At 75.5% G+C, this 56387-nt stretch carries 49 protein-coding genes and 1 pseudogene (2 of these 50 running past the window's edge); 30 read left to right on the top strand and 20 right to left on the bottom strand.

The features are described 5' to 3' along the window. Both yicI and ACIQVD_RS19415 read right to left on the bottom strand, forming a co-directional pair. Positions 1 to 690: the 5' end (the start) of an alpha-xylosidase gene (gene yicI, locus ACIQVD_RS19420; RefSeq protein ID WP_402290606.1), read on the bottom strand. It extends 1581 nt beyond the left edge of the window; the window shows 690 of its 2271 coding nt (coding positions 1–690); it begins with the start codon at positions 688 to 690; its stop codon lies off the left edge, out of view. A gap of 55 nt (positions 691 to 745) precedes the next feature. Then, a complete protein-coding gene (locus tag ACIQVD_RS19415; RefSeq protein WP_402290664.1) occupies positions 746 to 3571 on the bottom strand; it encodes a glycoside hydrolase family 3 C-terminal domain-containing protein in 2826 nt (941 codons plus the stop codon). Positions 3572 to 3799: 228 nt separating this feature from the next. On the opposite strand from ACIQVD_RS19415, the gene ACIQVD_RS19410 reads away from it, so the two are divergent. The 7 genes from ACIQVD_RS19410 to ACIQVD_RS19380 all read left to right on the top strand — a co-directional run bounded on the left by ACIQVD_RS19410 (position 3800) and on the right by ACIQVD_RS19380 (position 13919). After that, positions 3800 to 5482: a Tat pathway signal sequence domain protein gene (locus ACIQVD_RS19410; protein WP_402290604.1), complete on the top strand. Its 1683-nt coding sequence runs from the start codon at positions 3800 to 3802 to the stop codon at positions 5480 to 5482. Next, positions 5479 to 6462, top strand: coding sequence for an ABC transporter permease (locus tag ACIQVD_RS19405; RefSeq protein WP_402290602.1), 984 nt, complete (start codon positions 5479 to 5481; stop codon positions 6460 to 6462). The genes ACIQVD_RS19410 and ACIQVD_RS19405 overlap by 4 nt, the downstream gene beginning before the upstream one ends. Continuing rightward, positions 6459 to 7454 carry a carbohydrate ABC transporter permease gene (locus tag ACIQVD_RS19400; protein WP_402290600.1) on the top strand — a complete coding sequence of 332 codons (996 nt, stop codon included), beginning with the start codon at positions 6459 to 6461 and terminating at the stop codon, positions 7452 to 7454. The genes ACIQVD_RS19405 and ACIQVD_RS19400 overlap by 4 nt, the downstream gene beginning before the upstream one ends. A gap of 104 nt (positions 7455 to 7558) precedes the next feature. Further along, complete coding sequence (locus ACIQVD_RS19395) at positions 7559 to 8617, top strand: LacI family DNA-binding transcriptional regulator (RefSeq protein WP_402290598.1); 1059 nt, start codon at positions 7559 to 7561, stop codon at positions 8615 to 8617. A gap of 134 nt (positions 8618 to 8751) precedes the next feature. Next, positions 8752 to 10752, top strand: coding sequence for a beta-galactosidase (locus ACIQVD_RS19390; protein ID WP_402290596.1), 2001 nt, complete (start codon positions 8752 to 8754; stop codon positions 10750 to 10752). Further along, on the top strand, positions 10749 to 12929 hold the full coding sequence (locus ACIQVD_RS19385) for a glycosyl hydrolase family 95 catalytic domain-containing protein (protein WP_402290593.1): 2181 nt from the start codon (positions 10749 to 10751) through the stop codon (positions 12927 to 12929). Before ACIQVD_RS19390 ends, ACIQVD_RS19385 begins: the two co-directional genes overlap by 4 nt. Before the next feature lie 6 nt (positions 12930 to 12935). Next, positions 12936 to 13919: an acetylxylan esterase gene (locus ACIQVD_RS19380; protein ID WP_402290590.1), complete on the top strand. Its 984-nt coding sequence runs from the start codon at positions 12936 to 12938 to the stop codon at positions 13917 to 13919. A 159-nt stretch (positions 13920 to 14078) separates the two neighbouring features. On the opposite strand, the gene ACIQVD_RS19375 is transcribed toward ACIQVD_RS19380, so the two are convergent. Both ACIQVD_RS19375 and ACIQVD_RS19370 read right to left on the bottom strand, forming a co-directional pair. Next, positions 14079 to 14300 carry a hypothetical protein gene (locus ACIQVD_RS19375; protein WP_400680954.1) on the bottom strand — a complete coding sequence of 74 codons (222 nt, stop codon included), beginning with the start codon at positions 14298 to 14300 and terminating at the stop codon, positions 14079 to 14081. A gap of 470 nt (positions 14301 to 14770) precedes the next feature. Next, on the bottom strand, positions 14771 to 15457 hold the full coding sequence (locus tag ACIQVD_RS19370) for an MBL fold metallo-hydrolase (RefSeq protein ID WP_402290588.1): 687 nt from the start codon (positions 15455 to 15457) through the stop codon (positions 14771 to 14773). 148 nt (positions 15458 to 15605) lie between these two features. Between ACIQVD_RS19370 and ACIQVD_RS19365 the strand changes: the two genes are divergently transcribed. Next, on the top strand, positions 15606 to 16463 hold the full coding sequence (locus ACIQVD_RS19365) for a CHAD domain-containing protein (protein ID WP_400680958.1): 858 nt from the start codon (positions 15606 to 15608) through the stop codon (positions 16461 to 16463). Positions 16464 to 16488: 25 nt separating this feature from the next. On the opposite strand, the gene ACIQVD_RS19360 is transcribed toward ACIQVD_RS19365, so the two are convergent. Then, positions 16489 to 17268 (bottom strand): uracil-DNA glycosylase, encoded by a 780-nt coding sequence (locus ACIQVD_RS19360; protein ID WP_400680960.1) that lies wholly within the window; start codon positions 17266 to 17268, stop codon positions 16489 to 16491. A 109-nt stretch (positions 17269 to 17377) separates the two neighbouring features. Here ACIQVD_RS19360 and ACIQVD_RS19355 point away from each other — a divergent pair, with 109 nt between their 5' ends. The 3 genes from ACIQVD_RS19355 (at position 17378) to ACIQVD_RS19345 (ending at position 20149) form a co-directional block, all read left to right on the top strand. After that, the gene (locus ACIQVD_RS19355; RefSeq protein WP_400680962.1) at positions 17378 to 18325 is read left to right on the top strand and encodes an SPFH domain-containing protein; all 948 of its coding nucleotides are present in this window, start codon (positions 17378 to 17380) and stop codon (positions 18323 to 18325) included. A gap of 107 nt (positions 18326 to 18432) precedes the next feature. Then, positions 18433 to 18855: a CBS domain-containing protein gene (locus ACIQVD_RS19350; RefSeq protein ID WP_402290585.1), complete on the top strand. Its 423-nt coding sequence runs from the start codon at positions 18433 to 18435 to the stop codon at positions 18853 to 18855. A gap of 184 nt (positions 18856 to 19039) precedes the next feature. Next, entirely contained in the window at positions 19040 to 20149 is a 1110-nt protein-coding gene (locus tag ACIQVD_RS19345; protein ID WP_402290582.1) for a PP2C family protein-serine/threonine phosphatase, read from the top strand. A gap of 71 nt (positions 20150 to 20220) precedes the next feature. On the opposite strand, the gene ACIQVD_RS19340 is transcribed toward ACIQVD_RS19345, so the two are convergent. Beyond that, positions 20221 to 21081, bottom strand: a complete 861-nt coding sequence (locus ACIQVD_RS19340; protein WP_400680969.1) for a maleylpyruvate isomerase N-terminal domain-containing protein — start codon at positions 21079 to 21081, stop codon at positions 20221 to 20223. A gap of 292 nt (positions 21082 to 21373) precedes the next feature. Between ACIQVD_RS19340 and ACIQVD_RS19335 the strand changes: the two genes are divergently transcribed. Beyond that, positions 21374 to 22372, top strand: coding sequence for a Gfo/Idh/MocA family protein (locus ACIQVD_RS19335; protein WP_402290579.1), 999 nt, complete (start codon positions 21374 to 21376; stop codon positions 22370 to 22372). A gap of 184 nt (positions 22373 to 22556) precedes the next feature. Further along, positions 22557 to 23759, top strand: coding sequence for a C40 family peptidase (locus ACIQVD_RS19330; RefSeq protein ID WP_402290576.1), 1203 nt, complete (start codon positions 22557 to 22559; stop codon positions 23757 to 23759). A gap of 84 nt (positions 23760 to 23843) precedes the next feature. Here ACIQVD_RS19330 and ACIQVD_RS19325 read toward each other — a convergent pair whose 3' ends face one another. Together ACIQVD_RS19325 and ACIQVD_RS19320 are read right to left on the bottom strand one after the other, a co-directional pair. Beyond that, a complete protein-coding gene (locus ACIQVD_RS19325) occupies positions 23844 to 26723 on the bottom strand; it encodes an FAD-binding and (Fe-S)-binding domain-containing protein (protein ID WP_402290574.1) in 2880 nt (959 codons plus the stop codon). A gap of 79 nt (positions 26724 to 26802) precedes the next feature. After that, positions 26803 to 27264, bottom strand: coding sequence for an arsenate reductase ArsC (locus ACIQVD_RS19320; protein WP_402290572.1), 462 nt, complete (start codon positions 27262 to 27264; stop codon positions 26803 to 26805). A 103-nt stretch (positions 27265 to 27367) separates the two neighbouring features. Between ACIQVD_RS19320 and ACIQVD_RS19315 the strand changes: the two genes are divergently transcribed. From ACIQVD_RS19315 to ACIQVD_RS19305, 3 genes are all read left to right on the top strand, one after another. Continuing rightward, the gene (locus ACIQVD_RS19315) at positions 27368 to 27673 is read left to right on the top strand and encodes an ArsR/SmtB family transcription factor (RefSeq protein WP_400680980.1); all 306 of its coding nucleotides are present in this window, start codon (positions 27368 to 27370) and stop codon (positions 27671 to 27673) included. Continuing rightward, a complete protein-coding gene (gene arsB, locus ACIQVD_RS19310; protein WP_402290569.1) occupies positions 27673 to 28761 on the top strand; it encodes an ACR3 family arsenite efflux transporter in 1089 nt (362 codons plus the stop codon). The genes ACIQVD_RS19315 and arsB overlap by 1 nt, the downstream gene beginning before the upstream one ends. 129 nt (positions 28762 to 28890) lie before the next feature. Beyond that, complete coding sequence (locus ACIQVD_RS19305; RefSeq protein WP_402290566.1) at positions 28891 to 29688, top strand: maleylpyruvate isomerase family mycothiol-dependent enzyme; 798 nt, start codon at positions 28891 to 28893, stop codon at positions 29686 to 29688. 133 nt (positions 29689 to 29821) lie between these two features. Here ACIQVD_RS19305 and ACIQVD_RS19300 read toward each other — a convergent pair whose 3' ends face one another. Further along, entirely contained in the window at positions 29822 to 29992 is a 171-nt protein-coding gene (locus tag ACIQVD_RS19300; protein WP_100838233.1) for a hydrophobic protein, read from the bottom strand. Positions 29993 to 30122: 130 nt separating this feature from the next. Here ACIQVD_RS19300 and ACIQVD_RS19295 point away from each other — a divergent pair, with 130 nt between their 5' ends. The 3 genes from ACIQVD_RS19295 (at position 30123) to ACIQVD_RS19285 (ending at position 33237) form a co-directional block, all read left to right on the top strand. Then, positions 30123 to 30296: a CsbD family protein gene (locus ACIQVD_RS19295; RefSeq protein ID WP_100834551.1), complete on the top strand. Its 174-nt coding sequence runs from the start codon at positions 30123 to 30125 to the stop codon at positions 30294 to 30296. A 405-nt stretch (positions 30297 to 30701) separates the two neighbouring features. Beyond that, on the top strand, positions 30702 to 31871 hold the full coding sequence (locus ACIQVD_RS19290) for an AI-2E family transporter (protein ID WP_402290562.1): 1170 nt from the start codon (positions 30702 to 30704) through the stop codon (positions 31869 to 31871). 196 nt (positions 31872 to 32067) lie between these two features. After that, on the top strand, positions 32068 to 33237 hold the full coding sequence (locus ACIQVD_RS19285; protein ID WP_100834550.1) for an acyl-CoA dehydrogenase family protein: 1170 nt from the start codon (positions 32068 to 32070) through the stop codon (positions 33235 to 33237). 103 nt (positions 33238 to 33340) lie between these two features. On the opposite strand, the gene ACIQVD_RS19280 is transcribed toward ACIQVD_RS19285, so the two are convergent. From ACIQVD_RS19280 to ACIQVD_RS19270, 3 genes are all read right to left on the bottom strand, one after another. After that, positions 33341 to 34159, bottom strand: a complete 819-nt coding sequence (locus tag ACIQVD_RS19280; protein WP_402290560.1) for a hypothetical protein — start codon at positions 34157 to 34159, stop codon at positions 33341 to 33343. 291 nt (positions 34160 to 34450) lie between these two features. Next, positions 34451 to 35446 (bottom strand): glycosyltransferase family 2 protein, encoded by a 996-nt coding sequence (locus ACIQVD_RS19275; protein WP_402290557.1) that lies wholly within the window; start codon positions 35444 to 35446, stop codon positions 34451 to 34453. 236 nt (positions 35447 to 35682) lie between these two features. Next, complete coding sequence (locus ACIQVD_RS19270) at positions 35683 to 36558, bottom strand: lytic transglycosylase domain-containing protein (RefSeq protein ID WP_402290554.1); 876 nt, start codon at positions 36556 to 36558, stop codon at positions 35683 to 35685. Positions 36559 to 37100: 542 nt separating this feature from the next. On the opposite strand from ACIQVD_RS19270, the gene ACIQVD_RS19265 reads away from it, so the two are divergent. Continuing rightward, positions 37101 to 38405, top strand: coding sequence for a metallophosphoesterase (locus ACIQVD_RS19265; protein ID WP_402290662.1), 1305 nt, complete (start codon positions 37101 to 37103; stop codon positions 38403 to 38405). Between the two features lie 57 nt (positions 38406 to 38462). On the opposite strand, the gene ACIQVD_RS19260 is transcribed toward ACIQVD_RS19265, so the two are convergent. Then, entirely contained in the window at positions 38463 to 38933 is a 471-nt protein-coding gene (locus ACIQVD_RS19260) for a DUF2000 family protein (protein WP_400680998.1), read from the bottom strand. A 49-nt stretch (positions 38934 to 38982) separates the two neighbouring features. Here ACIQVD_RS19260 and ACIQVD_RS19255 point away from each other — a divergent pair, with 49 nt between their 5' ends. Beyond that, positions 38983 to 39822 carry an AraC family transcriptional regulator gene (locus tag ACIQVD_RS19255; RefSeq protein WP_402290551.1) on the top strand — a complete coding sequence of 280 codons (840 nt, stop codon included), beginning with the start codon at positions 38983 to 38985 and terminating at the stop codon, positions 39820 to 39822. A gap of 179 nt (positions 39823 to 40001) precedes the next feature. Beyond that, on the top strand, positions 40002 to 41249 hold the full coding sequence (locus ACIQVD_RS19250; protein ID WP_402290548.1) for a glycoside hydrolase family 6 protein: 1248 nt from the start codon (positions 40002 to 40004) through the stop codon (positions 41247 to 41249). A 79-nt stretch (positions 41250 to 41328) separates the two neighbouring features. Here the strand turns inward: ACIQVD_RS19250 and ACIQVD_RS19245 are convergent, their stop codons facing one another. Continuing rightward, positions 41329 to 41796: a MarR family winged helix-turn-helix transcriptional regulator gene (locus ACIQVD_RS19245; RefSeq protein WP_402290659.1), complete on the bottom strand. Its 468-nt coding sequence runs from the start codon at positions 41794 to 41796 to the stop codon at positions 41329 to 41331. Positions 41797 to 41968: 172 nt separating this feature from the next. Between ACIQVD_RS19245 and ACIQVD_RS19240 the strand changes: the two genes are divergently transcribed. The 5 genes and pseudogenes from ACIQVD_RS19240 (at position 41969) to ACIQVD_RS19220 (ending at position 46911) form a co-directional block, all read left to right on the top strand. Then, the gene (locus tag ACIQVD_RS19240) at positions 41969 to 42817 is read left to right on the top strand and encodes an alpha/beta fold hydrolase (RefSeq protein ID WP_400681007.1); all 849 of its coding nucleotides are present in this window, start codon (positions 41969 to 41971) and stop codon (positions 42815 to 42817) included. A 152-nt stretch (positions 42818 to 42969) separates the two neighbouring features. After that, positions 42970 to 43713, top strand: coding sequence for an ABC transporter ATP-binding protein (locus ACIQVD_RS19235; RefSeq protein ID WP_400681009.1), 744 nt, complete (start codon positions 42970 to 42972; stop codon positions 43711 to 43713). Positions 43714 to 43739: 26 nt separating this feature from the next. Beyond that, on the top strand, positions 43740 to 45509 hold the full coding sequence (locus ACIQVD_RS19230; protein ID WP_402290544.1) for a hypothetical protein: 1770 nt from the start codon (positions 43740 to 43742) through the stop codon (positions 45507 to 45509). A gap of 415 nt (positions 45510 to 45924) precedes the next feature. Next, positions 45925 to 46554, top strand: a pseudogene (locus tag ACIQVD_RS19225) (TetR/AcrR family transcriptional regulator); the annotation flags it as partial. Continuing rightward, complete coding sequence (locus ACIQVD_RS19220; RefSeq protein WP_100838228.1) at positions 46555 to 46911, top strand: VOC family protein; 357 nt, start codon at positions 46555 to 46557, stop codon at positions 46909 to 46911. Positions 46912 to 46946: 35 nt separating this feature from the next. On the opposite strand, the gene ACIQVD_RS19215 is transcribed toward ACIQVD_RS19220, so the two are convergent. Further along, positions 46947 to 47306 (bottom strand): 5-carboxymethyl-2-hydroxymuconate Delta-isomerase, encoded by a 360-nt coding sequence (locus ACIQVD_RS19215; protein WP_400681011.1) that lies wholly within the window; start codon positions 47304 to 47306, stop codon positions 46947 to 46949. Between the two features lie 615 nt (positions 47307 to 47921). Here ACIQVD_RS19215 and ACIQVD_RS19210 point away from each other — a divergent pair. Next, positions 47922 to 49934, top strand: coding sequence for a SpoIIE family protein phosphatase (locus tag ACIQVD_RS19210; RefSeq protein ID WP_400681012.1), 2013 nt, complete (start codon positions 47922 to 47924; stop codon positions 49932 to 49934). Between the two features lie 51 nt (positions 49935 to 49985). Here the strand turns inward: ACIQVD_RS19210 and ACIQVD_RS19205 are convergent, their stop codons facing one another. From ACIQVD_RS19205 to ACIQVD_RS19185, 5 genes are all read right to left on the bottom strand, one after another. Next, on the bottom strand, positions 49986 to 50414 hold the full coding sequence (locus tag ACIQVD_RS19205; protein ID WP_400681014.1) for an SRPBCC family protein: 429 nt from the start codon (positions 50412 to 50414) through the stop codon (positions 49986 to 49988). A gap of 186 nt (positions 50415 to 50600) precedes the next feature. Beyond that, positions 50601 to 50987 (bottom strand): tetratricopeptide repeat protein, encoded by a 387-nt coding sequence (locus ACIQVD_RS19200; RefSeq protein WP_402290540.1) that lies wholly within the window; start codon positions 50985 to 50987, stop codon positions 50601 to 50603. Between the two features lie 179 nt (positions 50988 to 51166). Then, positions 51167 to 52582 carry a hypothetical protein gene (locus tag ACIQVD_RS19195; RefSeq protein ID WP_400681018.1) on the bottom strand — a complete coding sequence of 472 codons (1416 nt, stop codon included), beginning with the start codon at positions 52580 to 52582 and terminating at the stop codon, positions 51167 to 51169. Between the two features lie 230 nt (positions 52583 to 52812). Continuing rightward, the gene (locus ACIQVD_RS19190; protein ID WP_400681020.1) at positions 52813 to 53238 is read right to left on the bottom strand and encodes a Zn-ribbon domain-containing OB-fold protein; all 426 of its coding nucleotides are present in this window, start codon (positions 53236 to 53238) and stop codon (positions 52813 to 52815) included. A 199-nt stretch (positions 53239 to 53437) separates the two neighbouring features. After that, positions 53438 to 54166 carry a TetR family transcriptional regulator gene (locus ACIQVD_RS19185; RefSeq protein ID WP_400681021.1) on the bottom strand — a complete coding sequence of 243 codons (729 nt, stop codon included), beginning with the start codon at positions 54164 to 54166 and terminating at the stop codon, positions 53438 to 53440. Positions 54167 to 54263: 97 nt separating this feature from the next. Between ACIQVD_RS19185 and ACIQVD_RS19180 the strand changes: the two genes are divergently transcribed. Beyond that, positions 54264 to 55418 (top strand): acyl-CoA dehydrogenase family protein, encoded by a 1155-nt coding sequence (locus tag ACIQVD_RS19180; RefSeq protein ID WP_400681024.1) that lies wholly within the window; start codon positions 54264 to 54266, stop codon positions 55416 to 55418. 321 nt (positions 55419 to 55739) lie between these two features. Next, positions 55740 to 56387: the 5' portion of an iron uptake system protein EfeO gene (gene efeO, locus ACIQVD_RS19175; RefSeq protein WP_400681027.1), read on the top strand. It continues 516 nt past the right edge of the window; the window shows 648 of its 1164 coding nt (coding positions 1–648); the start codon lies at positions 55740 to 55742; its stop codon lies beyond the right edge, outside the window.

The raw sequence follows: 56387 nt of genomic DNA, 5'->3' as shown, positions 1-56387 counted from the left end.
GCTGAACTGCACCTGCCCGACGGCCTCCGAGGCCACCTCGTACGAGACCCGCCCGGGGTGGTTGACCAGCACGCCGTAGCCGCGGCTGCTCAGGTGGAACGGGACGTTCTTGTACGCCTGTTCGCTGCTGGTGCCGCCGTCGGCCTGCCAGATGTCCACCGTCTGGCCGTTCTTGACGAACGGGGTGAACCGCTCGCCCAGCCCGTACACCGACTCGCCGACGCCGAGCGCGAGTTGGGCCACCATGTGGTGCCGGCCGTCGGCGTCGACGGCGAAGCCCAGGCCGCGCCCGCCCAGCGAGGTGATCGGCTCGCCGTCGGAGCGGAACTCGGCCTTCCACGGGCCGGCGGTGTCCACCCGCAGGGTCAGCCCGCCGGAGCGGAGCTCGACCGCCGTGCCGTCCCGGACCACCGTCCCGGCGCCGTCCGTGCGGCCGACCAGCTCGAACCCGCCGCCGGGGCGCACGGACCCGGCGTGGTGGGTGAACCGGACGGCGATCACGCCCTCGGCGGGGGAGTGGCAGTCGACGGTCAGCAGCGGGGAGTTGAGGGTGTCGGCCCGGTCGGCGACCCGCCGCAGCGGCGCCCACAGGGTGAACCGGTCCGGCTCGGTGCGGACGTCGGCGACCTCGGCGGCGTAGCGGTTGGTCACGCCCGGGCGCATCAGCCAGTAGCCGTCGGTGAACTTCATCGGGGGATCTCCAAGCGGAAGGGCGGGGCGGGGGTGCGGGCGGCGGGGCGGTCGCTCAGGCGACGGTGAACGCGGTGAGCCGGACCGGCCCGCGCAGGGCGACCCGCAGGTCGTGCACGCCCTCCGGGACCCCGGACAGCGCGGCGGTGACGGTCCGCCGGGCGTGGCGGTGGCCGGTGTGCGGCACGGCGACGGTGGCCAGCACCGCGCCGTCCACCGCGAACTCCACCACCGCGCGGTCCGCGTCGACCAGCGCGACCTCCACCGAGACCTCCCGGGCACCGGTCAACTCCGTCGCGGAGAAGAGCAGTTCGGCGTCCTGTCCGGCGGGGGTGACCGCGTCGCCGGACTCCCGGGCGGCGTCGACCAGGGCGGCGCCCCGGTGCGCGTCGAAGTCCGCGGCGCCGGTGCGGCGGCCCAGGACGGCGCGCGGCGCCGGGGCCGGGCCCTCGACGGTGACCTCGGCGGTGGCGCGGACGTCCTCGGCGGAGGCCGCGGCGAGCAGCCGGTAGCGGCCCGGGTCGACGGTGAACGCGCCGGTGGCGACGTCCCAGTGCGCCAGGTGGGCGGCGACCGGGAGGTCGAAGACCAGGCGGCGGCTCTCGCCGGGTGCCAGGGTGAGCTTGCGGAAGTCGGCGAGCCGGCGGCGCGGCGCCTGGTAGCGGGCCGCCGGCGCGCACGCGTACAGCTGCACCACCTCGGTGCCGCCGCGGGGGCCGGTGTTGGTCACCGTCAGCGCCGCCCGCACGCTGCCGTCCCGGCCCACGGTGGCCGCGTCGAGCTCCAACTCCCCGTACCGGAAGGTGCCGTAGGACAGGCCGTGGCCGAACGGGTAGCGCGGCGCGGCCTCGTGGTACTGGTACGTCCAGCCGGCCTGGATGATGTCGTAGTCCAGCGGGTGCGGCAGCTCGTCGTCGCCGCGGTACCAGGTCTGCGGGAGCCGGCCGGCCGGGTCGGCGTCGCCGAACAGCACGTCGGCGAGGGCGTGGCCGGTCTCCTGGCCGGCGTGCGAGGTCCACAGGACGGCGGGCAGGTGCGCATCGGCCCAGTCGACGGCGTACGGGTAGCTGCTCGTCACGATCAGCGCGGTCTCCGGGCGGACGGCGGCGACCGCCTCCAGCAGCTCCTGCTGGGCTGGCGGCAGGGCCAGGTCCCGGCGGTCCTCGGTCTCGCGGCCGTGGATCAGCGGGTGGTTGCCGAGCACGACCAGGGCGAGGTCGGCGCCGGCCGCCGCCGCGACGGCCTCCGCCCGTCCGTCGCGCAGCAGTTCGCGGGTGAAGCGCTCGGCGTCCGCCGGGTCCGCGGCGGTGACCCGGACGGTGCCGTCGGCGTCCAGCGCCGCGTACCGGCCGCTCAGCACGGAGCGCAGCAGCACGCCGCCTTCCACCTCGTCCAGGCGGAAGGTCTCGTGCACGTCCCAGCTCTTGATCACGGCCCGGTCGGCGACCAGCGAGCCGTCCGCCCCGACGGAGAGGAAACGCCCGCTGTCGGCGGCGCGCAGGGTGAGCACGCCCAGGCCCCAGTCGCCCAGGTCGAAGGCGGTGCCGTTCAGCGGCTCGCCGGTGGCGGTGGAGCGCAGCAGGATCCGGTCGGCGCCCTCGTGCACCGTCAACTCGCCTCCGGCGGGGGCGAGTCGGGCGCGCAGGCCGTCGGCGACGGTGACCGCGTAGGGCAGCGTGCCGGAGTACCAGTCCTCGAACAGGGCGTCGCCGTGCGGGCCGATCACGGCGATCCTCCGCGTCGGGTCGGTGAGCGGCAGCAGGCCGGTGTTCTTCAGCAGCACGGTGCAGCCGGCGGCGGCCCGGCGGGCCAGCGCACGGTGCGGGGCGCTGTCGACCACCTCGGCGCCGATCTGCGCGTACGGGTCCAGCTCGGGGTCGAACTCGCCCAGCCGGAAGCGGAGTTCGAACTGGCGGCGGACCGCGCGGTCGATGTCCTCCTGGTCGATCAGGCCGCGCTCCAGGGCCTCGCGGAGCCGGCCGAGGACGGTCCCGCTGTCCTCGCCGTGGTCGGTGAAGGAGTCGATGCCGGCCTTCAGCGCGGCGGCGTGGCCCTCGGCGTGGTCGTCGAAGTAGCGCTCCGGGTCGACCAGGTTGGAGGGCGCCTCGGCGTCGGAGACCACGAACAGCCGGTGGCCGGTCGGCTCGGCCCAGCGGCGCAGCTCGGTCTCCAGCAGCGGGGAGACGTGGCAGGGGCGGCCGTTGACCAGGTTGTACGCGGCCATCACCCCGGTGGCCGCGCCGGAGGCGACCACCGGTCTGAACGCGGCCAGGTCGTACTCGTGCAGCACGCGCGGGCGCAGGCCGGAGGAGGTGGTGCAGCGGTCGTCCTCGTTGTTGTACCCGAGGAAGTGCTTGAGCACCGGGGCGGCCCGCAGGCGGGTCGGGTCGTCGCCGGCCAGGCCGCGGCAGAACGCCTCGCCGAGGCGGGCGGTGTGCACCGGGTCCTCGGAGTAGCCCTCCTCGTTGCGGCCCCAGCGCGGGTCGCGCAGCAGGTTCAGCACCGGGGCCCAGACCTGCAGGCTGTTGGGACCGCGGTCGGGGGCGACGGCGGCCGGGCGGTGGTGGTGGAAGGCCCGCAGTTCGACCGAGACCGCCTCGGCGACCTCGCGGACCAGTTCCTCGTCCCAGCTCGCGCCGAGGCCGACGGCCTGCGGGAACACGGTGGCCGCACCCAGCCAGGAGACGCCGTGCAGGGCCTCCGCGCCGGTGCGGAACGCGCCGACGCCCAGGCGGGGCACGGCGGGGGCGTACTGGTGGAGCATCGAGAGGCGCTCGGCGGGGGAGAGCCTGGACAGCAGATCGTCGACGCGCTTGTCCAGCGGAAGCGCGGAATCGCGGAACGGGAACCGCTCGGCGGCGGAAGGGGACGGGGAACTCAACGGGCTCACCCCAGGATGATCGTGCGGTGCGGTCGGTCGTCGAAGCGGATCGACGCTGACACGAAGCATGAACCCTGTCAACTCCCGTTGGCTACAGGGAAAATGAATTTGTCCAGGCACTTGTCCAATCGGAAACGTGTCGTTAGTGTCACCGCAACATCAAGCGCTTCGACAGTCAAGCGCTTCGACAGCGCCCGGTGCCGGGCGTCGCGGAAGGGCCTCCCCACCATGAGAACCGAGCTGAACCGCAGATCCTTCGTCACCGCCGCCGTCTCCGTCGCCGGAGCCGCGGCGATGACCCCCCTGCTGGCCGCCTGCGGGGGCGGCGGCTCGAAGCACAGGACGGGCGCGAACTCGGCCGACGGCGTCAAGTCGGCCCTGCCGGCCTTCACCGCCAGCACCTCCGTGACCCCGGACATCCCCTCGGTGACCGGCGCGGACGGCGCGATGACCGACCCGGCCTTCCTGACCTACCCGGCCGACCCGGTCGCCACGGTCACCGGCGTGCCCGGCAAGGGCGGCAGCTACTCGGCCGTCACCCCGCTGTGGGGCACCGTCCCGCCCGCGGGCAACTCGTTCTACACCGCGATGAACAAGGCGCTCGGCGTCACGCTCGAGATGAAGCCGGCCGACGGCAACAACTACGCCACCATCATCCCCACCATGACCGCGGCCAAGAAGCTGCCGGACTGGATCCAGCTCCCGACCTGGTGGAACCCGAACTTCAACGTCGGCGAGCTCGCCGCCTCCCAGTTCGCCGACCTCACCCCCTTCCTGGCCGGCGACAGGATCGGCAGGTACCCGAACCTGGCGGCCATCCCCACCGGCGCGTGGCAGGCCGGCATCTGGGGCGACAAGCTCTACGGCATCCCCTCCTTCTCCACCGGCTTCTCCATCGCGGGCACCACCTTCTACCGGCGGGACGTCCTCGAGGCCAGGGGCATCACCGCGGACCAGGTCAAGACGCTCGACGATCTGATGGGCCTGGGCAAGGAGCTCACCGACGAGAAGGCCGGCACCTGGGCCTTCGACGACGTGTGGACCTACCTCTTCCCGTTCTTCGACGTCCCCAACAAGTGGAAGCTCACCGACGGCAAGCTCGTCCACAAGTACGAGACCCCGGAGCTGCTGGAGGCCCTGGACTGGCACCACAGGCTCGCCGCCTCCGGCTGCCTGCACCCCGACGCGATCGCCGGCAACAACGCCGACGCCAACACCCGCTTCTACGCGGGCAAGACCCTGATCCAGGGCGGCGGCACCGGCGCCTGGAACCTCGCCGACCAGCTCTCCGGCGCCGCCGCCGCCCCCGGCTACCGCCGCGGCTCGTTCGACTTCCTCACCGCGAAGAGCGGCGGCACGCCCAGGCTGTTCATGGGCTCCTCCACCAGCCTGATGAGCTACCTCAACGCCAAGCTCAAGCCCGAGCAGATCGAGGAACTGCTCGCGGTCGCCGACTACCTGGCCGCGCCGTACGGCTCCGCCGAGTACACCATGGTCAACTTCGGCGTCGAGGGCATCCACCACACCCGGGTCGACGGCGTGCCGACCTTCACCGACGAGGGCAAGAAGGACGTCCAGGCGCAGACCTACCCCTTCCTGGCCACCGCCTCCTCGGTCGTCTCCAACCCCGGCGCCGACCAGGTCACCAAGGACATCGCCGCCTTCCAGGCCGCCAACGTCAAGCACCTCTACAAGCCGCTGTTCTGGAACATGAACATCTCGATGCCGCAGAACATCGCCACCGTCGACACCGCGCAGGCCGTCGAGGACACCATCAAGGACTGCTACCACGGCAAGAAGAAGGTCTCCGACGTCCAGGCCGCCATCTCCACCTGGAAGTCCGGCGGCGGCGACCGCCTCAAGCAGTGGATGACCGACAACGTCCTGAGCACGTACGGAACGGGTCAGTGAGCACGGCGCGACCGGAACGGGGCGAGGACACCACCACCGGCCGGAGGAGCACCGGCCGCAGCGGCGCCGTCCGGCTGGACTGGCGGGTCAGGCTGCGGCGCGACCGGACGCTGCTGCTGATGACCCTCCCGGCCGTGGTCCTGCTGCTGATCTTCAACTACGCGCCGCTGTTCGGCCTGGTCACCGCCTTCCAGTACTACGACCCGCTGGTCGGCGTGCGCGACAGCGAGTGGGCCGGCCTCGCGCAGTTCCAGCAGCTCTTCCACGATCCGCTGTTCTGGGGGGCGCTGAAGAACACCCTCTGGCTCAGCCTGGTCCAGCTGGTGCTGTTCTTCCCCGTCCCGATCGCGCTGGCCCTGCTGCTCAACACGGTGCTCAGCGAACGGCTGCGCAACTTCGTCCAGTCCGTGGTCTACCTGCCGCACTTCTTCTCCTGGGTGCTGGCCGTCACGATCTTCCAGCAGATGCTCGGCGGCGCGGGAATCCTCAACCACTTCCTGCGGCAGAACGACATCGCCCCCTGGGACATCACCACCAACCCGCACACCTTCGTCCTCCTGGTCACCTCGCAGGCGATCTGGAAGGAGGCCGGCTGGGGCATCATCGTCTTCCTCGCCGCACTGGCCGCCATCAACACCGACCTGTACGAGGCCGCCGCCGTCGACGGCGCCGGACGCTGGCGCCGCACCTGGCACATCACCCTGCCCGGCCTGCGCGGCGTGATCGTGCTGATGCTGGTGCTGCGCCTGGGCAACGCGCTGACCGTCGGCTTCGAACAGTTCCTGATCCAGCGCGAGGCGGTCGGCCACGAATCCGCCGACGTGCTCGACACCTTCTCCTTCTACTACGGCATCGCCACCGGCAACTACAGCTTCGGCGCCGCGGCCGGCCTCTTCAAGAGCGTCATCTCGCTGCTGCTGATCTGGGGGGCCAACAAGCTGGCACACGCCTTCGGCGAGGACGGGTTGTACCGCAGATGAGCCAGACACCCACCACCGTCCGCGAGGGCACCGCGTCCGCGGCGCCCGCCGCCCCCGCACCCCGCCCGGCCGGGACCGGCCGCCCCCGCGCCCGGGCCGGGCGGGCCCCCTGGGAGGAGCCGCCCACCGCGCTCGGCCGGGGCGCCAAGGGCATCACCCTGGTCGGCGTGGTCGCCGCCGTGGCCGTCCCGCTCTGGATCATCGTGCTGACCAGCGTCTCCACCCCCGGCGCCGTCAACCGGGCCGGCGGGCTGGTGATCCGGCCCGACGGCCTCACCCTCGACGCCTACCGGCAGATGCTCGGCGACGGCACCGTCCGCACCGCCCTGATGGTCAGCCTCGCCGTCACCCTGGTCGGCACCGCCGTCTCGATGGCCGTCTCGGTGACGGCCGCCTACGGGCTGTCCCGCTCCGGGTCCTTCGCGCACCGGCCGATCCTCACCCTGCTGGTCGTCACCATGTTCGTCAGCGGCGGACTGATCCCGAGCTTCCTGGTGGTCACCGGCCTCGGCGGCTACGACCGGTGGTGGTCGCTGGTCCTGCCCAGCGCCGTGTCGGTGTTCAACATCCTGGTGCTGCGCTCGTTCTACTCCACCACCTCCGCCGACCTGATCGACGCCGCCCGCATCGACGGCGCCGGCGACTGGCGCATCCTGTGGTCGGTGGTGCTGCCCACCTCCCGGGCCGTCACCGCCGTCATCGCGCTGTTCTACGCGGTCGGCTACTGGAACTCGTTCTTCAACGTCATGCTCTACCTGCCGACCTCGGCCGAGAAGTGGCCGCTGCAGTACGTGCTGCTGACCTACGTCAACCGCGGCAACGGACTGCCCGGCTCCGTCAACTCCGGCTTCGGGGCCGCCAATGCGCAGACCGCGCCGCTCACCCTGCAGATGGCCGTCGTGGTCCTCACCCTGGTGCCGCTGCTGCTGGTGTACCCGTTCATGCAGAAGCACTTCCGCACCGGCGTCCTCACCGGCGCCGTCAAGGGCTGAACCACCACCGAGCCACGGCGGGAGCCGCGCACGACCCGGCGTCAGTAACCTGGCGCCGCAGGGGGCCGCACACCCCACCGACCAGGAAAGCAGGAACCGCACCCATGGTGACTCTCGCCGACGTGGCCCGGCACGCGGGCGTCTCGCCCAGCACCGTCAGCTACGTGCTCAGCGGCAAGCGCTCGATCTCGGAGGCCACCCGCCGCCGCGTCCAGCACGCCGTCGAGGAACTCGGCTACCACCCCAACGCCGGCGCCCGGGCGCTCGCCGGCCGGCGCTCCCACATCATCGCCCTCGTCGTGCCGCTGCGCACCGACGTGTACGTGCCGATCATGATGGAGATCGCCGTCTCGGTCACCATGGCGGCCCGCCAGCACGGCTACGACGTGCTGCTGATCACCAACGACGAGGGCCCCGACGGGGTCCGCCGGGTCGCCGCCAGCGGCCTGGCGGACGGGGTCATCCTGATGGACGTCGAACTCGACGACGAGCGCATCCCGGTCCTGCGCGACCAGGGCATCCAGGCCGCGACGATCGGCCTGCCCGCCGACAGCACCGGCCTGTCCTGCGTCGACCACGACTTCGCCGCCGCCGGCGCCCAGTGCGCCGACCACCTGGCCGACCTCGGCCACCGCGACGTCGCCTTCATCGGCTACGCGCCCGCCGTCTACCACCGCCACGCCGGGTACGCCGAACGCACCCTGACGGGGTTTCGAGAGCGCGCCCTCGAACGCGGCCTGAGATTCCTGCACCGTCCCTGCGAAGGAACCTACGAATCCACGGCCGGCACCCTGGCGCGCATCCTCGCCGACCGGCCCGACACCACCGGCTTCGTGGTGCAGAACGAGAACGCCATCGGCCCGCTGCTGCAACTGCTGCCCACCAGCGGACGCACCGTCCCCGAGGACGCCTCGGTGGTCGCGCTCTGCCCCGAACAGCTCGCCGAGCAGTACGCCCCCGGCCTGACCGCCGTCACCGGCCCCGCCCAGGAACTCGGCCGGGTCGCCGTCGACCAGGTGATGCGCCGGATCGCCGCCGCCGAACGCGGAACCGAACCCGAGGACGAACTTGTCCTGCTCACCCCCGTCCTGACGCCCCGTCAGAGCAGCGGCCCGCTGCTCGCCCCCGTCCCGCCCGTCCGAAGGGGGGAGCGCCGCCCGTGACGGCCCCCGGCCGGGGCACCGGCCGAGGACGCCGGCCGGGTCGCGGCCGGTACGCCGCCGAAGGCGCCGCCCCCTGCGACTGGTTCGACCTCCAGCCCCTCCGCCAGGGCGACCGACCGGACAGGAACACCCGCATGCCCGACCTGAACGACGCCACCCGCGGCCGCATCCTCTACGGCGGCGACTACAACCCCGAGCAGTGGCCCGAGGAGACCTGGCAGGAGGACGTCCGCCTGATGCGGCAGGCCGGCGTCACCAGCGTCACCGTCGGCGTGTTCTCCTGGGCCCGGCTCGAACCCGCCCCCGGCGCCTACGACTTCGGCTGGCTCGACCGGCTGCTCGACCTGCTGCACCAGCACGGCATCGGCGTCGTCCTGGCCACCCCCACCGCCTCCCCGCCGCCCTGGCTCGGCCACCGCCACCCCGAGACACTGCCGCGGGCCGAGAACGGCACCACCGTCTGGTACGGCTCCCGCAACCAGTTCTGCGCCTCCTCCCCGGAGTACCGCCGCCGCGCCGCCGCCGTCACCGAACGGCTCGCCGCCCGCTACGGCGCGCACCCCGCGCTCGTCCTCTGGCACGTCAACAACGAGTACGGCACGCACTGCTGGTGCGACGCCACCGCCGCCCACTTCCGGCGCTGGCTGCGGGACCGGCACGGCACCCTGGAGGAGCTCAACTCCGCCTGGGGCACCGCCTTCTGGAGCCAGCACTACGCCGAGTGGGACGAGATCCTGCCGCCCCGCCAGGCCCAGTACATCCGCAACCCCGCCCAGCTGCTCGACTTCGCCCGCTTCACCTCCGACGCCCTGCTGGAGTGCTACACCGCCGAGCACGCCATCGTCGCCCGGCACAGCCCCGGCATCCCCGTCACCACCAACCACATGCCGTTCTGGCGCGGCCAGGACGGCTGGGCCTGGGCCGAGCGGCAGGACGTCGTCGCGCTCGACATCTACCCCGACCCCGACGCCGCCCTCGGCGCCCAGCACGGCGCCCTGGTCCAGGACCTCGCCCGCTCGCTGGCCGGCGGCCCCTGGATGCTGATGGAACAGGCCACCGGAGCCGTCAACTGGCGCCCCGTCAACCGGCCCAAGCCGGCCGGCCTGATGCGGCTGTGGTCGCTGCAGGCCGTCGCCCGCGGCGCCGACGCGGTCTGCTTCTTCCAGTGGCGCCAATCCCGGCAGGGCGCCGAGAAGTTCCACTCCGCGATGCTCCCGCACTCCGGCACCGGCAACCGGGTCTTCCGCGAGGCCGCCGCGCTCGGCGCCGACCTCGACCGGCTCGGCCCCGCCGTCTCCGGCACCCGCGTCACCGCCGGGGCCGCCCTGCTGCACGACTGGGACGCCTGGTGGGCGGGCGAACAGCCCGGCCGCCCCTCCGAACTGCTCGACTACCAGGAGAACGTCACCGCCTGGCACCGCGCCCTGTGGGAGGCCAACCACACCACCGACCTCGCCCACCCCGCCGCCGACCTGACGCCCTACCGCCTGGTCGTCATCCCCTCGCTCTACCTGCTCACCGACGCCGCCCTCGACAACCTCGCCGCCTACGTCCGCACCGGCGGCACCCTGGTGACCGGCTACTTCACCGGCGTCGCCGACCACCAGGACCGCATCCGCCCCGGCGGCGTCGACGCCCGGCTGCGCGAGGTGCTCGGCCTCGCCGCCGTCCACCAGTGGTGGCCGCTGCGCGCCGACGAGAGCGTCCGCTGCACCACCGCCGACGGCGCGGACTTCCACGGCACCCTGTGGGCCGAGGAACTGGAGACCGCCGGCGCCGAGACGGTGGCCCGCTACGGCGACGGCGAACTCGCCGGGTACCCCGCCGTCACCCGCCACCCCCACGGCCGGGGCACCGCCTGGTACCTCTCCACCCGCCCCGACCCCGACGCCCTGCGCGCCCTGCTGACCCGCGCCGCCCGCGAAGCCGGACTCCGCCCCGCCGCCGCCCACCTGCCCCCGGGCGTCGAGGCGGTCCGCCGCGGCGACCTGCTGTTCCTGCTCAACCACGGTGCGCAGCAGGTGCGTTGCGAACTGCCCGGACACTGGGACGACCTGCTGACCGGCCGGACCGCCACCGCCGCCGTCACCCTGGAGCGCCACGGCGCCGCCGTCCTGCGCCCGGCCGCCCGGTGAACCCGCCCCGCCGGCGCGGCAGTTGGGAACCGGCCCCGGCCGCCCGCTGGGAGGACGCGCTGCTCACCGGCAACGGCACCCACGGCGCGATGGTGCACGGCCGCACCCGCGAGGAACTCGTCGTCGTCAACCACCACCTGCTGCTGCGCCCCAACGGCGGCGAACGGGCCCTCGCGCCCGACGTCGCCGGGCAGTTGGAGGACCTCCGGGACGCCGTCCTGACCGGCCGCGCCCGCGCCGCCGTCGCCCGCCAGGTCACCGCGCCGCTCCAGTGGGTCCGCCCCTTCCACCCCGCCCTCGCCCTGCGACTGCGCCGCCCCGCCACCCCCGCCGACGGCTACCGGCGCGAAGTCGACTACCGCACCGGCGTGGTGGCCACCCACTGGGACGGCCGCCGCGCCGAGACCTTCGCCTCGCGCGCCGACGACCTCCTCGTCCACCGCGAAGTGGGCACCGGAGAGCTGGAGCTGACCCACCACTGGCGGCTCGACGGCGCCCCCGCCGACCTCGACGTCCGCACCCGCGCCGAGACCGGACCGGGCGGCCCGGTGCTGCGCACCGACGTCCGCCACCCCGACACCCCCTACGGCTACACCTGTTGGACGCACGTCCGCGCCACCGGCGGCACCCTGCGCACCGACGGCGCCGCCGTGCACGCCGAGGGCTGCGCCGAAGTGCTGCTGCTCACCCGGGTCCGCCCCTGGGAGGACCCGCAGCCGCCGCCGCTGCCCGACCTGCCCCACGCCGAACTGCTGCGCCGCCACCTCGCCCGGCACACCCCCGCCTACGACCGGGTCGAACTCGACCTCGGCGCGCCCGAGGAGCACCGCGACCTGCCCGGCTCCGCGCTGCTCGCCGACCCGGAGAAGCACCGGGCCGCCCTGCTGGAGCGGCTGTTCGACGCCGGACGCCACCACCTGCTGAGCTCCGCCGGCACCCTGCCGCCCCGGCTCACCGGCCTGTGGACCGGCTCCTGGGACACCGCCTGGAGCGGCGCGCTCACCTGCGACGCCAACCTCAACCTCCAGGTCGCCTCCGCCGCCGCGGCCGCCCTCCCCGAAGTCAGCCGCGCCCACGCCGCCTTCGTCGCGGGCCAGTTGGCGCACTGGCGGAGCAACGCCCGCCGCCTGTTCGGCCTGCCCGGACTCGTCGCCCCCGCCCACACCGACGGCCGCTCCGGCCACGCCTACCACTACAGCGAGGACTACCCGCTGCACCTGTGGACCGCCGGAGCGCACTGGCTGCTGCACCCCCTGCTCGACCACGTCGACACCACCGGCGACACCGCGATGGACCGGGAACTCGTCCGCCCCGCCCTCGCCGAGACCGCCGACTTCTACCGCGCCTTCCTCACCCGCACCGGACCCGACGGCCGCCTGCTGGTCGTCCCCTCCTACTCGCCCGAGAACACCCCGCACGGCGCCGACAGCCCGATCAGCGTCAACGCCGCCATGGACCTCGCCGCCGCCCGCCACACCCTCACCGCCACCGGCCACCACCGGCTCGCCGACCGGCTGCCCCCCTACCGGATCAACTCCCGGGGGGCGCTCGCCGAATGGGCCTGGCCCGCCGCCCCCGACCACCAGCAGCACCGGCACCTCAGCCACCTGCACCCGGTCTGGCCGCTCGGCGAGATCAACCCGCTCGACACCCCCGACCTGGCCGCCGCCGCCCACCGCGCCCTCCACCTGCGCGGCAGCGAGAACCACTCCGCCCACGGCCACCTGCACCGCGCCCTGGTCGCCGCCCGCCTCGGCGACGCCGACCTGCTCGGCGCGGCCCTCGACGCCGTCCTGCACGGACGCTTCTTCCACCCCTCGCTGATGAGCTCGCACTACCCGGACCTCGACGTGTACAACGCCGACGCCGCCCACACCCTCCCCGGCGTGCTGATCGAAGCACTCCTGCACTCCACCCCCGAACGGATCGTCCTGCTCCCCGCCCCGCCCGCCCACCTGCCGCGCGGCACCGTCCGCGGCCTGCGCACCCGCTGCCGGACCACCCTCACCACGCTGTCCTGGGACACCGCCCAGGGCCGCCTGGACGCCGTGCTGCTCGCCGACACCGACCGCACCGTCACCGTCCACCTCGGCACCGACCCCGACCGGCCCCCGACCCGCCTCGACCTGCGGGCCGGCCACCCCACCCCCCTGCACCTCGACCACCACCGGAGCTGAACCCCCGTGCCGCTCACCGACCTCGACCTCGACGACCTGCGCACCTACCGCCCCGACCTCGCCGCCCCCGCCGACTTCGACGCGTTCTGGGCCGACACCCTCGCCACCGCCCGCGCCGCCGACGGCACCGTCACCGCCGAACTCCGCACCGACACCCGGCTGACCGCCTTCGACGTGCACGACGTCCGCTTCCCCGGCTGGAACGGCGAACCCGTCGCCGCCTGGCTGCTGCTCCCGCGCGGCAGCACCGAACCGCTGCCCGTCATCGTCAAGTACCTCGGCTACACCTGCGGCCGGGCCCTGCCCGCCGAGCACCTGCTGCCGCCCGCCGCCGGCTACGCCCACCTGGTCGTCGACAGCCGCGGCCAGGGCCACGACACCCCCGACCGGGGCGAGGGCGGCGGCACCCAGTGGGTCGAGGGCTTCATGACCCGCGGCATCGACAGCCCCCGCCACCACTACTACCGCCGCCTGATCACCGACTGCGTCCGCGCCCTCGACGCCCTCCCGCAGCTGCCCGGCACCGACCCCGCCCGCGTCGTCGTCTCCGGCGCCAGCCAGGGCGGCGGCCTCGCCCTCGCCGTCGCCGCGCTCGCCCCCGGGCGGGTCGCCGCGCTGCTCAGCGACGTCCCGTTCCTGTGCCACTTCCGGCGCGCCGTGCAGATCGCCGGCGAGGGCCCCTACCCCGAGATCGCCAAGTACCTGCGCTGGCACAGCCGGGAGCAGGAGGAGCGGACCTTCGCCACGCTGGCCTACTTCGACGGCGTCCACTTCGCGCCCCGGGCCAGCGCCCCCGCCCTGTTCAGCGTCGGCCTGATGGACCCGGTCTGCCCGCCCTCCACCGTCTTCGCCGCCTACCACCGCTACGGCGGCCCCGCCGCCATCGAGGTCTGGCGCTTCGCCGACCACGGCGGCGGCTACGGCTCCACCCCGGTCAAGCAGCTCGACTGGCTCGCCGGGCACGGCCTCGCCCCGAAGAGCGCCGGCTGACCGGACCGGCCGACCGCCGCAGCGCCGCCCGGGCGTTCACCGCTCGGCCGGTCGCGGTCGCGGGGGACCGGTGCTCGGGCACGTCGGCGTCCGGGCCGCGCGGAGGGAGCGCACCGCAGGGGCCGCCTGCGGCCGGGAGGCCGCAGGCGGCGAGGGGGCTCAGGCCCAGATCGACAGGCGGGCGGCGTTCGGGACGACGTCGCAGAAGTAGGTGACCGCCTCGCCGCGGGCCACGTAGCCCTTGCCGGCCGCCTCGCACGCGGCGCCGCTCGGGTACATGCCGACGTAGACGAACCCGGCGGCCTGGGCGGACGGGGCGACCAGTAGGGCGGCCGAGGCCAGCAGGGCGGTCAGGCCGAGAGCCGAAATCGCTTTGCGCATGGGTGGGTTGTTGCCTTCCTCTTCTGGGGGAGGGCGTTCCGGTCGTGATGATCCGGTGCCGGTGAGCAGCTTCCTTCAGCGGCGGACCGCGCGGCAATGGTCGAGACCAATTCGGCCGGAAGTCGCCGGGAGCGGCGCGGCACCCCGGGTGGGGCGCGGTGCGGGCCCGCTCCGGGTGCGGGGTGCCCACCGGAGAGTCCGCCGACGAAGAACCGGCTCCCGCGCGCGGCCCGCCGGTCCGGGAGGGCCGACCGCCCCGGACCGGCGGCCCGGCGGGACGACCGCGCGGACTTCCCGGTTTTCGGCCATTGGTCCAGACCGCACGTCCGGCGGGTGCGGCCGGGCAGCCGACGACCCGGTGTCCGCAGACCCGGTGTCCGCAGACCCGGTACCCGCGGACCGGGGACCCGCGCAGGAGGGCGCGGATCCCCGGCGGGCCCCGGCGGAGCCCACCGGACGTCCGCCGCACCTCACCCGGCCTCCGCCGCCGCCGCGCGCAGCGCCGCCGCCGCGTCCCCCACCAGCGGCGCGCCGTGGCCGAACACCGCGTGGGCGGCCCCGAGCCCGGCCAGGCGGTGCAGCGAGGCGACGGCCCGGGCCCGGTCGGTGTTGAACACGCCCAGCGTCGTACGGCCCACGTTGGCCACCGCGTCGCCCGTGAACAGCAGGTCCGGGCCCGGCAGGTGCAGGGCCAGCGAGCCGTCGGTGTGCCCCGGCACGCCGATCACCCGGGCCCCGCCCCCGAACGGCAGCACGTCGCCGTCCACCACCTCGACGTCCACCGGGCACGGCGGCGCGGGCGGCAGCGCCGGCACCGACGCCCGGATCGGACGCTCGAACTCCTCCAGCACCGGCGGCGCGCCCACCGCCTCGCCCCGGATCACCGGCGCCTCCACCCGGTGCGCCACCACCGGCACGCCCCCGTAGCGCGCCGCCAGCCGGGCGGCACCACCCGCGTGGTCCTCGTGCCAGTGCGTCAGCACGATCCGCGCCGGCTCCCCGCCCGGCACCGACTCCACCAGCGCCGCGACCTGCTCCTCCGTCCCCACCGCCCCGCTGTCCACCAGCGTCAACTCCCGTCCGTCCGACCACAGGTAGGCCGCGCCGACCGGCAGGACCAGCATCCGCAACCCCGGCAGCACCTCGATGACATCCATGCCGGCAGTCTGCCCGCCCACCCCGCCCCCGCCCCCCGGATCTGCCCGTGGCAGACGGGCGGCCCGGACCGGCGGCGGCGCGGCGCACCGGACGGGCGGTCCGCGGACCGCCTACCCTGGGACAGCACGGACGGAAGGACGTGACGACGTGGCCCACCGGATCGACGGCAGCGCGGGGGACGTCATCGCCGCGCGCCTGCGCACCCTGACCGCCCAGCTCGCCGCACTCGCGCCCGACGTCCGCGCCGACCGCCCCGACGCCGTCCACCGGATGCGGACCGCCGCCCGCCGCCTGCGCAGCGCCCTGCGCACCCACCGCCGCCACCTGCGCGGCGACCACACCGCCACCGAGGACGAACTGCGCTGGCTCGGCCGGGCCCTCGGACCGGCCCGCGACACCGAGGTGCTCGGCGCCCGCCTGCTCGCCCAGGCCCGCGAACTGCCGCCCGGCGGCGACCGCGAGCGCGTCCTGGCCGAACTCACCGCCTGGAGCGCCCGCGAGGCCCGCGAGGCCCGCGTCCGGGTCCGCACCGCCCTCGACGGCGAACGCTTCCGCCGCCTGCTCGCCACCCTCACCGCCCTCGCCGCCGACCCGCCGCTCACCTCCCGGGCCGCCAAGCGCGCCGGGCCCGAATTCACCCGGGCCCTGCGCCGCGAGCACCGCCGCACCGCCGAACGCCTCGCCGCCGCCCGCCGCGCCCCCGAGGGCCCCGCCCTCGAACGTGCCCTGCACGACGCCCGCAAGGCCGCCAAGCGCGCCCGCTACGCCGGGGAGAGCGCCGGGCGCCCGGCCCGCGCGTTCACCCGTCGGATGAAGGCGCTCCAGGACGTCCTCGGCCGCCACCAGGACGCCGTCGTGGCCCGCGACACGCTCCGGGCCCTCTCCGACGGCGGCTTCGGCTACGGCGTCCTCTACGGCCGGCAGAGCGCCGAACTCGGCTTCGCCCGCGAACTGCTGCCGCAGGTCTGGGAACAGGCCGCCCGGCGGCCCCGGAAGCTGCGCTGAGCGCCCTCCCCCGCCCCCGGACAGCTCAGGCCGGGTCCAGCCCGGCGGCGACGGCCGCGGTGCGCAGCAGGTCGTCGACCATCGGGAGGGTCAGGCGCCCGGTGTAGGTGTTGCGCGGGCTGACGTGGAAGCAGCCGAAGAGGTGCAGCTCGGGGCCGTCGCCGGTGGCGGGCAGGACCGCGTGCGCGCCGTGGCCGAAGACCGGCTTGGGGCGCGGGACCCGCCAGCCCGCGGCGGCCAGCACCGGCAGCACGGCCTGCCAGGCGAAGCCGCCGAGGGCGACCACGGCCCGCACGGTCGGGCGCAGCTCGTCGAACTCGCGGACGATCCACGGCCGGCAGGTGTCGCGTTCGGCGTTGGTCGGCTTGTTCTCCGGCGGGGCGCAGCGCACCGGATCGGTGATCCGCACGCCGTGCAGCCGCAGGCCGTCGCCGCGCCAGGTGGACTCCGGGCGGTTGGCCAGGCCGAGCCGGTGCAGCGAGGCGTACAGCACGTCGCCGGACGGGTCGCCGGTGAAGATCCGGCCGGTGCGGTTGCCGCCGTGCGCGGCGGGGGCGAGGCCGACCAGCACCAGCCGGGCGTCGCGGGGCCCGAAGCCGGGGATCGGCCGCGCCCAGTACTCCTGCTCCCGGAACGCCCGCCGCTTGACCAGCGCGGCCTCCTCCCGCCAGGCCACCAGCCGCGGGCAGGCCCGGCAGTCGACCACCAGGTCGTCCAGCTCGGCCAGGTCGCGGACGCGCGGGGCCAGGACGGCGGGGGAGGAGTCGGAGGGCGGTTCCGGGAAGGAAGCGGGGGACGGTTCCATGGACCGATCCTACGGGCGGCGTCCGCTCCGGGACGGCAGGGCGCGGAGTAGCGTGGAGGTACGGGTCCGGGCACCGGTCGGGCCGGAACGTCGGGTCGAGGTGACGGCGATGATCGTGGTCGGCGCGGTGATTGCGCTGCTGGTGGTGCTGGGCCTGTACGCCGGGCTGAGCGTGCGGATGGTGCAGCAGACCCAGCTCGGGGTGGTGTTCCGGTTCGGCCGGGTGCTGGACGGGGTGCGCGGGCCCGGGCTGGCCCGGATCATGCCGGTGGCGGACCGGATGCGGCGGGTGAACGTGCAGATCATCACCATGCCCGTCCCCGCGCAGGAGGGCATCACCCGCGACAACGTGACCGTCCGGGTCGACGCGGTGGTGTACTTCAAGGTGGTCGACCCGGTGAAGGCGCTCGTCAGCGTCCAGGACTACAACTTCGCGATGTCGCAGGTCGCGCAGACCTCGCTCCGGTCGATCATCGGCAAGAGCGAGCTGGACGAGCTGCTGGCCAACCGCGAGCCGATCAACCAGGGGCTCGAACTGATGCTGGACAGCCCGGCGCTCGGCTGGGGCATCCAGATCGACCGGGTGGAGATCAAGGACGTGGCGCTGCCCGAGTCGATGAAGCGCTCGATGGCCCGGCAGGCCGAGGCCGACCGGGAGCGGCGGGCCCGGATCATCACCGCCGACGGCGAGTTCCAGGCGTCCGCACGGCTCTCGGAGGCCGCGAAGGTGATGTCCGCGACGCCTGCCGCGCTCCAACTGCGGCTGCTGCAGACGGTGGTGGAGGTCGCCGCGGAGAAGAACTCCACCCTGGTGCTGCCCTTCCCGGTGGAGCTGCTGCGCTTCCTGGAGAGCTCCACCGACCGGGCCACCGCACAGACCGCGCAGGCCGTCCGGGCCGCGCAGGCCGACGGGCCGTCCGGGCCCGGCGCCCCGGCGGGAGAGGTCGGGGCGCCGGACCCGGGCGTCGAGCAGCTGGAACTCCCGCAGGTCGCCACCGCCGCCGAACTCGCCGCCGGCTCCGGCCCGTTGCGGGTGGCGCCGCCGCACGCGGCCTGACCGGCCGCCGCCAGCGGTGGCGGCCCGCCCCGGCCCGGGGCGAGCATGGGGGACGGACGTACCGTGCGCGGGGACGCCGCGCACCAACCAGCTCGGGAGGTCCGGCCATGACCACCGCGAAAGAGATCATGCACTCCGGCGCGGAGTGCGTCACCGGCGAGCAGACCCTCGCCGAAGCCGCCCGGATCATGCGCGACCGCGGGGTCGGCGCGCTGCCGATCTGCGGCGCGGAGCAGAAGCTGCTGGGCATCCTCACCGACCGCGACATCGTGCTCAAGTGCGTCGCCGAGGGCCGCGACCCCGCCGCCGTCCGCTGCGCCGAACTCGCCGCCGGACGGCCGCTGGTGATCGAGGAGGACGAGGAGGCGGACCTCGTCCTGGAGGTCATGGAGGAGCACCTGGTGCGCCGCCTGCCGGTGATCAACCACCCCGACCACCAGCTGGTCGGCATGATCACCGAGGCCGACATCGCCCGGCACCTCTCGCAGGACCGCCTCGCCCAGTTCGTCACCGCCATCACCGCGCGCTGAACCCCGCCCCGCCCCTGCCTGCTGTGACGGGTGCGGGTGCGGGCGCGGGCGTGAACGCAGGCGCGGGCGTAGGGGCGGTGGCCGTGGAGCCGCGGGCCGGAGCCGGCGGTGACGCAGCGCCGCACCCCGGGCACGCGCGGTGCACCGGGTCGTGGGGGCGGCGTCCGCGGTGCATGGTGGTGGGGTGGGAGTGCGGCGGAGACTGGCCGGCCTGCTGAGCGAGTGGCGCACCGGACGACTGATGGTGCTGCTGCCGATCGGCCTGATCGTGCTGATCTCGGCCATCGACATCTCGATCTCCCCGAACATCCACCTCGGCCCGCTGCTGGTGGTCGCCCCCGCCATCACCCCGTCCTTCGCGGGCACCCGGCTGACCGTCCTGATCGGCCTGCTCGCCCTGGTCGCGCAGGCCGTCATCGCCGTCCTGCACGGCGGCCTGTTCACCCCCAACCACCAGGCCCAGCTGGTCGCGCTCGCCGCGGTCACCGGCGTCGTGGTCGCCTACACCCGCATCCACGAGCGCCACGGCCGCGAACTCGACCGGGTCCGCACCGTCTCCGACGCCGTCCAGCGGGTCCTGATGCGCCCGCTGCCCGACCACGCCGGCCCGCTGCTGATCGCCACCCGCTACCTCGCCGCCGACGACGAGGCCAACGTCGGCGGCGACCTGTACGCCGCCGTCCGCACCCCGCATGCCACCCGGCTGCTGATCGGCGACGTCCGCGGCAAGGGCCTGGCCGCCGTCGGCGACGCCGCCGCCCTGCTCGGCGCGTTCCGCGAACTCGCCCACCACCACGAGGACCCCGCGCGGCTGGCCGACGCCCTCGAAGCCTCCTACCGCCGCCACCTGGCCGAACTCGCCGACAGCGGCCAGGACGTGCAGGAGAACTTCACCACCGCCCTCGTCCTCGACCTGCCCGACGACCGCCCCACCGCCCGGATCGCCGACTGCGGACACCCCCCGCCCCTGCTGCTCACCCCCCGCGGCGCCCACCCGCTGCCGCTGCGCCGCACCGCGCCCCCGCTGGGCATGAGCGCCCTGGGCCCGGTCGAGCGCCGCACCGAGGAGTTCGACTTCCCGCCCGGCAGCACCCTGCTGCTCTACACCGACGGCGTCACCGAGGCCCGCGACGCCGCCGGCGCCTTCTACCCCCTCCTGGACCGGACCGGCCCGCTCCAGCCCGCCGGTGCCCCCCGCGCCCTGCTCGACGCGCTGCGCCGCGACCTGCTCGACCACGTCGGCGGACGCCTGATGGACGACGCCGCACTGATCGCCGTCACCCGGCCGCGCTGATCGCCGCCCGCGCACGGCCCGCGCACGGCCCGACGGCGGGAGCGGGCGCACGGGAGGGCCCACCGGCGGGTTCAGGGGGACGGCACCAGCCAGGTCAGTCGCGGCGCCAGCCACGGCTTGCGGCCGCCCGCCCGCAGCAGACCGCGCGCGACCGCCTTCCACTGCGGGCTGCGCCGGAACGCCACCAGCAGGAAGGCGACCGGGTCCGCGGAGATCCGGCAGTCCGGCGTGCGGGGCGCGGCGCCGGTGGTCACCGTCATCGCGCCGTCCCGCACCGCCAGGAACAGCCGCGGGCCGCCCCGCACCGCCAGGTCGAACACCACGTCCACGCCGCGCGCCCGCTCCCGGTCCAGGGCCAGCGGCATCATCACCGGCATCGCCTGGCCGAGCACCAGCCGGGCGTGCTCCGGCTCGATCCGCCACGGCAGGCCGGTGGCGCGGGCGATGTCCAGCCCGTGCACCAGGCACTCGCTGAGCAGCAGACCGGTCGACGCGGCCACCGTGAGCGCCGGCTCCGGGCCGTACCACGGGGTGGCGACCGGGGTCTCCGGGGCGAGCGGCGCGGTGGCGCGCAGGAAGAGCTCGGCCCGCTCCGCGACGAACCCCGCCCGCCGCTCGCCGGTCCGCTCGCCCACCAGCGCCACGGCCCGGGCGTTCACCGCCGCCATCCGCGGCCCGAACGCCGGCTCCCCGCCCGGCAGCACCTCCGCCCAGTCGACCGGCTCCTCGTCCGACACCGCCGAGCAGTACGCCCAGAACACCGCCGCCAGGTGCGCGCCGACCTGCCCCGCCGACCACCGCGGCAGCGCCGAGCGGTGCCGCAGCCCGTGGGTCCGCTCCAGCAGCACGCACAGGCGGTCGACCGTCCCGGCGAGCGCGGTCCGGGTCGCCCGGTGGGCGACGGCGGCGGGATCGGTGCGGTGGTCGGTCATGGCGGCGGCCCCCAGACGGCTACGAGTGCGGCGCCACGCGCCGGACCGGCAGGCTACCGCCCGGTAATGGACGGCGGAACCCACCGCGGACGAAGAGCGGACGAAAACCGGCGGCCCGCGCGCGCCCACTGCCCGGCCCCCGCGCGCCCGCCTCCCGGCCCGTGCGCCCTCCGGCACCGGACCTCCGCGCCTCCCGGCACCGGGCCCCGCCGCCCGGAGGGGGCTGTCGGCGCAGGTGGGGCGGTGGATAGGCTGGGGCGGCCGTGGCGTTGCCGGACCCGAGGAGCGTGCAGTGCGACCGATCGCCGACCGACCGATCCGTTGGGGCGTGCTCGCCACCGGCGGCATCGCCACCTCCTTCGTCGAGGACCTGGCCGCCGTCCCCGGCGCGGAGGCGTTCGCCGTCGCCTCCCGGCGGGAGGAGTCCGCCCGGGCCTTCGCCGGGCGGCACGGCATCCCGCACGCGTACGGCAGTTGGCAGGAGCTGGCGGCCGACCCCGAGGTCGACGTGGTCTACGTGGCCACCCCGCACTCCGCGCACCACGGCGCGACCGCGCTGCTGCTGGAGGCGGGCAAGGCGGTGCTCTGCGAGAAGCCGTTCACCCTCAACTCGGCCCAGGCCGCCGAGCTGATCGCGCTGGCCCGCAAGCGCGAGGTCTTCCTGATGGAGGCGATGTGGACCTACCTCGACCCGACCGTGCGGCGGATCACCGAGCTGGTCGCGGACGGTGCGATCGGTGAAGTGCGCTCCGTACAGGCCGAGTTCGGGTTCACCGCGCAGGAGGACCCGGGGCACCGGCTGTGGGACCCGGCGGCGGGCGGCGGTGCCCTGCTCGACCTCGGGGTGTACCCCGTCGCGTTCGCCCAGCTGCTGCTCGGCGCACCGGAGTCGGTGCAGGCGTGGGCCCGGCTGACCGACCTCGGGGTGGACGCCAACACCGGCATCCTGCTCGGCCACCCGAACGGCGCGACCGCCCTGCTGTCCTGCTCGCTCGACGTGCAGTGCGGCCAGCGGGCCGCCGTGCAGGGCAGCGCGGGCCGGATCGAGATCGAGCGGGACTTCTTCCACCCGGCCGGGTTCACCCTGTACCGCGACGGCGCCGAGCCCGAGACCTTCACCGGACCGGCGAAGGCCGGGCACGGCTACGGGCTGGAGGCCGCCGAGGTGATGCGCTGCCTGCGGGCCGGCGAGACCGAGTCGCCGCTGGTGCCGCTGGACTCCACGCTGTCCGTGATGCGCACCCTGGACGCGGTCCGGGAGCGGATCGGGGTCCGCTACCCCGGCGAGTGACCCGCCACCGGCGCGGGGGTGCGCGGGGGCGCGGGGGCGAAGCGGCGGTGAACGCCGCGCGGCGGGTCCGGGGGAGTGCGTCCGGGGTCTACCGGGCGGCGGGGGTGCGGTGCTTGAATGTCCGCCAACAATCCACGCCCCCACGACAGTTCGGGACACCCCTGTGACTACGCGCGTCAACCCCATGCCGCGGTGGACATCCGTACCACTGCGCTGCGCGGTGATCCTCTCCCTGGTGGCCTCCTTCGCGGTCTTCTTCGTCGGCGCCGCCGCCCGGCCCGCCCAAGCCGCCCCCGCCTGCGGGGTCCTCTCCTCCGGTGCCGCCCCGCAGGCCGTCGCCGCGGTCGGCGCGGCCTGCGACCAGATCGGCACCCCCTACTCCTGGGGCGGCGGCCACGGTTCGGCGCCCGGCCCCAGCTACGGCAGCTGCGACGCCTCCAACGGCGCCCCCAACGACTGCCACGTGCGCGGCCTCGACTGTTCCGGACTGGTCCGCTACGCCTACTACCTCGCGGTCGGCGCCGACGTGATCAACGGCACCACGTACACCCAGTGGCCGAGCTCCCGCGCCGTCGCCCGCTACTACCGGTCGGACGGGACGGCCCCGCTGCTCCCCGGCGACCTGGTCTTCTTCGGCGACACCGCCTCCACCATCCACCACGTCGCCATGTACCTCGGCAACGGCTACATCGTCGAGGCCCCGTACTCCGGCGGCTACGTCCGGGTCGCCGCCCTGTCCTCGCACGGCGACTACTACGGCGCGATCCGCCTCTACGGCCCGGGCGGCGGCAGCCCGACCCCGCCGCCGTCGAACGGCGGCCAGTACTGGGTGGACACCTTCGCGAACGCCGCGGTGTACGCGTCTCCCACCGGCACGGCGCAGACCGGCACGCTGTACCAGGGCACCAACTACGTGTTCTGCAAGGCGTGGGGGCGCGAAATCGCGAGCGGGTCGTCGTACAACCACTGGTGGTTGAAGACGGACCCGGACGTGGGGCCGGGTGGTCAGTGGGTGTCGGCGTTCTACCTGTCGCGGTGGGGCAACGACGTGGCCAAGGACAACAACGGCACGGTGATCCCCGACTGCGCGGGCGGCGGCGCCCCGCCCAGCACCGGTAAGTACTGGGTGGACACCTTCGCGAACGCCGCGGTGTACGCGTCTCCCACCGGCACGGCGCAGACCGGCACGCTGTACCAGGGCACCAACTACGTGTTCTGCAAGGCGTGGGGACGTCAGGTGGCGAGCGGGTCGTCGTACAACCACTGGTGGTTGAAGACCGATCCGGACGTGGGGCCGGGTGGTCAGTGGGTGTCGGCGTTCTACCTGTCGCGGTGGGGCAACGACGTGGCCAAGGACAACAACGGCACGGTGATCCCCGACTGCTGACGGTGCGCCGCCGGTGAGGCCGCGGCCCGCTCCACGCGGTGGCGGAGCGGGCCGCGGCCTCACCGGTCCGGGCCCGGTGGGCCCTCAGCGCCCGTCGTTCCCGTCGGCCTGCTCGAAGGCCCGCAGCAGCACCTCCGCCAGGTGCAACGGCCGTGCACCCGGCTCCAGTTGGGTGATCTGGGTGCGGCAGCTCAGGCCGTCGGCGAGCAGCAGCGTCCCCGGGTCGGCGGCCCGGACGGCGGGCAGCAGGGCCCGTTCGGCGGCGGCCACCGACACCTCCCAGTGGCCCCGCTCGAACCCGAACGCGCCCGCCAACCCGCAGCAACCGGAGTCGAGTTCGCGGTTGTCCAGGCCCAGCCGGGCGGTGATCCGCCGGTCGGCGCCGGTGCCGAGGACGGCGTGCTGGTGGCAGTGCACCTGGGTCATCGCCGCGCCGGACAGCTTCGGCAGCTCCACCGCCCGCTCGTCCAGGAACTCGGCCAGGGTGCGGATCCGGGACGGGAGTTCGGACGCCTGGCCGGGCAGCAGCCGCGCCCAGTCCGCCCGCACGGTGGCCGTGCAGGACGGCTCCAGGCCCACCACCGGGAGCCCGGGCGGCAGTTCGCCCAGATTGCGCACCGAGCGGGCCACCACTCGCCGGGCCAGGCCGAGTTGCCCGCTGGCGACCAGCGTCAGCCCGCAGCACACCGGCCCGGACGGCAGCACCACCCGGAAGCCCAGCCGCTCCAGCACCAGCACGGCCGCCCGGGCCGGGACCGGATCGAGCAGCTCGGACATCGAGTCGGGCCACAGCAGCACCGCCGGGGCGTCCGCCGCCGCCGGGTGCGCGGCCCGGTGGGCGCGGAACCAGGCGCTGAACCGGCGCTCCGGCAGCGCGGGCAGCTCGCGGCGCGGATCGACGCCGCCGAGCCGCTTGAGCACCGGCGCGCCGAACCGGCCGCGCAGCGCGGCGTTGGCGGCGCGCGGCGCAAGGTGGGCCAGCCGCAGCCAGAGCGGCAGCCAGCCGAACGACAGGTGCGCGGCCGGACGCGGTCGGAACCGGTAGTGGTGGTACAGGAATTCGGACCGGTAGGTGGCCATGTCCACGTGCACCGGGCAGTCGCTCGCGCAGCCCTTGCAGCCCAGGCACAGGTCCAGCGCCTCGCGCACCTCGGGCGAGCGCCAGCCGTCGGTGACCAGCTCGCCGCGCAGCATCTCGCCGAGCAGCCGGGCCCGGCCCCGGGTCGAGTGCCGCTCCTCCCCGGTCACCATGTAGCTCGGGCACATCACTCCGGACGAGGTGTCCACGCACTTGCCGACGCCCACGCAGCGGTGCACCGCCGCCGGCAGGCTGCCGCCGTCCTCCGGGTAGGCCAGGGTGAGCGGCAACTCCCGTCCGGGGAAGCGCAGATCGGCGTCGAGCGGGCGCGGATCGACCAGCAGCCCCGGGTTCAGCAGGCCCTCCGGGTCCCAGATCCGCTTGAACCGGGCGAACAGCTCGATCACCTGCGGCGGGAACATCCGCGGCAGCAGCTCGGCCCGGGCCTGCCCGTCGCCGTGCTCCCCCGACAGCGAACCGCCGTGCGCCACCACCAGATCCGCCGCCTCCGCCATGAACTCCCGGAACTCCTGCGGACGTTCGCGCAGCGGGAAGTCCAGCCGCAGGTGCACGCAGCCCTCGCCGAAGTGCCCGTACGGCACCCCGCGCAGCCCGTGCCGCTTCAGCAACGTGCGCAACTTCCGCAGGTACGAGCCCAGTTGCTCGACCGGGACGGCGGAGTCCTCCCAGCCCGGCCAGGCCGCGCCGCCCGGCCGCCCGTCCGGCCCCGGCGGCAGCCGGGTGACGATGCCCGCCCCGGCCTCGCGGATCGCCCACAGCGCCCGCTGCTCGCCCGGGTCGGTCACCAGCACGGCCGTCACGGACCGCTCCCGCCGCACCGCGTCCGCCAACTGCCGGGCCCGGTCGGCGGCTTCGGCGGGTGTCGCGCCCCCGGTCTCCAGGAACAGCCAGCACGCGCCGTCCGGCAGCCGGTCCAGCACCGGCGGGCGCGGACCGGACGCCAGCAGTGCGGCCACCAGGTCGGCCGCCATCCCCTCGCAGGTCAGCGGTGCCAGCGGGAGCAGCCCGGGGACCGCGTCGGCCGCCGCCGTCTCGTCCGGGTAGCCCGCCACCACCAGCGCCCGGGCGGCCGGTTCGGGCACCAGCCGCACCGTCGCGCCCAGCAGCAGCGCGCACGTTCCCTCGGTGCCGGTGACCGCCCGGACCAGGTCGTAGCCGCGCTCGGGCAGCAGCGCGTCCAGCGGGTAGCCCGAACCGCGCCGTGGCAGCACCGGCATCGCCCGGCGCAGCAGCCCCAGGTTGTCCGCCGCCAGTGCCTGCAACTCCCGGTGCAGCCGGCCGACCCGGCCCGGGGCGGCGGCGAGCGCGGCCCGCTCGGCCGGCGGCAGCGGGCCGGTGACGGACAGCTCGGTGCCGTCGGCCAGCAGCAGGTCCAGGCCGTGCAGGTTGTCGGAGGTGCGGCCCCAGGCGAGGGAGTGCGAGCCGCAGGCGTCGTTGCCGATCATCCCGCCGAGCGTGCACCGGCTGTGGGTGGACGGGTCCGGCCCGAAGCGCAACCCGAACGGCCGGGCGGCGCGCTGGAGTTCGTCCAGCACCGTGCCCGGCTCGACCCGGGCCGTGCGCCGCTCCGGATCGACCTCCAGCACCCGCCCGAAGTGCCGCCGGAAGTCCAGCACCACCGCGCCCGGCCCGATCGCCTGCCCGCCGATGCTCGTCCCCGACCCGCGCGCCACCACCGGTACCCCGTGCTCCCGGCACACCCGCAGCGCCGCCCGCACGTCAGCCCGGTCGACGGGCTTCACCACCCCGCGCGGCACCTGCCGGTAGTTCGACGCGTCCTGCCCGTACACGGCGCGCTCGGCGGTGTCGAAACGGACCTCGCCGCGGACGGCGGCGGCGAGGGCGCGGGCGAGATCGGAAGCCATGCCCCCGATCATCCCAGGCGGGGCCGCGCCCGGGCGGCTGCGGCAGGCCCGGCGGCGGCGGACCGGGACTGACGGGGGATCAGCGGGTTTCGGTGCGCGGGCTCCCGGCCGGGCGGGCGTCGATCTCGGCGACCAGCTCCTCGACGCGGGCGCGGATCGCGTCGCGGATCGGGCGGACGGCCTCGACGCCCTGGCCGGCCGGGTCGGCGAGGGGCCAGTCGCGGTAGTGCTTGCCGGGGAAGAACGGGCAGGCGTCGCCGCAGCCCATGGTGATGACGTAGTCGGAGGACCGGACGGCCGCGGTGGTGAGGAGCTTCGGCCGCCGCTCGGAGAGGTCGATGCCGACCTCGGCCATCGCGGCGACGGCGGCCGGGTTGACCTCGTGGCCGGGGGCGGAGCCCGCGGAGCGGACCTCGACGCGGTCCCCGGCGAGGTGGGTGAGGAACCCGGCGGCCATCTGGGAGCGTCCGGCGTTGTGGACGCAGACGAACAGCACGGAGGCGAGCGGGGCGGCGACGGGTCGGGCGGCGGCTTCGGACATCGGGGGCGTTCCTTCGCGGACGGGGGAGGGCGCAGCGGAGAGGGATGGACATGGGCGGGCGGGGCGGTCGCATCAGCAGCCGCTGATGTGAAAGTATCAGCGCATGGTGATGTCAGTCGACACTGACCTGTTGCGGGTGCTGTCCGACCCGCTCAGGCTGCAGATCGTGACCCTGCTGGCCCGCGAGACCCTGTGCACCACGCACCTGGTGGCGGAGACCGGCGCCCGCCAGACCAACCTCTCCAACCACCTCAAGGTGCTGCGGGAGGCGGGCGTGGTGGACACCGAGCCGTGCGGGCGGTTCACGTACTACCGGCTGCGGCCGGAGGTGCTGGAGTCGCTGTCCGCGCGGTTCGCCGACCTGGCCGCCACCGCGCGCGCCCACGGCGACGTGAAGAGGTCCTGCTGATGGCCCGCACCGCGCCCGCCCCGGACATCAGAGGCGAAGCGGCGTCCGTCGCCGGGAGGCTGTCGTTCGTCGACCGCTGGCTCGCGGTGTGGATCCTCGGCGCGATGGCCGTCGGCCTCGGGCTGGGGCGGCTGGTCCCCGGGCTGAACGACGCCCTGGCGGAGGTGGCGGTCGGCGGGATCTCGCTGCCCATCGGGCTCGGGCTGCTGGTGATGATGTACCCGGTGCTGGCGAAGGTCCGCTACGACCGGCTCGACACCGTCACCGGCGACCGCCGCCTGATGGCCCCCTCGCTGGTCGTCAACTGGGTCGTCGGGCCCGCCGTGATGTTCGCCCTCGCCTGGGTCCTGCTGCCCGACCTGCCCGAGTACCGCACCGGGCTGATCGTGGTCGGGCTGGCCCGCTGCATCGCGATGGTGATCATCTGGAACGACCTCGCCCGGGGCGACCGCGAGGCCGCCGCCGTCCTGGTCGCGCTCAACAGCGTCTTCCAGGTCGTCATGTTCGGCGTGCTGGGCTGGTTCTACCTCGACCTGCTGCCCGGCTGGCTCGGCCTGGGCGAGGGTGAGCACCTCGACGTCTCGATGGGGAGGATCGCGCTCAACGTCGTGGTCTTCCTCGGCATCCCGCTGGTCGCGGGCTTCCTCACCCGGCGCCTGGGCGAGAAGAAGCTCGGCCGCGAGCGGTACGAGAGCGACCTGCTCCCGAAGACCGGTCCCTGGGCCCTGTACGGCCTGCTGTTCACGATCGTGGTCCTGTTCGCCCTCCAGGGGCGGGCCGTCACCTCGCAGCCGCTGGACGTCGCCCGGATCGCGCTGCCGCTGCTGGCCTACTTCGCGCTCATGTGGTTCGGCGCCTTCGCCCTCGGCAAGGGACTCGGCCTCGGCTACGACCGCACCGCCACCCTGGCTTTCACCGCCGCCGGCAACAACTTCGAACTCGCCATCGCCGTCGCCATCGGCACCTTCGGCGTCACCTCCGGCCAGGCCCTGGCCGGCGTGGTCGGCCCGCTGATCGAAGTCCCGGTCCTGATCGCCCTGGTCCGGGTCGCCCTCGCCCGGCGTCCGGCGTTCGCCCCGGCGGACTGACCCGACACCCCGGGGGACCAGCCGGCCACCCCGGCGCCCCGGCCGCGCGGCGAGGCAGGCCGGAGCACCCACCGGCGGCGGGCGGGAAAATCGCTGTCCGGCCGCGCAGCACGGTGGTAGACATCCGGCGTGGAAAAGAATCTTGAATTCCCGGACCTGCTGGGACTGATCGACGAACGGTCGACCGCCTTCCGCGCCGCGGTCGCCGCCGCGCCCAGCCTCGACGCGCAGGTGCCGACCTGCCCGGAGTGGACGCTGTTCGACCTGGCGAAGCACCTGGGCGGGGGAGACCGCTTCTGGGCCGCCATCGTCGGCGCGGGGCCCGCCGACGGCCCCCCGGCCGAAGCCGTCGCCGCGCGCGCCGCACTGGAAGCGCCGCGGGAGCGCGAGGCCCTGCTGGCCTGGCTGGCCGCGTCGACGCAGCTCCTGCTGGGCGCCTTGCGCGAGGCGGGCCCGGAGGCGGGCTGCTGGGCGTGGTGGAGCGCGCTGCAGACGCCGCGGACCTCCGGCGGAGTCGCCCGGCACCGGGTCCAGGAGAGCGCGGTGCACGCCTACGACGCCCAGCTCGCCGGGGGCGCCCCGCAGCCGCTGCCGGCCGAGCTCGCCCTCGACGGCGTCGAGGAGTTCCTGTTCACCTGCGTCGCGTCGCCCAGCGCGTGGCCGCACGAGCCCGCCATCTTCGACTTCCACGCCACCGAGGGCCGCTCCTGGCGCCTCACGGTCGACGGCGACGGCGCCCGCTCCGCCCGCCTCCCCGCGCCCGCTGCCGCGGACGGTGCGGGCTCGGACCCGGCCGGCGTTTCCGTCCACGGCACGGCCGGTGAGCTGGTCCTCTACCTGTACGACCGCGTCCCGGCCGGTTCCCTGCGGGTCGACGGGGACGCCGGGCTGCTCGACCTGCTCCGAGCCTGGGAACCGGAGGAGTAAGCCGGGGGAGTGGGCCGGGGGAATGGGTCGGGACAGCAGGACGAGCCGGTGGCGCCGGTTCACGCCAACCGGCCGCTTGGGCCGCCCCGGAAGTCCGGGGCGGCCCAAGCGGCCGGGGCGGTACGGGCGCGTCCTACCAGCGGTACCAGCGGTGGCGACCGCCGGAGGGGTGGGCGCCGCGGGCCACGAAACCGACCAGCCAGACCACCAGGACGATCACGGCCACCAGCCACAGGATCTTCACTGCGAAACCGGCACCGAACAGCAGCAGAGCGAGGAGCAGGACCAACAGAAGGGGAACCACGACAGCCTCCAGGATCTCGATGTCGCGGCCTCTGCTGCCCCCGGCCACCGCGAATATTCGTGGGAATCTTCCGGTCGGCACGGGGCACCCGGTTGTTCGACAGCGTGAAACCGGCAGCCAGGAGGCAGACATGAGCACGGGTGACAAGGTCGAGAACACCGGCGACAAGCTCAAGGGCGCCGTCAAGAAGAACGTCGGCAAGGCCGTCGGCAACGAGCGCCTGGAGGCGGAGGGCCGGGCCGACCAGGCCAAGGGCGACCTCAAGCAGGCCAAGGAGAACGTCAAGGACGCCTTCCGCGACTGAGCGGCCCCCGGCGATCCGGTCCGGGCCCGACCCGAAACGGTCGGACCCGGGCCACCCCGCCGCACGACCCACCGGTCGTGCGCGGCCCACCAGTTGGGCACGACCCACCAGCCACCGCTGTGCCGCACGCGCAGCGGACACCGACTCCGCCCCGGCGTGATCCCACATCTCCGCCGCGGCGGTGCGGCCGGTGAAGCACGACCCGGCCGAACGGCCCCGGGCACCGGGCACCCTCACCGGTGCGTGCCCGGGGCCGCGCCGCGTCCCCACCCCACCCCATCCTCGGCACCGCCCCGGCCGGTCCCGCCCGCGCACCGGCCGCCTCCGGGGGGCTTCGACTCGCTGCGACGGGGCAACCGGACGGTGCCCACAGCACAGGCCCGCGAGCGGAACGGACCCACGACGATGAAGATGCCACCGGGACTGCGCGTCGTCACCACCGGCGCGGCGGACGGAATCCGCCGCCGACTGCTCGTGCCCCCCGACGCGGCCCCGGCCGCCCCCGTGGCCGACCCCCCGCCGTCCGAGGCGCCCGCACGACGCTCCTCGCTCGCCCGCCTGCCCGGGTTCTCCACCGGACTGCGCCTGGCGCTCGGCGCACTGACCGGCTGGTTCCTCTTCCGCCAACTGCTGCGCCTGGAGGAGTTCCTGACGCTGCTGCTGCTGTCCGCCTTCCTCGCGGTCAGCCTGGAGCCGATCGTCGCCGCGCTGTGCCGGCGCCGGCTGCGGCGGGGCTGGGCGGTGGCCGCCGTGCTCGGCGTCTTCCTGCTCCTGACCACGGGCTTCCTGCTGCTGGTGGTCCCCCCGGTGGGCCAGGAGGCGGGCGTGCTGGCCCGCCGCATCCCGCTCTGGCTGGACCAGGTGCACGACCACCACTCGGTCCTCGGCCGGATCGAGGACCGCTTCCACCTCGCCGAGCAGGCCAAGAACGCCCTCGGCGGCAGCGGCGGACCCGGCCTGATGGGCGGTGTCCTGGGCGCCGGGCGGCTGCTGCTCGACACCGTCACCTCGGTGACCGTGGTCGCCACCGTGACCCTGTACCTGATGGCGGGCATGCCCGACATCAAGGAGTTCTGCTACCGCTTCGTGCAGGGCAGCCGCCGCGCCCGGGCCCGCGAACTCACCGAGGAGATCCTCACCCGCACCGGGCGCTACATGCTCGGCAACCTGGTCACCTCGGTGATCGCGGGCCTCGCCACCGCCGTGTGGTGCGCCGCGGTCGGCGTGCCGTACGCCGCCGCCCTCGGCGTGTTCGTGGCCCTGATGGACCTGGTGCCGATCGTCGGCTCCACCATCGGCGGCATCGTCGTCAGCCTGGTCGCGCTCGCGGTCTCCTGGCCGGTCGCCCTCGCCACGGCCGGTTTCTACATCGGTTTCCGGCTGCTGGAGGACTACCTGATCATGCCGCGGACGATGAAGTTCGCCGTCGACGTCCACCCCTTCGTCACCATCGTGGCGGTCCTGGTCGGCGGCGCGCTGCTGGGCATCGTCGGCGCGCTGGTCGCCGTCCCGGCCGCGGTCGCCCTCGGCCTGCTGCTGGACGAGTTCGTCTTCCCGCACCTCGACCACCGCTGACCGGCCACCGCTGACCGGCCGGGACGGCGACCGGTGCGCCGACCGGCGCGCCGACCGCCACCGGCCCGGACGGCCGGAACCGGACGGGCACCGGGGGGACGGGCGGCGTCGAAGGGCGGCGTCGAAGGGCGATCAAGGGGTAGGCGCACCCCGGGCGGCACCGTCGCCGCCCCGTCGCCGAACCGAGGAGCGCACCATGACCGACACCGTACTGGCGGAGGACCTGTACCGGTTCGAGGACCTGCTGGCCCCCGAGGAGGCCGAGGTGGTGCGGCGGGTCCGCGACTTCCTGGAACGGGAGGTCGCCCCGCACGCCGACGAGTGGTGGGGCCGGGCCGAGTTCCCGCACCAGCTGATCCCCCGCTACGCCGAACTCGACATCTGCGGCCTCGCGTACCGGGAGAAGCCCGCCAGCAGCCTGCTGAACGGCTTCATCGCGCTGGAGATGGCCCGGGTGGACGCCTCGATGGCCACCTTCTACGGCGTCCACTCCGGACTGGCCATGGGCAGCATCGCCCGCTGCGGTTCCCCGGAGCAGCGCGAGCGCTGGCTCCCGGCGATGGCCCGGATGGAGCAGATCGGCGCCTTCGCGCTGACCGAGCCGCAGGGCGGCTCCGACGTCGCCGCCGGGCTCCGCACCACCGCCCGGCGCGAGGGCGACACCTGGGTGCTGAACGGGGCCAAGCGCTGGATCGGCAACGCCACCTTCGCCGACCTGGTGGTGGTCTGGGCCAGGGACGAGGAGACCGACCACGTCCTGGGCTTCGTGGTGCAGGGCGACAACCCGGGGTTCAGCGCCACCCGGATCGAGAACAAGATGGCGCTGCGCACCGTGGAGAACGCCGACGTGGTGCTCACCGACTGCCGGGTCCCCGAGGCGGACCGCCTGCAGCGGGCGGAGGGCTTCCGCGACACCGCCGACGTGCTGCGGCGCACCCGGAGCGGGGTGGCCTGGGAGGCGGTCGGGGTGATGCTCGGCGCCTACCGGATCGCGCTGGACTACACCCGTCGGCGCGAGCAGTTCGGCGGCCCGATCGCCCGCTTCCAGCTGGTCCAGGACCTGCTGGTGCGGATGCTCGGCAACGCCACCTCCTGCCTGGGGATGGTGGTGCGGCTGGCCCAGCTGGAGGACGCCGGCACCTTCCGGGACGAGCACTCCGCCCTGGCCAAGGCGTACTGCACCACCCGGATGCGGGAGACCGTCGGCTGGGGCCGCGAACTCCTGGCGGGCAACGGCATCGTGCTGGACTACAGCATCGCCCGCTTCGTCGCCGACGCCGAGGCGCTCTACTCCTACGAGGGCACCCGGGAGATCAACACCCTGATCGTCGGCCGGGCCGCCACCGGCATCGGCGCCTTCGTCTGATCCCGGCGGCCCCGAAGGCCCCGGCGACCCGGAAGCCCCGGACGGCAGACCGGGATTGACGGGCGGTCACCGCTCCCTGACGGACCGCCGACCCGACTCGCCGTCAGGAGCTTTCCGGCGAGGTGGTGTGCTGCTGCGGGATCACCGGCAGCGCCGGGTCGGCCAGTTGGGGGAGCGGGGCCGCCACCGGCGCGGCGGCGGTGGCGGCGGGAGCGGTGACGGGAACGGGAACGGGGGCGGCCGGGGGCACCGGCTGGATCTTGTCGTCGCGCTCGTCGTCGCCCGCGCCGTCCTTGGTGGTCAGGACGGTGTCGAACACCTCGCGGAGCTTGTCGGTGGCCTGCTTGGAGAACAGCCCGCACAGCCCGGCGATCCCGGCGAAGCCGTAGGGGTTGGTGGCGGTGCCGTCGGTGCCGTTGGCGAACAGGCCGCCGCGCAGCAGGAAGTACACCAGCAGGGCGAGCGCGCCGCCGATCGCGGTGCGCAGCAGGTACCAGGGCAGCCAACTGGGCAGCAGCTGCCGGTTGCCGGCGTAGGTGGCGAAGGAGGTGGCGGCGTGCACGAAGCTGCCCAGGCCGCTGGCGGCGAGCACGGCCAGCAGCATCGCGGTGTTGGAGGTCAGGTGCCAGGGGCCGAGGCCGAGCACCGTCCACGGCATCGGGTCGCCGGTCGGGGCGTGTTCGGCGGTCAGCGTGGTGAGCGGCGTCCAGACGCTGACCAGCACCGCCATGCAGGCGAACGCCTCGACCAGCAGCAGCGCTCCCAGCGGCAGGAGCGTCCAGCCGGACAGCTGCCGCTGGGGCGGCAGTTGGCCGGACGGTTCCGGGGTCGGCCCGCCGGCGGTCTTGGACGCGTCGGTGGCCGACGGGTCCGCGGCCGGGTCCGGCATCGGAGCCGCTGACGGGGAAGCGGAGGAGGACATCGGGGAGTTCGCCTTCCGGTCCGGTGGTGCCTGCACGGAACTGGGCGCGGTGAGCTGGGCGCAGGGGCGGACGCCAACTGTCCGCGGGGACGGACTCTACCCTCCGCATCCGTCCGACGGTGCGTCAGGACGCGGCGTGGGACGCGCCGGGGCGTGCCGGGCCCCGTCGGGAAACGGCGGGCGACGGGGCGCGACGGGGTGCGCGGTGGAGCGGACGGAGCGTCAGGGCGTCGGGTCTCCGCGCCCCCGTGCGCCCCGGTCCGGTTCCGTCCCGCTCCGCCGCGCGGCGGTTCAGCGGCGCCCGCCCGCGAGTCGGGAGAACTTGGCGACCTCGAAGGTGGCGTACGAATTCGAGGCCAGCAGCGAGAACTTGATGCCCTCGCGGCCTTCGGGGCGCCGGTACCCGGTCGGCAGGAAGCGCTTGTAGTGCTCGGCGGCGCGCTGGAAGAACTGCGGGCGCTCGGCGCGGGTCAGGCACCCGGGCAGGTCGAAGACGAACAGGTAGTGCCGGACCATCCTGGTGAACAGGTGCGGGCGCACCGCGGCGGCGACCGGCCCGGTCTCGGCGGGCTGGGCGTCCAGCAGCTCGAAGGCGCTCTCGTAGCGGTCGAACACGTCGAAGTGGCTGGCGCCCTCGCTGCCCGCCGGGTGCAGGGTGTGCCGGCGGCGGATGGTGACGCACTCGCGGTCCAGCACCGCGACCCGGGTGGCGGCCAGCAACGAGCGGTGCACCGCCGAGATCTCCTCGTAGAAGCCGTCCGGGAAGGCCGGGATGGTCCCGCTGCGCATCAGCCGGTCCCAGACGAGCGGCGGGGCGCCGAACAGCTCCGGGCGCTCGGCGGGGGAGAACACCGCGGGCCCGGCGGCGGCCAGCAGTTCGGCCGCGTTGCCCGGCCAGACCTTGCCCCGGTACTCCCGGTTGTGGCCGAACAGCAGCACGTCGACCTCGCCGGTCTCGGTGAGCCGCGCGTCCATCGCCTCGAACGCGTCCTCGGGCAGCAGGTGGTCGGCGTCCAGGAACAGCAGGTACTGCCCGCGGGCGTGCGCGGCCCCGGCCATCCGGGCCCGCCCGATGCCGGTCTCGGCGTCCAGCCGCAGCACCCGCACCCGGGCGTCACGCAGTTCGTACGCCTCGACCAGCCGCTCGGGACAGTGCTCGGACGGGGTCTGCACCACGATGATCTCGAATTCGCGGAAGGACTGCCCGAGCAGGGAGTCGAGGCATTCCTTCAGTTGTCCTTGCTCGTCGTAAGCGGGCAGCACGACGGTGATCAGTGGTGGGGCCATGGCCGGGAGGCTAGGGGCGGGGACAGCCTCAGGCAAAGGTCGGAAGCCGCACCAAAGCGGCGATACCGGACACCGGCCACGGGAAGTTCGCGGAATCTTCACCGAACGGACATGACTGTGCGATGAAATGTCCGGATAGAGGACGGAACGCCGCGACTTGCTGACGTATCGTCAGATGTACGCGCGGTGGCCGAGCTGCGGAGACGCCGTGCGAGCACGCCCCCGGAGCCGCCCGATCAGTACCAGTTGTGCGCCTGCCAGAACGACCACGCCGCGCACGGGCTCCCGTACGTCTCGTTCATGTACGCCAGCCCCCAGGTGATCTGAGTGGCCGGGTTGTCCCGCCAGTCGGCGCCCGCCGACGCCATCTTCGAACCCGGCAGCGCCTGCATCAGCCCGTACGCGCCCGAGGACGCGTTGGTCGCGTGCACGTCCCAACTGCTCTCGCGCTCCACGATGTTCGAGAAGCACTGCAACTGGCCCGCCGGGACGATCTGCGCCGCGATCTGCTGCGGCGTCCCGCTGTACGGGGAGGCCGAGGGCAGCGACGAGGACGGGGACCCGGCCCGGGCCGACGGCGAGGCGGTGGCGGACAGCGACGGGCGCTGCTGCGCGCGGGCGGCCGCCGAGGCCGAGGCGGACGCCCGGGCCTTCGCCTCCGCGGCGGCCTTCGCCTTCGCAGCGGCCTCCGCCTTCGCGGCGCTCTCGGCCGAGGCGGACGCCTCCGCGCTCGCGCTCGCACTGGCGTCGGCCTCCGCCTGGGCGGACGCCGACGCGGAAGCCTCCGCCGCGGCGGACGCGGAGGCCGACGCGGACGCCTGGGCCTCCGCCTGGGTCTGGGCCTCCGCCTGGGCCTGGGTCTGGGCCTCGGTGGAGGCGGCGGCGGACGCGGAGGCCGGAGCGGGGGACGGCGATCCGAAGGCGTCCGCGGACAGGTGCGGGCTGCCGGCCAGCACCGGGTCGGCGGTGGCGTCGGCCGCGCCGCCGTTCTGCGGCAGCGCGAGCGCCAGGGTGGCGGTGCCCGCGACCGCGAGCGTGGCGATGCCGGTCACCAGGCCGTGCCGGTGGCGGTGGAGCTTCTCCGAAAGGGTCAGGGTCCTGCGGTGGCGCATGGCGACCTCTCCTCGCACGGGGCCGGACGGCCGGGACGGACACGCTGGCCGCCGACCGGGACGCGGAGCGCGCCACGGGCCCGGCGGCCGGAGGACCGGCCGGGGCGCACCCGGTGCACGCGGTGGCAGGAGTCCGGCGGCCGAACCGGCCGGACTGCCTGGGGACGGGACATTCTTGACAGACGCCGAACAGCCGAACAACGGCCCTCGAAACTACGCCCCGTAGTAGCGGGCCCGGCACCCCGAGCGGCACCGCCCGGGCCCGGCCGCCCCGCGCAGCCGGTGGCGACCGCCGCCTCCGGACGCCCCGAAGACCACCCCCGACCTGCCAGTTCACCGCCCGGTCGCCCGTCCGCGGACCGCCCCGAGGGGCCGCGCCCGCGATCCGCCGCACACCAACTATCCGGGATCGTCGACCGCCGCCCCGATGTGCGCGGGCTCACAGGGGGTGACCGGGAACCGGACCCGGACCGGCACGCAGCGCACCCGGACCACCACCCGCCGTCCACCGCGCCGGGCCCACCGCCGATACTGGCCCGATGATGATCGCGGTCGTGGCGGTGGCGGCCCTCGGGCTGCTCGGGCTGATGCACTGGTACCTGTGGCGACGCCTGGTCCGGGACGTCTCCCGCCCCGGCGGCCCCTACCGGCGCACCGGCACCGCGCTGGCCCTCCTGCTCCCCGCGCTGATGCTGCTCGCGCTGATCGGCGGCCGGGCCTTCCCGCTCGCGGTGGAACGCTGGTTCGCCTGGCCCGGCTACCTCTGGACGGCCCTCGGCCTCTACCTGCTGCTCGCCCTGCTGGCCGGCGAGGCACTGCGCCCGCTGCTGCTCCGCCTCCGCCGCCCCCGTCCGCGCGCTGCCGCCGTCCGGCCGGAGACCGTCCGGCCGGAGACCGTCCGCCCGGAGCCTGCCGAACCGGAGTCCGCCGAACCGGAGTCCGCCGCGCCCGCCGAGCCGGTCGTGCAGAGCACTGCCGAGAGCACTGCCGAGAGCACTGCCGAGAGCGCGGTCGAGAGCGTCGCCTCACGGCGGCTGTTCGTCTCCCGGGTGGTGGCCGGCGGCGCTGCGGCGGTGGCCGTCGGGGTGGTCGGCGCCGGCACGTACGGGGTGCTGCGCGGGCCGCGGATCAAGCAGGTCACGGTGCCGCTGGCGAAGCTCCCGCGCGCGGCGCACGGCTACCGGATCGCGGTGGTCAGCGACATCCACCTCGGGCCGATCCTCGGCCGGGCGCACACCCGGCGGATCGTCGACACCATCAACGCCGTCCAGCCCGACCTGATCACCGTGGTCGGCGACCTGGTCGACGGCACCGTCCCCGAACTCGGCCCGGCCGCCCGCCCGCTGGCCGACCTGCGGGCCAGGGACGGGGCGTACTTCGTCACCGGCAACCACGAGTACTTCTCCGGCGCCGCGCCCTGGGTGGAGTTCGTCCGCGAGCTGGGCGTGCACCCGCTGGAGAACGACCGGGTCGAGCTGCCCCGGTTCGACCTGGCGGGCGTCAACGACCTCGCCGGCACCGCGCACGGCCAGGGCCCCGACTACGACCGGGCGCTCGGCGACCGCGACCGCACCCGCGCCGCCGTCCTGATGGCGCACCAGCCGGTCACCATCCGCGACAGCGTGCGCCACGGCGTCGACCTCCAGTTCTCCGGCCACACCCACGGCGGTCAGCTCTGGCCCGGCAACTACCTGGCCGAACTGGCCAACCCCACCGTCGCGGGCCTGGAGCGCTACGGCGACACCCAGCTCTACGTCACCCGCGGCGCGGGTGCCTGGGGCCCACCGGTCCGGGTCGGCGCGCCCTCCGACATCACGGTCGTCACCCTCGCCTCGCTGCACGCCTGACGCCCGGGGCCGGGCGGCCCGGGACGCCCGGGCCGGGCCGGAGGCGGGGCAGGGTCGTCAGGGGTGCATCCGGGCTCCCTTGAGCACCTTGTCCACCGCGTTGCGCGGGCCGTGCAGGGCCAGGCCGACCAGGTCCAGCGCCGTGGTCGGCACGGCCCGGACCGCCGCCCGGTTGTCGCGGTCGTTGCCGGTGGCGAACAGTTCCGCGGTGAACACCGCCGTCGGCAGCCCGCGGGACAGCGCCCGCCCGTGCGCGGCGGCCAGCAGCTCGGACCCGCCCTCCAGGACCAGCACCGGCTGGCGGAACATCGGCAGGTAGCCCGCGCCGTCCGCGTCCAGGTACGGCTCGCCGATCAGCTCCGGGACGGCGGTGCCCAGCCCGCTCACCAGGAAGGCCGTCACGTTCAGCCGCTGCCACGGCGCGAGGTCCGCGCGGAGCAGCACGGCGATCTTGCTGTCGAAGCGGACGGGCGCGGGGGAGGGGGAGAGGTCGGTGCCGGGGGCGGGGGAGGTCAGGGTGTTGTCCATGGAGTGAGCGTGCCGCCCGCCGCGCCGTCCGGTCTTGTACGTTCTTCGCATGCCCGCAGCGCCGCCGGAGGAGACCGCCGCCTGGCGCCCGTCCGTCCCCGGCGTGGTCGAGGTGTTCCACGCGCACTTCACCGCGCACCGCTACCCCATGCACGTCCACGACTCCTGGACGCTGCTGATCGTCGACGACGGCGCCGTCCGCTACGACCTCGACCGCCACCGCCGGGGCACCCCGCACGACACCGTCAGCCTGCTGCCCCCGGGCGTCCCGCACAACGGCTCACCGGCCACCGAGGACGGCTTCCGCAAACGCGTGCTCTACCTCGAACCAGGCCAACTGGGACGGGAGTTGATCGGCCCGGCGGTCGACGGGCCGGACCTCGCCGACCCGCTGCTGCGCCGCCGGGTCGGACAGCTGCACACCCTGCTCGGCCGGCCCGGCGAAGAGCTGGAGGCCGAGAGCCGACTGGCCCTGATCGGCGAACGGCTCCGCCACCACCTGCGCCCGCGCGCCACCGCCGCCGCGACGGCCCCCGCCGCCGCGACGGCCCCCGCCGCCGCGACGGCCCCCGCCCCCGGGCTCGCCCACGGCCTGCGCGACCTGCTCGACGCCCGCCTCACCGAACGCACCACCCTCGCCGACGCCGCCGACCGGCTGCACGCCCACCCCGCCCACCTGGTCCGCACCTTCACCGCCGCGTTCGGCCTCCCCCCGCACCAGTACCTCACCACCCGCCGGATCGACCGCGCCCGCCGCCTCCTGCTGGACGGCCACCCCCCGGCCGCCGTCGCCACCGCCCTCGGCTTCCACGACCAGTCCCACCTCGCCCGCCACTTCCGCCGCATCGTCGGCACCACCCCGGGCCGCTTCGCGGGGCGGCGCCGGTAGCCGTGGGGCGAGCGGCACGGGCGGCACGGGCGGGTGAAAGTTTCAGCGCGGAAGGCCCGTCGGCGGGGGTTCCGCTGCGGGTTCGGGGGCCGGGGCCGGGGCGGTCTTGACGGGGCGGTGGCGGGGTGGCTGCATGGGCCGCTCCGCCACCACACCGATCCCTGCCGGGGAGACCTGCCATGCGCCCGACCCACCCCGTCCGAGCCGCGCTCTCGCTGGCCGTGCTGCTCGCGTCCGGCCTCGGACTCGCCACCGCGCCCGCCCAAGCCGCCGCGCCCGCCGCGCCCGCCGCGCCCGCCGCGCCCGCCGCGTCCGGGGCGCGGACCCTCGCGCCGGACACCCGGTTCTACGTCGACCCGGCGGGCAAGGCCGCGCAGCAGGCGCTGACCGACCTCAAGGCGCACGACCTGGCGGGGGCCGCCGCGATGGCGCAGCTGGCGTCCTGGCCGATCGCGCAGTGGTTCAACGGCACGGCGACCCCGCGGGAGACCACCGACGCGATGGCCGCGCTCCAGGCGAAGGCCGCCCTGGCCCGGCAGGTGCCGGTCACCGTGGCGTACAACGTGCCGGGCCGGGACTGCTCGCAGTACTCGGCGGGCGGCGCGTCCAACAGCACCGAGTACGCGGCCTGGATCGACGCCCTGGCCCGCGGCATCGGCGACCGTAGGACGGTGGTCATCCTGGAGCCGGACGGCCTCGCCCTGTCGCCCGCGTTCTGCGGCGGCACCGCCGCCCAGCAGCAGGACCGCCTCGCCGAGATCTCCGGCGCCGTGGACCGGCTGGAGCGCCAGCGCGGCGCGATCGTCTACCTGGACGCCGGACACAGCACCTGGCAGAACGTCGGCACCCAGGCGCAGCTGCTGATCGACGGCGGCGTGGCGCGCGCGCAGGGCTTCTTCCTGAACGTGTCGAACTACCAGACCGACGCCTCGCTGATCCGCTACGGCACCCAGGTCTCGCAGTGCGTCTGGTACCTGCGCAACACCCCGGGCGCCACCGCCGACTCCTGCGCCAACCAGTACTGGCCGGACGCCGACGCCGACGCCTGGTACGCCGAGCACGTCCCCGCCACGGCCGAGCTGACCCACTTCGTGATCGACAGCAGCCGCAACGGCCGGGGCCCGTGGACGCCGGAGCCCGGCAAGTACACCGGCGACCCGCAGACCTGGTGCAACCCGCCCGGCCGCGGCCTGGGCACCCGCCCCACCGCCGACACCGGCCGGGCCCTGCTGGACGCCTTCCTCTGGGTCAAGGTCCCCGGCGAGTCCGACGGCAGCTGCACCCGCGGCACGGCAGGCCCGGCCGACCCCGAGTACGGCTCGGTCGACCCGGTCGCGGGCGGCTGGTGGCCCGCGCAGGCCCGCTCCCTGGCGGACGACGCGACCCCGAAGCTGACCTTCAACACCCACCTGTTCCCGTCGCACTGACGGCACCCGGCCGACGGACGCCCGGGCGGGCCCCACCCGCCCGGGCGTCCGCGCGTCCGCAGGTCCGCGCCTCCACCGGCTACCCCGCCCCGCCGCCGTCCGCGTGCCGGGCGACGATCTCCCGCATGGACGCCAGGAAGCCCTCGACGGTGGCCCGTTCGACCGGGGACAGCCCGTCGACCAGGGCGACCGTCTCGCCGATCAGCGGGCCGAAGAAGCCCTGGCCGAGGGCCACCGCCCGCTCGGTGACCTCCAGCAGCACCCGCCGCCGGTCGTGCGGGTCGCGGGCGCGGCGGACGTGGCCCAGCCGCTCCAGCCGGTCCAGCACGGCGGTGGTGCCCGCCGAGTTGACGCCCAGCTCGCGGCCCAGCCGCCCGGGCGTGGCGGGCGTCCCGGCCCGGGCGGCGTCCAGCAGCGCGATCAGCGCCCGCAGGTCGGTCGGGTGCAGGCCGTGGCGCTGCGCGAACGCGGCGGCCAGCAGGTCGAGTTCGACGGTCAGCGCGCGCAGCTGGTGGACGGTGCGCAGGCCCGGGCCGGGGTCGGTCATCCGGTCGGTCATCCGGTCGGTCATCCGGTCGGCCTCTCTGGGGACGGGGACGGGGTGGTTGTTCGGGGGCGGCTCCGTCCCGCATAGTATCTCGCTGAGCGAGAAACTTGCTGCACGAGATGATTGCCGAGCGAGACGACTGCCGAGCGAGGCAACTGCCCGAGGAGCCCCGATGGGATTCGACCGGTCCGCCTTCCTGTCCGCCTACGACGCCCTGCTCGACCGCTGGCCCGTCCCGGTCGACACCCTCGACCTCGCCACCCCGTACGGCACCACCCGGGTCAACGCCGCCGGGCCGCCCGGCGCCCCGCCCCTGCTGCTGCTCCACGGCGGCGGCGCGACCGCCGCCAGTTGGTGGGCCAACGTCGGCGAACTCGCCCGCACCGCCCGGGTGTTCGCCGTCGACCGGATCGGCGAGGCCGGCCGCTCCGACCCGGCGGGCCGACCGCGACCGCGCACCGTCGAGGACCTGCACGGCTGGCTGGACGCCGTCCTCGACGCGCTCGGCGCCGACCGCGCCGACCTGTGCGGGCACTCGTACGGCGGCTGGATCGCCCTGTCCTACGCGCTGCGCCGTCCCGCCCGGGTCTCCCGGCTGGCGCTGCTCGACCCGACCGGCTGCTTCACCGGCTTCCGCCTCCCCTACCTGCTGCACGCCGCCCCGCTGCTGGCCCGCCCCAGCGAGCGCCGGGCCCGCGCCTTCCTGGCCTGGGAGACCGGCGGCGCCCCGCTCGACCCGGACTGGGTCCGCCTGTACGGCCTCGCCGCGACCTTCCCCGCCGCCCGTCCGGTCACCGGCCCCCGCCCCGGCCCCGCAGCGCTGGCCGCCCTCGACGCCCCGTGCCTGGTCCTCCCCGCCGCCGACAGCCGCAGCCACGACCCGCGCACCCTCGCCGCCCGCGCCACGGCCCTGCTGCCCCGGGCCCGGGTCCGCACCCTGGCCGGGGTCTCCCACCACGACCTGCCCCACCGGCACCCCGCCGCGCTGAACGCCGAACTCGCCGACTTCCTGGCCCGGTAGGGGCTGTCCTCGCACCCCCGCCGCCCGCAGGGCGGCCGCGCGGCGGCCGGTGCGGTGAGGGGGCGTGCCGGGGGAGCCGCGGGGCGGTGGGCGGGGGAGCCGGGTACCGGGTCCATACTTGGGCGGTCCGTCCGTCGAGAGGCATCCTCCGCATGGCCAAGAACTCCGCCGCACCGCGTGCCCGCGCACGCCGGGCGCTGCTGCAACTCACCGGGGTGAGCCGCTCGTACGGCGGCCGGGAGGTGCTGCACCCCGTCGACCTCGACCTGGCGGCCGGCGAGTGCGTCGCCCTGCTCGGGCACAACGGCTCCGGCAAGTCGACCCTGCTGCGGATCGCCGCCGGGCGCGACCTGCCGACCAAGGGCACGGTGCGCTTCGACGGCCTGGCGATGAACGAGAACGACCCCCGGATCCGGGCCCGGGTCGCGGTCGTCGGCGACACCGTCGCCTGCTACCCCGACCTCACGGTGCGCGAGCACCTGCTGCTGGTCGCCGTCGCGCACGGCGTCGCCGACGCCGCCGACTGGGTCGACCAGGTGCTGGCGGACCGCTCGCTCACCGAACGGGCCGACGCACTGCCCTCCGCCCTCTCCTCGGGGCAGATGCAGGCCCTGCTGCTGGCCTGCGCGCTGGTCCGGCCGCGCGACCTGCTGCTGCTCGACGAACCCGAGCAGCGCCTCGACCCGCAGGCCCGCCGCCGCCTCGCCGAACTCCTCACCGCGGAACTCGCCGACGGGGTCGCGGTGCTGCTGGTCACCCACCACGGCGACCTCGCCCGGGAGGTCGCCGACCGGGTGGTGGTGCTGGAGGAGGGCCGGATCGTCCGCCAGGGCCCGCCCGCCGAGATCCTCGCCGCGGACGCCCCCGGCTACCCCGCACCGGCCGGGGCCCGGTGAACCGCCCCGAGGCCCGGGCCGAAGCCGTGACCGAGGTCGAAGCCGAGACCGGGGCCGAGGCCGAGGCGGCGGCCGTGGTCGTGGTCGCGGAGGACGGGCCCGAGGACGCGGCCCCCGCCCCCGCCACCGCCGCCGAGTGGACGGCGGACGACGACTGGACCGACGAGGCGCTGGCCCTGCTGCGCGCCCTGCGCGCCCCGCACCGGCGCAACCGGTTCAAGCAGGTCGCCTTCGGGCTCTACTGCACCCTGCTGATCCTGGTGATCTGGGGCGGCGTCCCCAGCTTCGGCCTGTTCCTCCAGGCGTCGATGGGCGCGGACTACACCACCCACGGCCCCGGCCTGCTGGCCGCCCTGCCCAGCGGCATCGCCGCGGTGGGGCTGGCGACGCTGCTGCTGGCCGTCCGCGACGGACTGTGGCGCGGGCCGGTCGTCCCGCCCCGGGCCACCACCGACTGGCTGCTGGCCCACCCGGTCCGGCCCCGGCCGGTGCTGCGCCCGTGGTTCTGGCTCTCCTGCGGGCTGGCCGCCCTGCCCGGGCTGGTGCTGGCCGTCGGCGGCATGGTCGCGCTCGGCCTGACCGTGCGGGTCGGCCTGCCCGCCGCGCTCGGCTGGTGCCTGGTGGGCGGGGTGTGCCTGCCGCTGCTGGGCGTCTGCGCGGGCCTGCTGGTGCAGCACAGCCCGCGGGCCGCCCGCTGGGCGCGCACCCTGACCCCGTACGCGACCGTGCTGGTCCTGGCGCTCGCGGTGCAGAGCGGGCTGGCCGTCGCGGGCCACCCCGTGCCCTGGCTGGAGCGGGTCGAGCTGTGGTCGGGCCCGTGGGGCTGGGCCGGGATCGCCGCGCTGGCCCCGACGCCCGCCGCCGTCCCGGGCGGCTGGTTCGCCGCCGCGCTGCTGCTGGTGCCGACCGCGCTCGGCCTGGTGCTCGCCGACCGGGCCGTCGCCACCGTCCCGCTGCCCCTGCTGCGCGAGCGGGCCCGGACGGCCGCCGGGGTGCTGGCCGCACTGCGCACCGTCGAGCTGCGGGCCGCCCGGCTGGCGGTGGCCGGAGCCTCCGGCGGCGGACGGCCGCTGCGGGTCCGGCTGCCCGCGCCCCGGCGGCCCCGGCTGGTGCTGTACTGGCGCGACACCCTCTCGCTGCTGCGGGCCCCGGCCCGGCTCGGGCGCGCGGTGCTGCTGACCGTGCCGGCGCTGCTCTGCGCGGTGCTGGCGCACGGCGCCCGGGGCGGGCTGTCCTGGGCGGTCACGGTGCTCGCCCTGCTGTTCGGCTACCTGGCCGCGGCCCAGCTGCTGGAGCCCGCCCGGATCGAGACCGACGACGTCCGCCGGGCGTCCTGGTCCCCGTACCCGTTCGCCGAGCTCATGCTGCGCCACGCGGTGGTGCCCGCCGGGCTCGGGCTGGTCCTGGCGGCGGCCGGGGCGGGCGCGGTGCTGGCGTCCGGCGGCGGGGCGGCGGCCTGGCTGGCGCCGCTGGCCGTCCCGCCGCTGGTCGCGGCCGGGCTGGTGAACGCCTGCCGCGGCGCGGCCCGTCGCGACCTGCTGTACCGCTCGGCGCAGCCGTCCGGCGGGAGCACCGGTGTCGCGGTGTTCGCCGCCTGGTACGCGGCCGGCCCGGCGGTGGCCCTGCCGGTGCTGGCCCTGCCGTTCTCGGCGGCGCTGCGCGGCGGGTCGGCGTCCTCGCTGGTCCAGGCCCTGGTGATCGCCCTGGTGCTGGCCGCGCTCCTGCTCTCCTGGGCCCACGCCCGGGCGGGCCGCCTGCCCGCGCAGGCCCGCCCCGGCCCCGCGGGGCCGCAGTAGGGCGACGGCGGGGCAGCGGAGCGGGGCCGCCACCGGTAGCGCCGGGCGACCGCGCCGAAGGCGGCCTCGGGCTCCCGGGGCAGGTGGGGGGCGATCGGCGCCGCACCGCCCGTCGAGCAGCCCGACGACGCCCGGCCGGGGCCATCGCGCGGGTCGCCGTCCAGGCGGGACGTCCGGCCGCGTGCGACGCGTCCGGCGTCGTGGTCGTGTTTCCCCGGCGTGCCCGGTGCTTGCCCTCCGCCGTTCCTGCCGTCCTGGGGCGGGCCGGAGCCGTCGGCAAGTCTGCGCTGCCGCAAGTGTGCGCCAAGGTAAATGTGCGTGACGGTAAGTGTGCACGAAGGCAAGTGTGCGAGCGCAGACATTTGCGTCGGCGCATGATTGCGGGCGTGCAGGGCGATGTGGAACGCTGGTGCCCGTGACGACACCTGGGCTGCGGGAGCGGAAGAAGCGGGCCACCCGGGAGGCGCTGCGCGAAGCGGCCCTGCGGCTGGCCCTGGAGCGGGGGCCGGACGAGGTGCGGGTGGAGGACGTCGCCGAGGCGGCCGGGGTCTCGCCGCGCACGTACCACAACTACTTCGCCGGGCGGGAGCAGGCGATCGTCTCCGCCGTCACCGCCGACCGGGAGGAGCGGGTCGCCGCGGCGGTCGCGGCCCGGCCCGCGCGGGTGCGGCTGGCCGAGGCGGTCACCGACGCGGTGGTCGAGCAGTACACCGGCACCGGCGAGCGGGCCCCCGAGGCACTGCTGCTGATCGCCGCCCGGCCCGCGCTGCGCGAGGCGTTCCTCGGCACCACCGCCGGGATCGAGGCCCCGCTCGCGGCGGCGATCGCCGGACGCCTGGACGGCGCGGGGGCGCAAGGGGCCCGGGTCCTCGCGGCGGCCACCGCCGCCGCGGTCCGGATCGCGCTGGAGGACTGGCTCCGTCCGCCCGCGACCGGCCCGGCCGGGGGCCAGGCCGGCCCCGACGGCTCGCTGCCCGAGCGGCTGCGCGCGGCGCTGGCCCCGCTCGGGCCCGCGTTCGACGCCGCCGAGCGGCCCGCCCGGCCGGTGCGGCGGGTGGTGCCGAACCTGCGGGTGGCGGGGGAGGGGGAGCGGACGCGGTCGGAGAACCGGGAGTTCTACGGGCGGCTCGGGTTCGAGGAGGCCATGAACCACGGCTGGATCATGACGCTGGCCGGGCCCGGCAGCCCGACCGCCCAGGTGAGCCTGATGGCCCGGGACGCCACCGCGCCCGTGGTGCCGGACCTGAGCGTGGAGGTGGCCGACGTGGACGCCGCGCACGCCGCGATGCTGGCCGCGGGGGCCGAGATCGTCCACCCGCTGAGCGACGAGGAGTGGGGCGTGCGCCGCTTCTTCGTCCGGGACCCGAACGGCCGGGTGGTGAACGTCCTGGGCCACCGCTGAGCGGGCGGGATGGCCACCGGGCGGCCACCGGGCGACTACCAGCCGGTGCGCAGGCGGTAGGAGGCCGTCAGATCGCGGACCTCCGCCGAGCGCACCACCTCGCGGCCCAGCACGGGGCGCAGGTGCTTGTCGAGCAGCCGCAGCACCTCCTCCGAGAGGCGGGCCTTGAGCCCCTCCGGCCGTCCGGGCAGCAGGCCGATCGCGATGTGCACGAAGGCCACCACCTGCCCGTCCGCGGCGTCGACCCAGGTCTCCGCCGCCGGGCGGAAGAAGGTCTTGCACACGCCCCGGGACGCCACCCACTCGCGCACCAGCGGGTGCAGCTCGCGCACGAAGCCGGGGCGGTCGAAGGCGTCGGCGAGCTGCGGCGAGTAGTCGACGGTGATGTGGGGCATGGCGGGACCTCTCCGCACAGACGCTTGGCTTCTACATCCACCCATCCTCTCCCCGGCCCACCCCGCCCCCGCGCCCGGGGTGCCCCGCGCGCCCGCGGAGCAGACACCGCGGAGCGGACACCACCGGGCGGACAGCGGTCACCGGCGCCCCCGCCACTGCCCGTCCGGACTGCCCGTCCGGCCCGACACCGCACCGCACGCGGGTCGACCCGGACCTCCGCGGCCTCCAGCGGGAACCGGCCGATGCCGTGGCCGCGCGGTCAAGCGCGCAGCCGCCCGCCCGCCCTCGGCCGCTTCGCCCGCTTCGGCAGATCCGGGTGGTCCAGCACGCGGACCCGCTCCGCCTCGTCCTCGTCCACGACCCCGTCCCGTCGGCCGCCTGACGCCCTGTCACGCGAACGGGCCCCGGTGGGAACCGGCTCGCCGACCCGGGAAATCCGGGCGCGGCCATTGGCCCGCTCCGAGCCGGGAGTGTAGGAATGGGCGTATGACCCGGTTTCGGGCAGCACCCGGTGCACGCAGCGTGGCGGGCGGTACCCCTCCGCGACGGCTGTCCATCGCCGCACGTCCCGCCCCGGCGGCCCGCGTGGCGCCCGCCCCCGCCGGACGGCCCGGATGAGGCCCGCCGCGGACGGGCGGGGCCGGCACCGCGCGCCCGTACCGGCCGTCGTCCGCGAGGCGGTGCTGCTGCTCGACCCGGACCGGGTGCTGCGCCACGCCAACGACGAGGCCCGCCGCCTGCTCGACCTGCCCGCCGACTGCGAGGGCCGCCCGCTCGACGCGTTCGACCTGCCGCCCGCCCTGACCGCGCTGCTGCACGGCTCCGAGGAGTTCACCGACGCCCGCGCCGTCGTCCACGACCGCGTCCTCGGCGTCGACCTGCACCCCACCGACCGCTCCGGCGGCCCGTCCTACCTGATCGCCACCCTGCGCGACACCGCCCCGCTCCACGGGTCCGACACCGCCCGGCTGCGCCTGGAACTGCTCTACCGGGCCGGTGCCTCGATCGGCACCACCCTCGACATCACCCGCACCTGCGAGGAACTCGCCGCCGCCCTGGTCCCGGCGTTCGCCGACTTCGCCTGCGTCGACCTGTACGAGGGCGTGCTGGCCGGCGGCGAACCGCGCCCCGGGCAGAGCCGCCCGCTGCACCGCGCCGCGCTGGCCGGCATCGGCGAACTGCCGCCGCTGCTGGCCCCCGGCTCGCCCGTCCCGCTCGTCCCCGGCACCCCCCGGGCCCGGGCCGTCGCCGGGCTGCGCTCGGTGGTCGAACCCGACCTGTCGGCCGCGCTGGCCGCCTGGGACGAGATCCACCCGAGCACCGTCGAGGCGATGCGCGACCAGGGCGTGCACACCCTGGTCACGGTGCCGCTGACGGTCGGCGGGACGCTGCTGGGCGTGGCCACCTTCTGGCGGGCCCGCCCGCGCCCGGCCTTCGACGAGGAGGACCGCACCCTCGCCGAGGAACTCACCGCCCGCGCCGCCGTCCTGGTCGAGAACGCCCGCCGCTACACCCGCGAGCACACCATGGCCGTCGCCCTCCAGCACAGCCTGCTGCCCGCCGGGCTCCCCGAGCAGCACGCCCTGGAGGTCGCCTCCCGCTACCTGCCCGCGCAGGCCGGCGTCGGCGGCGACTGGTTCGACGTCATCCCGCTCTCCGGCGCCCGGGTCGCCCTGGTGGTCGGCGACGTGGTCGGCCACGGCGTGCACGCCGCCGCCACCATGGGACGGCTGCGCACCGCCGTGCACACCTTCTCCTCGCTCGACCTCGCCCCCGACGAACTGCTCGGCCACCTCGACGCCCTGGTCAACCGCCTCGACCAGGAACACCCCGCGCCCGACGGCAGCGAACGCCCGATCACCGGCGCGACCTGCCTGTACGCCGTCTACGACCCGGTCACCCGCCGCTGCACCCTCGCCCGGGCCGGCCACCCGCCGCCCGCCGTGGCCTACCCCGACGGCCGGGTCGAGATCGTCGACCTGCCCGCCGGGCCGCCGCTCGGCCTCACCGGCATGCCCTACGAGAGCGTCGAACTCGAACTCCCCGAGGGCAGCCGGCTGGTGCTGTACACCGACGGGCTGGTCGAGTCCCGCAGCCACGACCTCGACCACGGCCTGAAACTGCTGCGCGCCGCCCTCGCCCACCCCGGCCGCGACCCCCGGCAGACCTGCGAGGACGTGCTGGCCGCCCTGCTGCCGGTCAACCCCGCCGACGACACCGCCCTGCTGGTGGCCCGCACCCGCGCGCTGCCCGCCGACCACGTCGCCGACTGGGAGGTCCCCGCCGACCCCGCCGCCGTCGCCCGCATCCGGGCCGCCGTCACCCGCCGCCTGGCCGACTGGGGCCTGGCCGACCAGGCGTTCGCCGCCGAACTCGTGCTCAGCGAACTGATCACCAACGCCATCCGGTACGCCGCCCCGCCGATCCGGGTCCGGCTGCTGCGCGACCGGGCGCTGATCTGCGAGGTCCGGGACGGCTCGGCCACCTCCCCGCACCTGCGCTACGCCACCGACACCGACGAGGGCGGGCGCGGCCTGTTCCTGGTCGCCCAGCTCGCCGAGCGCTGGGGCACCCGCTACCCCGCCAGCGGGAAGGTCATCTGGGCCGAACTGCCGCTGGCGGAGTGACCGGGGGACGGGCCGGGGGGAGGGCCGGGAGACGGGCCCCGGGCCGGGCGCTCACTCCTCGCAGAGCTGCTTGAACAGCTCCAGGTCGGCGCGGACCGCGTCCTCCACCGCGTGGCTCTGCGCGTACCCGCCGTGCGGGCCGCCCAGCGACTCGGTCAGCTCCTGCGGGTCGTACTCCAGCCGCAGCTGCACCCGGGTGTGCGCGGCGTCCAGCTCCCGCAGCGCGAAGGTGCCGCGCAGCGGCGGACCGTCCACCGTCTCCCAGCTCATCACCCGGCCCCGCCCGTGGTCGGTCAGCTCCGCGTCCACCGCGTGCCGCTCGCCGCCGAACTCCACGTCCAGGTGCGCGTGGTGCCGGCCGTGGGCGCTGGCGTGCACCACCCCGGCGACGAACAGCGGGTACTCGGCGACCCGGTGCAGCTGCGACCAGGCCGTCCCGACCGGGGCGGTCACCTCGATCTGCTCCTCCAGTGTCCGCATCGGTCGGACCTCCGTTCCGTTCGCCCCGAGGGCGCGCTCCCTCCAGCCTGCCAGGGGCCGGGCCGGGCGACGACAGCACGCGGGCGGCGCCCGGGCCGGGACACGGGCGGACAGCGCACCGCCCCCGGCCGGGGGACGGCCGGGGGCGGTGCGGTGCGGTGTGCTGCGGTCACGGGCGGCGGTGGCTCAGTCCTGCGGGAACTCCCCGTCGAACACGGCCGCCAGCCGCAGGTACGGGGCGGCCTCGGCGGACCGGCCCTGGCGCTCCAGGACGCGGCCGAGCACCAGGTGCGCGTAGGGCTCCACCGGGTCGCGCGCGATCACCTCGCGCAGTTGCTCCTCGGCGCGGCGCAGTTGGGCCGAGTGGTAGTAGGCCCGGGCCAGCAGCAGGCGCGGGCCGACCTGCTCGGGCACCTCCGCGACCACGCCGGCCAGGATCAGCGCGGCGTCCGCGTACGCCTTGGAGTCGAAGAACAGCCGGGCGCGGGCCCAGCGTTCGGCCGCGCTCTCGTCCGGGGACACCAGGGCCGCGCCGAGCGGGCGGGGGTCGGTGGGGCGGAGGTCGGTGGTCATGGGCTGCTCCTTCCCGTTTCCGGGTCTCCCGCCGGGCCGTACCGGCCCGACAGGTGGTTGAACCTTCACCGACCTGGGGGTATTCCGGGCGGCGCAACGGGGCCCCGCCACCGGCGTCGCCGCAGCTCAGCGGCTCGCGGCTCGGTGGATCGCGGCCCAGTGGCTCGCGGCCCAGCGGCTCAACGCGGGGCCGACAGCTCCAGCAGGCGGTGCATGAACGGCACCGGCAGCGCCGGGTTCGCCGCCGCCGCCTCCGGCTGCGCGTCCGGCTCCAGCGCCCGCAGCAGCGTCCGCCACGGCAGCCGCGGATCGGCCGCCGCCGCCCGCGCCACCAGCGCGTCGCGGTCCGCCGCCAGCGCGGCCGGCACCTCCGGCGCCAGCTCCGGATCGCGCAGCGCGGCCAACCGCAGCGCGGGCTCCGGGCGCTCGGCCCAGCGGGCCAGGCCCGGCGCCGGGAACCGGGCGTCCGCCAGCAGCGCGGCCGGGCCCAGCAACTGCCCGTACACCGAGCGCAGCAGCGCGCCCGGCGCGTCCGCGCAGTGCTCCGCCAGCGCCAGGCGCACCCGCAGCTCACCGTCGGCCGCCAGCACCGCCACCACCGCCCGGGGCAGCCGCTCCAGCGAGGCGACCGCGCACCGCACCAGCGGGTGCGCCGAGCGGGCCAGCCGCAGCAGCTCCGTCGGATCGTCCGCCCGCCCGGCCACCCACGGCAGCGGCGGCGCGGCGTCCGGCAGCCGGCAGGCCACCGCCGCGCGCTGCTCCTCGGTCAGGTCCGGGCGCAGCGACACCGCCAGGCGCACCGCCTCGTTCGGGTCGGCCGCCAGGGCCAGCGCCAGGTCGGTGGGCAGCCGCGGGTTGCCCGCCGCGGCGGCCCGGATCCGCGGGTCGTCGTCCAGCACCAGCCACTCGCCCAGCGGCCGCTCCAGCGCCGCCGAGGCCGCCGTCCGCTCCCGGCGGGCCGGGTCGCTCTCGGCGATGTACCCGGCCAGCGTCACCGGCAGCTCGCGCTCCACCCGCAGCGCCCGCTGCACCGCGGCCCGCACCGCCGGGTCGCGGTCGGCCCGCAGCCCGGTCCGCACCCGGGGCGGCAGCTGCGGCCAGGACTCCGCCCGGACCGCCGCCGCGCGCACCGGTGGCGAGGTGTCCTGGACCAGGGCCACCAGCAGCTCCGGCGGCAGGCCCGCGCAGCCCGGCACCCGGCGGCGGGTCTCCGGGTCGCGGTCGGCGGCCAGCGCGGCCAGCGCCGCCGGGGGCAGCGCCACCCGGTGCGCGGCCGACGCGGCGGCCCGGCGGACCCGGCGCTCCCGGTCGCCGGCCAGCGCCGCCAGCGTCCGCGCGGACAGGTCCGGGCGCTCGGCCAGCGCCGCCCGCACCGGCCACTGCGGGTGCCGCAGCGCGGCCTCCAGCACCGGCGCCGGCAGCTCCGGGCGGCGCACCGGCCCGAGCGGCTCGGCGCCCTCCGCCAGCAGCCGCAGCAGCACCCCGACCGGCGCCCCGGGATTGGCCGCCAGCCCGCGGCACCAGGCCCGCACCGGCGGCGGGCCGGACAACGGGTGCCAGACGGCGGCCGGTTGATGTGCGCTCAGACCGAGCACGTGCGAGTACCTCCCCCGGAACGGCAAACGCCATCGACCCTACCCGCGCGGCGGCGGTGCGTGCACCGGTTCCCGCCAGGCCGGCACAGCCGGGAGAAGGCATGTCGGAAGTGTGCGCACGGCACGCACGTCCGAAGGAGAACGCCCCCGGTCGTGGCACCGAGTGCCACGACCGGGGGCGCGGGCCGGGCGCCGGTGGGGCGGCGGCCCGGGGACCTTCGCGGGGGTGCTCAGGGGCGGGGTGCGAGCCGGAAGGTCAGCGTCCGGCCGCCCTCCTCGCTGGTCACCAGGTGCACCCGGGCGCCGATCGGCACCGCGCCCGGCAGCCCGCCGAGCACGGTGGCCTGCACGGTGAAGCCCTCGTCCAGCACGATCAGGTACGGCCGCCCCAGGTGCGGGCCGCGCCGGGTCGGGCGCAGCAGGCGCTGCACCGTGCCCTGCCCGCAGGCCCGGGCGGGCGACAGGTCGGCCGAGCCGCACACCGGGCACAGCAGGCAGGACGCCGCGCTGGCCGAGTGGCACCACTGGCAGCGCCGGTAGTCGAGTTCGGCCTCGCCGGCCGGGCCGGCGGAGTGCGCGGGGAAGGGGTGTTCGGCGAAGGGCTCGAACGGGGCGAGCGGGGCGTGCGGTGCGGACGGGGCGAGCGTGAGGGTCATGGCCGTCTCCTCCCTGGACCTGGGTGCGCCGCCGTACCGCCGCCCGGGAGCGGGCGTGCGGTCGGGGCGTCTGCCAGAAGGACGGTATGGCACTCAGTGCCTCGTGTAAAGGTACCGAGTGCCAGTCATATCGGACGATGTTCGACAGACTGTCAGCTCCGCGGGCCGGCTCCGCGGACGGACCGGCCGACCGGTCCGGTCAGCCCTCCAGGGCCGCCTCCACCCCCTGCACCACCCGCCACATCGGCGTGCCGCGCCGGGCCACCATCACCACCACCTCGTCGTCCTGCGAGCTGCCGCCCCCGCCGCCCTCCGCGCCGTCCCCCCAGGTCGCCACCACCAGTTGCAGCGCCTCGTCCACCGCCGCGCCCACGTCGCCCTCGCCGCCCGAGCGCAGCCAGGCCCGCAGCGCGTAGTTGTGCGCCGCGACCACCGCCGCCGCGATCACGTCGGCCCGCAGCGCGCCGTCCGAGCGGGCCGCGTACCGGGTGCGCAGGTGGCCGGCCAGGGTGCGCTCGTAGCGCCAGACCACCGACAGCTCGTGGGTGCGCAGGGTGGGCACCTGCTTGGTCAGCCGGTAGCGCCCCACCGAGAAGGCCGGGTTGCCCGCGTACATCCGCAGCACCAGCCGGGCCGCGTCGCACACCTGCTCCACCGGGTCGCCCGCCGGGTCGGCCGCGCCCAGGAAGGCGGTCATGTCCGCCAGGCAGCCGTCGTGGTCGGGGAAGACCACCGCCTCCTTCGACGGGAAGTACCGGAAGAACGACCGGCGGCCGACCCCGGCGAGCGAGACGATGTCGTCGATCGTGGTCTGCTCGAAACCCCGCTCCGAGAACAGCTCGAACGCCGCCTCGACCAGCGCGTCCCGCATCGTCGGCCGGGCCGCGCCGACGCCGGGCGCCCGGTCCTGCTCATGCACCTCGCTCATACCGGGACGGTAGCACCGACCAGGCGGTTCGGGCTGGGCCGGACGGCACTGAGTGTGCATAATCGGGGGTACTGAGTGCCACACCGAGGAGACTGCCATGACCCAGGACTTCGACCTCTACCGGCTCGGCGAGGAGCACGAGATGCTCCGGGAGTCGGTGCGTGCGCTGGCGGAGGCGAAGATCGCTCCGTTCGCGGCGGCGGTGGACGAGGAGGGGCGTTTCCCGCAGGAGGCGTTGGACGCGTTGCGGGCGGCGGACCTGCACGCGGTGCACGTGCCGGAGGAGTACGGGGGTGCGGGGGCGGATGCGCTGGCGACGGTGCTGGTGATCGAGGAGGTGGCGCGGGTGTGCGCGTCGTCGTCGTTGATCCCGGCGGTGAACAAGCTGGGCTCGCTGCCGGTGCAGTTGTCGGGGTCGGAGGAGTTGAAGGCGAAGTACCTGGGGGCGCTGGCCCGTGGGGAGGGCATGTTCTCGTACTGCCTGTCGGAGCCGGAGGCGGGCTCGGACGCGGCGGGGATGCGGACCCGGGCGGTGCGCGACGGCGACTTCTGGGTGCTCAACGGCGTCAAGCGGTGGATCACCAACGCGGGCGTCTCCGAGTTCTACACGGTGATGGCCGTGACCGACCCCGAGAAGCGCTCCAAGGGCATCTCGGCGTTCGTGGTGGAGAAGGACGACGCGGGGGTGTCGTTCGGCGCGCCCGAGAGGAAGCTCGGCATCAAGGGCTCGCCGACCCGCGAGGTGTACTTCGACGACGTGCGCGTCCCGGCGGAGCGGATGATCGGCGCGGAGGGCACGGGCTTCGCCACCGCGATGCGCACGCTGGACCACACCCGGGTCACCATCGCCGCGCAGGCGCTGGGCATCGCGCAGGGCGCGCTGGACTACGCCAAGGGCTACGTGAAGGAGCGGCGGCAGTTCGGCAAGCCGATCGGTGACTTCCAGGGCGTGCAGTTCATGCTGGCGGACATGGCGATGAAGCTGGAGGCGGCCCGGCAGCTCACCTACGCGGCGGCGGCGAAGTCGCAGCGCTCGGACGGGGACCTGACGTTCTTCGGGGCGGCGGCCAAGTGTTACGCGTCGGACGCGGCGATGGAGATCACGGTGGACGCGGTGCAGTTGCTGGGGGGTTACGGGTACACCCGGGACTACCCGGTGGAGCGGATGATGCGGGACGCGAAGATCACCCAGATCTACGAGGGCACCAACCAGGTCCAGCGCATCGTGATGGCCCGCAACCTCCCCCAGTAGACAGAACAGGACAAGACCGGCGCGGAGCGGGCAGCTGCCCCGCGCCGCGCCGCCGTGCGTGCGGGTGCCGCTCCGGGGCAGTGGTTCCGGTCACACGCGGGGCTCCCGGAGCGGGTGGGGCCGGGGTGAAGTCCGGCCAGCACCAGGGGAGTTGGCCGAAAATGAGGGATGGGTGGGGAGCCGCGGGGCGACTCCGTCCGGCCCGGGGTGTCGACCCGGTGTGGCGGGGGACCTAAGGTATGCCTTAGCTTACCTGGCGGCCTCCGGGGGGTTCCCGAGCGGCCGCCGCACCGGCCCAACCCTCTCGTTCCTGGAGTGAGCATGCCTGCCCGCCGTACGTCTGCTGCCGCGTTCCTGGTCCTCGCCGTGGCGGGTGCCGCGCTGGTGGGGTGCTCGAAGAAGGACGACGGCGCCCCGACCGCGGCGGACGGCTCCGCCGCCGCCGGCCCGGTGCAGGTGACCGCGACGGACAGCACGTGTGACCTGTCGAAGACCTCCTTCCCGGCCGGGCACGTCGAGTTGGCGGTGGCGAACAAGGGCAACAAGGTCACCGAGGTGTACGTCTACGCCGACGGCGACAAGATCGTCACCGAGCGGGAGAACATCGGCCCCGGCACCAAGGCGACCATCAACGCCGAGATCAAGGCCGGCACCTACGAGGTGGCCTGCAAGCCGGGCATGACCGGCGACGGCATCCGGCAGAAGATCACCGTCACGGCCGGCGCCTCGGCCTCCGCGAAGACCGACGACCGGCTGACCCGGGCGGTCACCGACTACCGCACCTACGCCCAGGAGCAGGCCGACGCCACCATCCCGGTGGTGGAGCAGTTCGCCGCCGCGATCACCGCCGGCGACGTGGAGAAGGCCAAGTCGCTGTTCGCCGCCTCCCGGGTGGGCTGGGAGCGCACCGAGCCGGTGGCCGAGAGCTTCGGTGACATCGACCCGAAGACCGACACCCGCGAGGACGGC

Origin of the sequence: Kitasatospora sp. NPDC090308, from assembly GCF_044769485.1 — a bacterium.
Taxonomy (GTDB): Bacteria; Actinomycetota; Actinomycetes; order Streptomycetales; family Streptomycetaceae; genus Kitasatospora; species Kitasatospora fiedleri.
The sequence above is the reverse complement of the archived record's forward strand: the minus strand, read 5'-3'. Positions and strand labels throughout refer to the sequence as shown.

Coding starts and splice junctions, on each gene's coding strand:
- ACIQVD_RS19410 (WP_402290604.1), top strand. CDS start 3,800: ATGAGAACCGAGCTGAACCGCAGATCCTTCGTCACCGCCGCCGTCTCC.
- ACIQVD_RS19400 (WP_402290600.1), top strand. CDS start 6,459: ATGAGCCAGACACCCACCACCGTCCGCGAGGGCACCGCGTCCGCGGCG.
- ACIQVD_RS19395 (WP_402290598.1), top strand. CDS start 7,559: ATGGTGACTCTCGCCGACGTGGCCCGGCACGCGGGCGTCTCGCCCAGC.
- ACIQVD_RS19390 (WP_402290596.1), top strand. CDS start 8,752: ATGCCCGACCTGAACGACGCCACCCGCGGCCGCATCCTCTACGGCGGC.
- ACIQVD_RS19375 (WP_400680954.1), bottom strand. CDS start 14,300: ATGCGCAAAGCGATTTCGGCTCTCGGCCTGACCGCCCTGCTGGCCTCG.
- ACIQVD_RS19370 (WP_402290588.1), bottom strand. CDS start 15,457: ATGGATGTCATCGAGGTGCTGCCGGGGTTGCGGATGCTGGTCCTGCCG.
- ACIQVD_RS19360 (WP_400680960.1), bottom strand. CDS start 17,268: ATGGAACCGTCCCCCGCTTCCTTCCCGGAACCGCCCTCCGACTCCTCC.
- ACIQVD_RS19355 (WP_400680962.1), top strand. CDS start 17,378: ATGATCGTGGTCGGCGCGGTGATTGCGCTGCTGGTGGTGCTGGGCCTG.
- ACIQVD_RS19350 (WP_402290585.1), top strand. CDS start 18,433: ATGACCACCGCGAAAGAGATCATGCACTCCGGCGCGGAGTGCGTCACC.
- ACIQVD_RS19340 (WP_400680969.1), bottom strand. CDS start 21,081: ATGACCGACCACCGCACCGATCCCGCCGCCGTCGCCCACCGGGCGACC.
- ACIQVD_RS19330 (WP_402290576.1), top strand. CDS start 22,557: ATGCCGCGGTGGACATCCGTACCACTGCGCTGCGCGGTGATCCTCTCC.
- ACIQVD_RS19325 (WP_402290574.1), bottom strand. CDS start 26,723: ATGGCTTCCGATCTCGCCCGCGCCCTCGCCGCCGCCGTCCGCGGCGAG.
- ACIQVD_RS19320 (WP_402290572.1), bottom strand. CDS start 27,264: ATGTCCGAAGCCGCCGCCCGACCCGTCGCCGCCCCGCTCGCCTCCGTG.
- ACIQVD_RS19315 (WP_400680980.1), top strand. CDS start 27,368: ATGGTGATGTCAGTCGACACTGACCTGTTGCGGGTGCTGTCCGACCCG.
- arsB (WP_402290569.1), top strand. CDS start 27,673: ATGGCCCGCACCGCGCCCGCCCCGGACATCAGAGGCGAAGCGGCGTCC.
- ACIQVD_RS19295 (WP_100834551.1), top strand. CDS start 30,123: ATGAGCACGGGTGACAAGGTCGAGAACACCGGCGACAAGCTCAAGGGC.
- ACIQVD_RS19290 (WP_402290562.1), top strand. CDS start 30,702: ATGAAGATGCCACCGGGACTGCGCGTCGTCACCACCGGCGCGGCGGAC.
- ACIQVD_RS19285 (WP_100834550.1), top strand. CDS start 32,068: ATGACCGACACCGTACTGGCGGAGGACCTGTACCGGTTCGAGGACCTG.
- ACIQVD_RS19280 (WP_402290560.1), bottom strand. CDS start 34,159: ATGTCCTCCTCCGCTTCCCCGTCAGCGGCTCCGATGCCGGACCCGGCC.
- ACIQVD_RS19275 (WP_402290557.1), bottom strand. CDS start 35,446: ATGGCCCCACCACTGATCACCGTCGTGCTGCCCGCTTACGACGAGCAA.
- ACIQVD_RS19270 (WP_402290554.1), bottom strand. CDS start 36,558: ATGCGCCACCGCAGGACCCTGACCCTTTCGGAGAAGCTCCACCGCCAC.
- ACIQVD_RS19265 (WP_402290662.1), top strand. CDS start 37,101: ATGATCGCGGTCGTGGCGGTGGCGGCCCTCGGGCTGCTCGGGCTGATG.
- ACIQVD_RS19260 (WP_400680998.1), bottom strand. CDS start 38,933: ATGGACAACACCCTGACCTCCCCCGCCCCCGGCACCGACCTCTCCCCC.
- ACIQVD_RS19255 (WP_402290551.1), top strand. CDS start 38,983: ATGCCCGCAGCGCCGCCGGAGGAGACCGCCGCCTGGCGCCCGTCCGTC.
- ACIQVD_RS19250 (WP_402290548.1), top strand. CDS start 40,002: ATGCGCCCGACCCACCCCGTCCGAGCCGCGCTCTCGCTGGCCGTGCTG.
- ACIQVD_RS19245 (WP_402290659.1), bottom strand. CDS start 41,796: ATGACCGACCCCGGCCCGGGCCTGCGCACCGTCCACCAGCTGCGCGCG.
- ACIQVD_RS19240 (WP_400681007.1), top strand. CDS start 41,969: ATGGGATTCGACCGGTCCGCCTTCCTGTCCGCCTACGACGCCCTGCTC.
- ACIQVD_RS19235 (WP_400681009.1), top strand. CDS start 42,970: ATGGCCAAGAACTCCGCCGCACCGCGTGCCCGCGCACGCCGGGCGCTG.
- ACIQVD_RS19215 (WP_400681011.1), bottom strand. CDS start 47,306: ATGCCCCACATCACCGTCGACTACTCGCCGCAGCTCGCCGACGCCTTC.
- ACIQVD_RS19210 (WP_400681012.1), top strand. CDS start 47,922: ATGAGGCCCGCCGCGGACGGGCGGGGCCGGCACCGCGCGCCCGTACCG.
- ACIQVD_RS19205 (WP_400681014.1), bottom strand. CDS start 50,414: ATGCGGACACTGGAGGAGCAGATCGAGGTGACCGCCCCGGTCGGGACG.
- ACIQVD_RS19200 (WP_402290540.1), bottom strand. CDS start 50,987: ATGACCACCGACCTCCGCCCCACCGACCCCCGCCCGCTCGGCGCGGCC.
- ACIQVD_RS19190 (WP_400681020.1), bottom strand. CDS start 53,238: ATGACCCTCACGCTCGCCCCGTCCGCACCGCACGCCCCGCTCGCCCCG.
- ACIQVD_RS19185 (WP_400681021.1), bottom strand. CDS start 54,166: ATGAGCGAGGTGCATGAGCAGGACCGGGCGCCCGGCGTCGGCGCGGCC.
- ACIQVD_RS19180 (WP_400681024.1), top strand. CDS start 54,264: ATGACCCAGGACTTCGACCTCTACCGGCTCGGCGAGGAGCACGAGATG.